Source organism: Aerococcaceae bacterium zg-252 (assembly GCA_016237705.1).
GTDB lineage: Bacteria > Bacillota > Bacilli > Lactobacillales > Aerococcaceae > Globicatella > Globicatella yangjingiae.
On record CP066204.1, the window covers coordinates 57,672 to 115,342 of the forward strand.

Genomic DNA, 57,671 nt, shown 5'->3' on the forward strand with positions numbered 1-57,671 from the left:
ATATGCGTACAGCTTCGTATTTAGTTGAATGGTTACAATCTTATAAACCAGAAGAGTTATTTGATGATAATGGATATGTTAAAGAAGAAATTCGTGAGATTTCACCAAAAGGTAATCGTAGAATGTCTATGAATCCTGTAACAAATGCTGGTATCGTAGCTGAATTGAATACGGCTGATTGGAGAAAGCATGCTTTAGACATTAAGGTTCCGGGTGAAATTATTGCTCAAGATATGATTGAGTTAGGTAAATATGCAGCTGATTTAATTCGTGAAAACCCAACGAATTTCCGTATTTTTGGTCCAGATGAAACTAAATCGAATCGTCTACAACATGTGTTTGATGCAACAAATCGTCAATGGTTAGGTAGAATGAATGATGCTTATGATGAATGGCTTTCTCCAGTAGGACGTGTCATTGATTCGCAATTGTCAGAGCATCAAGCAGAAGGATTTTTGGAAGGTTATGTATTAACAGGCCGTCATGGTTTCTTTGCGTCATATGAATCATTCTTGCGAGTGGTTGATTCGATGATTACACAACATTTTAAATGGTTACGGAAATCCAAAACACACGCACCATGGCGTAAAAATTATCCGTCGCTTAATTTGATTGCGACATCGACTGTATTCCAACAAGATCATAATGGTTATACGCATCAAGATCCAGGTTTGTTAACGCATTTGGCAGAAAAAACACCAGAATTTATTCGTGAGTATTTACCAGCTGATACCAATAGTTTATTAGCAGTTATGGATAAAGCATTAAAAGATGAAGATAAGATTAATTTGATTGTGTCTTCCAAACATCCACGTCCACAATTTTATACGGCAGAGGAAGCAGAAGAATTAGTAGAAAAAGGGTATAAAGTGATTGATTGGGCATCTACTGACCATAATGGTACGCCGGATATTGTGTTTGCAGCAGCCGGAACGGAACCAAACTTGGAGGCATTAGCAGCTATTTCAATTTTAAATAAAGCCTTTCCTGAAATGAAAATTCGCTTTATTAATGTGGTAGATATTTTGAAATTGCGTCACCCAGACATTGATTCGAGAGGCTTATCAGATGAAGTATTTAATGAATTATTTACTGTTGATAAGCCGATTATCTTTGCATTCCATGGTTATGAAGGTATGATTCGTGATATCTTCTTCAAACGTCAAAATCATCATTTGTTCATTCATGGTTATCGTGAAAATGGAGATATTACAACACCGTTTGATATGCGTGTATTATCAGAGTTGGATCGTTTCCATTTGGCGAAAGATGCTGCTAATGCAGTATTTGGTGATAAAGCACAAGAGTTTAAAGAAAAAATGGATGAAACGGTGGCGTATCATAAGCAATATATTCGTGAAAATGGAATTGATATTCCAGAAGTTTTAGACTGGAAATGGGAAGATTTAATCAAATAGAGCTTTTAAAATGACCTCTAGAGGATATTGGAAATTGAATATTCTCTAGGGGCTCTTTTGTATGATTATTAAAATTTTGTAAAATTCAATATCAAATACAAGGTAAGAGTATAAAATAGGTCGGTTAATGGGTATAATAGAGAGGTAATAGAAAAAGGATGTGAGAAATATGGCAACTAAAATTTTATTAGTAGATGATAATCGTGAAATCGTTGAATTATTAAATATTTATTTGCAAAACGAAAGCTATGAGGTGATTAAAGCGTATAATGGACAGCAAGCGCTGAATATATTAGAAAATGAGACTGTTGATTTAGCTTTGTTAGATATTATGATGCCACAAATAAATGGATTAGATGTGCTTGCACGTTTGAGAGCTTCGAATAAAAATGTTCCTGTTATTTTGGTAAGTGCGAAATCAGAGGATAATGATAAAATCCAAGGATTAGTGACAGGTGCCGATGATTATATTACAAAGCCATTTAATCCATTGGAGGTGATTGCTCGAATTAAGTCATTATTAAGACGTCAAAAGCAATATATGGCACCAGAAAAAGAGAATCAAATTGAAATTGGACCTCTTGAAATTCGCAAAGAATCTCATGAAGTTTTTACTTTATCAGGGAAAAAAATTCAGTTAACAGCATTGGAATTTGGAATATTGTATTTATTGGCGAGTCATCCAAATCGTGTATTCAGTGCCGATGAAATTTTTGAAGCAGTGTGGAATCAAGAGAGTGTTGTTAGTGTTAAAACGGTAATGGTACATGTAAGTCATTTGCGTGATAAAATAGAAGCTGCCACTGATGGTGAAAAAGTCATTAAAACGGTATGGGGCGTAGGATATAAGATAGAAGGATAGAGTGTTATGAATTTACCAACAATGAAATTAACACAAAATGAACGTATTATATTATTCTTAGAGGGCATTATTACGCTAGGAACTGTTTTTTTAATATATTTGAGTTTGGTTTTATTATATCTTGAATTTTTGAAGCTACCGATGACGTGGTTTGGAGAGCCAAACTTAACGACGTTTGCTTATTTTGGCTGGTCTGTTAAAGATGTCATCATGACACGTCAAATACTTTCATATATTATGATTATGATTGCACCATTGGCTACGTATTCGAGAGTGAATAAAATACGTAATTCGCTGCATTTAAAGCGTGTGCTAGATTATTTAAAATATATTTCAAATGGGCACTATGACTTAAAAATTCCAGAAGTTAATATTGGAGAGCTGACAGATGCGATTCATAGTATAAATTCATTAGTTGAAAGTGTTGTTCAATCACGTGAAGAAGAACGGAAAGTTGAACAATCGAAAGATGAGCTAATTGCTAATGTGGGACATGATTTAAGAACGCCATTAACTTCAATTATTGGATATTTAGGATTGATTAATAATCAGCAATACCAATCAGAAGAGCAAATGCTGAATTATGCTAGTATAGCTTATAATAAAGCCTTGGATATGAATGTTTTAGTGAATGATTTATTTGATTATGCCGCTTCACGTATGACATCCTATAAAATTAGACCAATTGAGATGAATATCGGTATGTTTTTTGAGCAACTAGCAGCAGATTTTGAATTATTAGCACAAGAAAAGAATATCAAAATTGAAATCGATGTGACACCTGAAGAATTAATAGTATCATTAGATCCGGAAAAGATGGCACGTGTGTTTCATAATTTAATTTCGAATGCTTTAAAATATGGACATGGTGCTTCGCTGATTCAATTACGAGCGTATCGTGATTTGGGAGATAGACAAACGATATTAGAAGTTCGTAATAATGGTGAATTAATACCGGAATCAGAATTAGAAAACATTTTTGAGCGAAGCTATCGATTGGATTCATCACGTAATGCAGATGTTCCTGGTTCAGGCTTAGGATTGCCAATTGTGCGTAATATTGTCAATGTACATAATGGTAAAGTACATGCAGAGATAGATCAACAATTTATGGTGTTTAAAATAGAAATGAAGTGGGGAAATAAATGAAATTTAAAAAGCAGTTAATGGTGTTAATTAGCTTGATTTTTTTAGTCAGCTCAGGACCGATTGTTACTGCTCAAACAAGTGAGAATGTTTCACTCGAAGCAATATCTGCAATGCTTGTAGATGCAGAGAATGGACAAATTTTATTTGAGAAAGAATCACAATTAGCCATTGAATCTGGAGCAGCAACTAAATTATTATTGGTATACTTAGTATATGAGGCAATTGCTAATGGAGAGTTAACATTGAATACACAAGTTCCAATTTCTGATTATGTGTATCAGCTAAGCCAAAATTATGAAATAGCCAATATTCCTTTGCGGCAAGATTTTCATTATACAGTAGAAGAATTATTACAGGCGATTGCAGTAAAATCAGCTAATGGCGCAGCTTTAGCTTTAGTAGAAATGCTATCGGAAACGCAGCAAGAATTTTTAGAGAAAATGGAACAAAAGTTACATGATTGGCATTTAGAGGGAAATCAGTTAACGAATATTATGGGGATACCAACGGATAGTAGTAGTTCCACTGCTAAAAATGGTAATCGGTTGACTGTTGAAACGATTGCGACGATTGCGTATCGTCTAATTCAGGATTTCCCAGAATATTTAAATTATACGAAGATTGATAAATTACATTTTAAAGCAGAAACTAAAGATGCGATTGTGGTGAATAATAGTAATGATTTATTAGATAGTTCAATGAAACCAGATGGCTTGATGTTGACCAGTACGGAAAATGGGCACTTGCATCAAATTTTAACGGTTAAACGTGATAATCGACGCTTATTAGCGATTGTTTTAGGGGTGTCAGATGAAGTCAGCAGTACGACTAAGGACATTAGACAACTGTTAGATTATGGTTTTTCAGCTTTTAGTAAGCAAAATGTACTCGTTAAAGGGACAATGACTAATCAAATTCCAGCCATTGAAGTCGTTGGTGGTAAGCAAAAATCGGTTGCGATGATGTATTCAGATGATGTATCGTTAACATTACCGAGTGAGTGGTCCAATGCAAAATATCAGTATCATTTTGTACCGAATGCAACGTATTTTAATGAACAAAATCAAATACAAGCTCCGATAGCAAAAGATGTGGAAGTTGGAACGGTTAGTGTATCATTAGAGCATGAAATGCTTAGTTTTTTGCCGACAGCAAAAGGTAGTGAGGTAGCGGTTGTCACGAATGAATCAGTTGAGAAAGCCGGTTGGATTCTACGAATACTGCGAGGCACACAAAACTTAGCAAATCAAGTGATAGACGGGACAAGAGAATTTTTTATCGATTTATTTAATTAATTAGATAATGGTATAAGAGAGGAGTAAGAATGAATGGAGAATAAAGAACGTGCGATTTTTGCAGGTGGTTGCTTTTGGTGTATGGTTCATCCGTTTGACCAGTGGGACGGAGTAGAGTCAGTTATTTCAGGGTATATCGGTGGAACAGTCGAAAATCCGACATATGAACAAGTTAAAACAGGCACAACTGGTCATGCAGAGGCTGTATGTATTACATTTAATCCAGAAGTGGTAAGCTATGAACAATTATTAAGTGTATTTTGGCAAATTATTGACCCGACTGATAGTGGGGGACAATTTGTTGACCGTGGGACTTCGTATCGTCCTGAGATTTTTTATACGACGGAGGAACAAAAACAAGTAGCAGAACAGTCTAAATTAGCGTTAGAACAAAGTAATCTGTTTGATAATCCGATTGTCGTACCGATTACGTCAGCACCTACATTTTATGAGGCAGAAACCTATCATCAAGATTTTTACTTAAAAAATCCAGTACACTATGAATGTTATCGTAGTTTGTCTGGACGTGATGAATTTATTAATAAACATCATTCAATGGCATAGTCGAATGGCGAAGATTAAGACAGCTCAATCAGTGTGAACCAGTGATTGAGCTGTCTTCTATATTGTGACTTTAGTCGGTCACGCACCGTAAGGTGAGTGACAAATAAACCACCCGCTATGCGGGTGCGCAACGACGGTTATACCAAAAAACTCCAAACGCGATACAATAGTGGTGTTCAAGCCAACTGTAAAGTGAAAGGAGAAAACGCATGGCACATAGTTTATCGCACACAAAGTGGATGTGTAAATACCACATTGTGTTTACCCCAAAGTATAGACGAAAAATCATCTATAATCAATGTCGCAGTAGTTTAGGAGAAATATTTCGACGATTATGTAGTTATAAAGGAGTCGAAATTATAGAAGGACATCTGATGCCGGACCATGTACATATGTTGGTCAGTATTCCACCAAGAATAAGCGTATCGAGTTTTATGGGATATTTAAAAGGTAAGAGTGCGTTAATGATGTTTGATAAACACGCAAATTTGAAATATAAATTTGGGAATCGACATTTTTGGGCAGAAGGATATTATGTGAGTACGGTGGGATTAAACGAAGCCACGATAAAGAAATATATTCAAGAGCAAGAGAAACATGATATAGCCTTGGATAAATTGAGTGTGAAGGAATATGAAAATCCCTTTAGGGATAGTGGTAAGTAATACAAACGCCTCTTTGAGAGGCGAGTGACGGGTCAAGAGCAATAAGGCTTGAACAAAGTGAAAGCCAGCGTCTTTAGGCGCTGGCTGGCTTTTTGGGCTTATAGCCCCTGTTCAAACCACCCGTTAGACGGGTGGTTATGATTTACGTATATTGTTTAAGTAACCGTGTGATAATTGGTGCGAGTATGAGATAAAAAATGATATTTCCAGCTGCATGTGCCGTATCAAAAGGTAATCCTCTTAAATAATAGCTCCAAAAATTGGCAATACCGTATAGTTTGACCCACATAATTGAAATTAACAATCCATACAAATAGCCCAATATACCGCACCATAATGCCCCAACTATTTGTTGTGGCATTGCTTTTAATCTTCTAAATAACCCAATAATCGGTAATGATATGATGACTAGTACCATATACGTTGCAATTTGCATTAATGTCCAAGGCCCCATTCCAAGATAGATATTTGATATTAGCATGGTCAACCCAGCGATAATAATGCTTTTTTTCCAGCCTATTGTAGCAGTGAAAATGAATAATAGAGCTGTAACAGGTTGTACATTGGGAATACCTGAAAAAATAATACGCCCAATATAACAGAGTGTGCTGAGTAATGCAACTTGGGTCAGTGAGCGAACTGAAAAAATATTATTCAAATGGAGCTAACTTCCAATCAATTTGGTCACCGTCTTTTAATTTGACATCGGCTGCGCCTACTTCGCTCATTTGACCATTATAATCGAATAACCACCATTTATTTTCTTGAGCATTTTGTTCATGGCCATTGATACTGCTGATAAAACCGTCTTTTTCAACAATATCAAGCTGAGCTTTCATGACGTCTAATAAAGTATCACCGTCATTTACGTTTAATGTGAACGGGCTATTTTCAATCGGTTCTCCGTCAACAGTAATATTGATTGTAATTGATGCTTGTGCTTTATCATCAGATGTAGTTTGAGTAGCTAACGTAGTAGCTTGTGTGGTTGTTACTTCCGATGTTGTTTCAGTCGTTGCAGTTGTAGTCGTAGTATTTTGACTATTTGTTTGACAGCCTGCTAGTATCATCATAGTTGCTAGTAAAAACAATTTCTTTTTCATAAATCTCCGCCCTTATCTTTAAAATTATTGCTGCTAAATAAAAAGCTCCGACAACAATTGTCAGAGCCATAATGCCGAGGACCGGAATCGAACCGGTACGGGTATCACTACCCGCAGGATTTTAAGTCCTGTGCGTCTGCCAGTTCCGCCACCCCGGCGTTTTACCATGCTGGCAATACGGAAATCGGGAATCGAACCCGAACCATTTCAATTATGTTTGCCTAATTCCGTTAGAAATTGTTTAACAATTTCTTTTTATATGCCGGCTAAAGGACTTGAACCCTCGACCCTCTGATTACAAATCAGATGCTCTACCAACTGAGCTAAGCCGGCACGAAATGTTGTTCTTACAACAAGACATATAATACAATATTCGATAAGTAGTGTCAATGCTATTTCACAATTTTTTTTTATAAAAAGCCAACTGAAATTCGGGCTGAAAGTCAAACTGAAAGTTTTAGAAAGTTTAAAGGCGAAAGTTTAAAGGTAAGAGAAGAGGCTAGAATTACACCATTCGTCTTGTTTGTACGGCTCATGACACATAGTGATGTTTCTAAAGGATGTAAGCCTCTCTCTACACACTCTACACTAGCATAAAAGGACTTCATATCGATAAACGCAATATCCGAAGTTGGCTCACGTGTATAATCAATGTATCCCATGATTAACGCTCCACTGGTATGAAATTACCAACGATTTTACCAATAACACGAGGTTCTTCTTCGTAAGGGGCAAATTTATCTGCATATTTCTTATTCAACGATACAAGTCGTAATCCCTCTTTTTCTCGATATACTTTTTTTAAATAGGTTTGTCCGTCCCAAACAACTGCATAGATTGCACCGTCATAATCAAAACCACCGTCTTTAATTAAAGCAACTGAGCCATTTAAATATTTCGGTTCCATTGAATCTCCAAAAATCCAAGAGGCAATGTCATAATCAATTTGTTCATCAAAATAGACTACATCGTAATTGCGGTCATCCAAGGTAGTATATCCAGAGCCAGCTGATAATTTTTCATAAACATGGTATTCAAAGAGAGGAGCAGTTAGTGTTTTTTCTTCTTGTAATTGTTCATCTAATGTATGGCGTGTATAGTTGAGTACATGATGCTGATTTGATTCATTGAGTTGTAAATACAAATCAACAATTTCATGTTCCGATTGAAAATATGATGGCATAACGTGTAGTAGCTGCGCAAGTTTTTTTAAGTTTTTTTGATTGGGTTGCGTGTTATTGTTTTCCCAATTAAAGTAAGATGCACGACTAATATTGAGTAATTGTGCTAACTCAGATTGCTTAAATCCAGCTTCAATTCTTTTCTTGCGTAATTGTTCACCAGAAAACATAGAATCACCTCTCGTGTCATTTTATAAACTAACAAAAGTATAATATAAAAAGAATCCTTTGACAAGGACTCTTTAAACAAAAATCATGAAGTTGATATTCTACATTAACTGCTGGTGCATTAAGTAAATAACACCCACAATAAGCAGAATGCTGCCAAAATTATCCAGGTTAAACCACCGATGAGTAGGGGCTTAGTAGCTGATTGGAATAGTTGACGTAGATGTGTTGTTAAACCAATACCAGCTAAGGCAGCTGTCATCATGACTTTTGCACCAAATTTCATCCATTGAATGAATACGTCTGGTAATAGATTGGTTGCACGAATGAGAATGGCAAATATAAACCAAATGATAAAGGTCGGGATAATTTTACGAATAGTTTGCCATTTAAAAGGCTGATTTTTTAAACGGAAAACAATAAAACTTAAACAGGTCGGAATAATCATCAACGTTCTAACGAGCTTGACGACGGTTGCTACTTCTCCAGCTTGTTCGCTATAAGTGAATCCAGCAGCTACTACGGATGAGGTGTCATTAATGGCAGTTCCTGCCCATAATCCAAAGTTAGCGTCCGATAAGTGTAACCAGTGACCGATGACAGGAAAAATAAATAAACCTAATAAATTAAAGAAAAAAATTGTTGAGAGCGATAATGCAATATCTTCGTCTTCAGCATCTAAAATAGGGGCAGCTGATGCGATTGCTGAGCCACCACAAATAGCTGTACCAATTCCGACTAATAAGCGTATATTTTGTGTGGCATTGATTTTTTTGCCGATAAACCACGCAACGACCAGTGCTAAGGGTACTGTTAAAAGAATCATGCTCAAAGTTTCGCCACCGAGTAAAATAAATGAGCGTAAGGATAATGTAAACCCAAGTAAAACAATGCTGATTTTAAGTAGTAGGCTGCTTAATTTTTTGATATAGGACAAATCTAGCTGTTGTGCTAAAGGCGAATGGGTAACGACCATTCCGGAGATTAATGCTAGCATAGACGGCCCAATAATTTGGAACTGTAAGCCTAATCCGTAAGCAAGCAAGGTGACAAGAGATAAAATAAGAGCAGAAAAGTGTTTTGACGACATAGTAAACTCCTTTAAAATGTATTGTTACTGCAAAAACACTAGTGATGCATAGTGTATCTCTATTGTTATACAACTGAGTCGAATTTGCAAGCCTAGAAAAATAAGAGATGCCTGTTTTAAACGAAAATGAGAAAGGTGGGCATTTTGAATAAAAAAGCGTATAATCGTATTAAATTATGATTTTATTTTTTAAAGCATTCAAATGAACGAAAACGGAGGATAGAACTAGATGTCCACTTATCATGTACGACCTGCTGAGGCAGCAGATATTAGCAGCATTCAACATATTTATCAACATTATGTCTTACATTCAACGGCAACGGCAGAATTTGCGGTGTCGAGTGAAGCGGTGATGTTAGAGCGATACCAAACGATTAAAGCTGCTGGTTTTCCATATTTTGTCGCTGAAGATGAAAATCAACAAATAATAGGTTATGCTTATGCATCCCCCTTTTCAGAGCGAGAAGCCTTTCGTTTTTCAGCCAGTTATAGTGTTTATTTGGCCGAACACGTACAGGCGAAAGGGATAGGAAGTGCTTTGTTACAGGAGATTGAAGCGGAATTGCGTCAAAAGGGCGTACGTCATTTAGTTGCGTTGGTTTCTGGAGATAATGAAGCGAGTTTCCAATTTCATCAGCGTCATCATTTTAAACAAATTGGCTGTTTTCCTGAGGCGATGCATAAATTTAATCGCTGGATTGATTTATTATGGTTACATAAAGAAGTGGGGAGTAAGCATCAATGTTAGTATTAAAAACAGTTGAAACGCAGACGGATATTGAACAATTATATGCTGTCATCAGTGAAATTTGGCCAGAAGTATTTACACCGATTATAGGAGAAAAACAAGTAGCCTACATGCTGCAACATTATCAGTCGATTGAAGCGATTAAAATAGAGATAGCACAGGGTGCACACTATTATTTGATTACACTTGAAGATGAAGTAGTAGGTTATACAGCTTATGAAAATCAAGGTGAACGTTTGTATTTAAGCAAGCTATATATTAAACAAGCATATCGAGGAAAAGGATTAATGTCACAACTATTTGATTGGTATGAACAATTAGGCAAAGGAAAGACATTGTATTTGAATGTCAATCAAGGTAATGAATTAGCGATTCAAGTATATGAGCATCGTGGTTTTCAACGAGTAGGTGAACGCTATGTGGAGATTGGTGAAGGATATGTCATGAATGATTATATTTATGAATTATCTTTATAAAATAAGTCTTTAAATCAATAGAAGGTCAATTTTAAATATGATATGATTAAGTAGTAGACGAAAACCGATTAAAGAGGGTGAGAGTATTGAAATGGGAAGATGTTAGGCAGAGTAAAAATGTGCAAGATAGACGTAATCAAACTAATAATTCACGTTACGCTAATCCAACAAGGCGTGTCATAAGAGGATCAAATGGAGGAATGGGTGGCAATTTATTATGGCTCTTACTAGCTAGAACATCAGGTAAGACGAAGTTATTGTTACTAGCTTTATTCCTATTAATGAGTTTCTTTGGGTCAGGTAATTTATTTTCAAACTTAAATAATAGTACGATTTATAATCAACAAATTACACCGTCACAAGAAGTGAGTGTCAATCGCTCTACGAGTAGTCAAAGTGCACGTCCGACAGATGAAGATGTGGCTTTCTTCTCGGCAGTTTTAGCAACAACTGAAGATTTTTGGCATCAGAAATTTGCTGAAAAAGGCTTAAAATATCGTGAACCACAATTGGTTATTTATTCAGATTATATTTCAACAGCGTGTGGGCAAGGTTCTGCTCAAGCTGGGCCATTTTATTGTCCTGGAGATGAAACGGTATATGTTGATTTACAATTTTATCGTGAATTAACGAGAAAATATAATGCACCAGGTGATTTTGCGATGGCATATGTTATTGCGCATGAAGTAGGTCATCATGTACAAGTATTAACTGGGACAATGGACGCTTTTACACGTGCAAAACAGCGTGCAACGACTAAAGAAGAGAATGCTTTAACGGTGCGTCTAGAGCTGCAAGCAGATTACTATGCGGGTGCATGGGCGAAATATGTGGAGCAGCAGAATTTATTAGAAGTAGGCGATATTGAAGAGGCATTGCAAGCTGCACATGCAGTTGGAGATGACACTTTGCAAAAAAAGAATTATGGTTATGTAGTCCCAGATAGTTTCACGCATGGTTCGTCAAAACAACGTCAGACATGGTTCTATCGTGGCTATCAATATAGCGATTTTGAACATGGTGATACATTCAATTCGGATATATAATATTAAATTAAAAAGGGAAGGACGATGAGAGGAAGACGTAAAGAATGGATAAAAATCTGCAACAGAAATTATGGAAAACCTCATTTGCGTTACTAATACTATTGATTATCGCTTTAGGTGGTATGCTGATGTGGCAATATGTGTTACTAGATAATAAAGTAGTGGCACAACAAACTTGGGAGACATTAAATCGGACTTATTTTGATAGCGAGCAAACTATTATTAATGGTGATATTTCAGTAGAGATGATTAATGAATTGGTAGAACATGCGAATCAGTTGAAATCAATCAAATACAGAGGATTAAAACAAAAGGTATCGCAAGCAGTGGATCAGTATAAAGAATTAGCATTAGTGAATCAGCTGGTTGATGAAATACCAAATGAAGTTATGGCATCTGCTCAATGGGAGGCACTAAATCTAAAATCAACGGTGAATATTGAGCAATTAATGCAATTAAAGCAGCAACGGTCTTATGGTGTTCAAGATGCTTTTTTTTATCAAATGAATCAAGTATGGGATTATTATGAAACCAGGTTGAATCGACAGTCGATGATTGAAACACAATTGGCAAATTTACCAATGGATGTGACAGCGTCGTTAATTGATACCTTGTCAGTTCAATTAATGGAATTAGAAACTGAAATTGAGCAATTAGGGCATAGTGAAGTTCAAAAACAGTGGCGAGAACAACTACAAGAAAAGGTGAGCCAGTTGGCAGAAATGGTGCAGCGATTGAATGAGGAAGAACCGTTGAGTCGATCGCAATGTCAAGCTTTGTTCCAATCGAAGCAATTTGCAACGCAATTATCGGGTACAGAGCTGGATCCACGTTTATTGGTGGCGTTGACTTTTGATGATGGTCCTCATCCAGATATTACTCCGCAAGTATTGGATATATTGAATGAATATCAAATTAAAGGGACATTCTTTGTAACAGGAGCAAATGTTGATAGATATCCAGAGCTAGCGAAACGTATTGTGGATGAGGGGCATTATATTGGAAATCATACATATAATCATCCAGATTTATCTAAATCGAGCGATGAGGAAGTGATTCAACAATTAGAATGGACACAAGAATCAATTATTGATGCGACCGGTGCAACACCGTTTATGTTTCGTATGCCATTTGGAGCTGGAGGAAAAAGGGTGGTTCACTTAGCACAAGCGCTAGAACTTACTTCGGTTATTTGGAATGTAGATACAGAGGATTGGCGTTCACATGACAAAGATGCGATTTGTGAGCAAGTAAAGACATATTTACAAGAAAAAACATTGATGCTGATGCATGATACGCATCAAGCAGCACCCGATGCTTTACGTATTTTAATTCCAGATTTAATTACACAAGGATATGAATTTGTTGATCCATTGTCGCTGGGTTATGATAATCGATTTTTTGAATAAAAATGAGATAATGCGTGCATGAAAGTGAGTGGCTTTAACATTAAAAAGCAAGAGAAAGAAGTGAAAAAAGCAAATGAATGAAAAAAATGTGAGTAAATGGCAAGCAGTCAATTTAAGCCAAGTAGCAGAAAATAAAGAGTCGTTAACGCATTCTCTATCTGATGAACAATTAGTAGAAATACTCGATTTAAATACAGAGCAATTAACTTATTATTTAGAAGAGAGTATATTGGAAAATCCATTTATTGAAATGGAATATCCGATTGAAAAGAAAGTAGCAAATATTGATTCTGCTAAAATCAATCATGTAGACGAGAGTGTCAATCACGCAATCGGTGAATCTCAAAGTTTGATTATGTTTTTATTTGAACAAATTATGTTGTTCCGTCAAACTCCAATTCGTGATGCAATGGTGCGTTTAGTGGATTATTTAGATGAACGTGGGTATTTGCCATATACATATCAAGAATTAGCTAAAAAATTGAACTTAGATGCGATGATAACACTCGATGCGATGACCTTACTTAAGCAATTAGAGCCAGCTGGGGTAGGGGCATATGATTTGCAAGAATGTTTGATGTTGCAAACAGAGCAAGATTCTAAAGCACCAAATATTGCATACTATTTATTAGAAGAATATTTTGATTTATTGACTGCACATAATATTGAAGCGATTGAAGAAAAAAGCCAATTCAATCGAGATGAAATAGAAGAGTGCCTATCATATTTCCATACTTTACGACCTGTACCGGCCGCATTGTTTGAGCGTCAACAAAATTTGAATTTAATTCCAGATGTCTCTGTTCGTTATCGTGATGAATGGCTAGAAATGCGATATAATCGTCATTTTTATCCGCAGTTAATCTTTAATCAAGGCTATTTTGATGAAATGGCACAACAAAATGATGCTGAATTACAAGCATATATTGAGCAACATCGTTTGAACTATCAACTATTAGATTCTTGTTTAAACTATCGTGAGAAATCAATTACGGCGATGATACAAGCGATTGTGAAAGCCCAAGTGAATTTCTTTAAAGGGGAAACAGATGAAAAAGTTCCATATTTATTGAAAGATTTGGCGAAAGATTTAAATATTTCAGAGTCGATTGCTAAATTATTAGTGACGAATAAAAATATTGAAGTGGGAACGCATGTTTATCCATTGACTGACTTTATTACGGTGACGTACCATAAGGGACGTGGAGGCTTGAACATGGTTAATATTAAAGAAATCATTGCACAATTAATTGATAATGCTTCTACAACAATTAGTAATTCAGATTTAGTGGAACAATTGGCAGAGCAAAAAATCATTATGAGTGAACAATTAGTAGAAGATTATCGTCGTGCATTAGGTAAATAGAATGAGATGACAAGAACCGCAGATAACGTGAGTATTTAAGACGTTATCTGCGGTTTTTAATGGCTTTATTGGTCGCTGTAAGTAAAAAGTGGAGTGGTCCAGTTTGTTAAATGGTAGACCGTAAGTGTATTAGCGTTTGTATCATAGTAGGCAATCATAATTAATCGATTTCCTAACTGAGTCATGGATTCGGTCAAGATAGTGACGTCATTGTCTGGTAATGTTTGTTGAGCATCGGTATAAGTCATCGGTACGATGATTCGAGGAATATAGACAGTTTGATTATCTAATTCCATTGTTACTTGGTCGACAGTTAGATGCAAACTTGATAACTGCTCGTTTGCATTTAAAATATCTTGAAGTTCTTGAATGTCATTAGCAGATACTTCCTGTTGATTAGCAGCTTTTTCATCTTGCGAATAATTTTCTTGATAATATTGATTAATCGCTGGATAAATATCCATTCCGTCTAAACGTGGAGGAATAGCAGCAGTTGGGTAATCGCTTTGTCCAATCACTTTCTCACCAAATAATGTCGCAACGGTAGGTGCTACAGTTGTGGTTTCGGTTATTACTTCGGTTGTGATTGCAGTGGTTGTTGTATCAAGAGTTGTTTCATTTGACAGAGTAGTCGTATTGTTGCTAGATAATTTGTTTAGAGGTTTAACCGATTGTAAGGTTAAATAGCTAGTGAATGCTAGCGCTAAAATTAAAACGAATAAAATAAATTTTTTCATAAAAGAATCCTTTTCTTGAGAGTTATTGAGTTGAATTTTATACTATCACTGAAGTGAAAAGTTAGTCTTATTGTATCAAACAATTAGAAGTAGGTACAGTAAAAGTATGGTAAGTGAGTTAGCGAGGTGAATTTGTATTTTTAAAAGCTTTCAGTTATAATTTGTGGAAAAGAAGGTGGCTTGCTAGAAATACGTTATGGCTAAGGTAAATGGTCAATTCAGATAGTTGAAAGCGAGCTGTTTTAACGTTGTTCTAAGTGAATGGAGGCAATTATGAAAGATGAGTTAATGAAATCATTATTTCAAGTAAATACTAAATTGAATCAAATAAAACAAAAAAGTTTTGATAAAATCGATATTATGTCACGCAGTGAATACTCTTTTTTACAGCATGTGATTGAATTAGCGGATAAAAAACAAGAACAGACAATTTCACAAGTTGCCCAAGAATTGGAATTATCGAATGCAGCCGTATCAAGAACAATTAAAAATTTACTAGCAAAAGAGTGGCTAGTACGTGAAGTGGTAGAAACGGATAGACGCCATAGTATTGTTAAAATATCTCCATTAGGACGTGAGAAGTTTACACAAATGGATCAAGCGTTAATGGAATTGCTCTCTGCAGCATTTGAGCAAATTGGTGAAGATGACTTAATGACATTTATTACCTTAGGAAAACACATACACCAACAATTATCAGATTGTTAAGTCTTTGATAATGGGTGAAAGGATGAAAAAGAATGGAAAAAATTACATCGCAATCAATTGATTGGTCAAATTTGGGATTTGAGTATATTGATACTGGCATGAAGTTTCGTGCATATTACAAAGACGGAAAATGGGACGAGGGGCACCTTGAAACAGATGCAAATTTGACTATGCATGAAGGGTCGACAGTTTTACATTATGGGCAAGCAGTGTTTGAAGGTTTAAAAGCATATCGCACCAAGGACGGACGGATTCAATTGTTCCGAGCCGACCAAAATGCAAAACGTATGAATGAATCGGCTAAACGTTTATTGATGCCAGAAGTCCCAGAATCATTATTTATAAAAGGTGTTAAGGAAGTAGTAAAAGCGAATGCTGACTGGGTGCCACCATATGGGCAAGGAGCTTCACTCTATATTCGTCCTTTCTTAATTGGTACTGGCCCTAATATTGGAGTTAAAACAGCACCGGAGTTTATTTTTTCTATTTTTGTTACACCAGTTGGCCCGTATTTTAAAGGTGGATTAGTACCGGCTAAGTTTCTGATTACGGATTTTGACAGAGCAGCACCTAAGGGGACTGGAGCAGCTAAAGTTGGGGGCAATTATGCAGCTGGTTTAATGGCAGGTAAATTAGCGAAAGAACAAGGATTTGCTGATGCGATTTATTTAGATCCAGCAACCAAAACAAAAATTGAAGAAGTCGGGGCTGCGAATTTTTATGGCATAACAGCAGACGGTCGCTTTGTTACGCCTTTATCAGATTCGATTTTACCAAGCATTACGAAATATTCTTTAATGCATATTGCCGCTAATGATTTAGGGTTAGAAGTTGTCGAACAAGAGGTGCCGATTACTATGTTAGAAGATTTTATTGAAGCCGGTGCAATGGGGACAGCAGCTGTGATTACACCGATTAGTTATATTCAGCATGGGGATAATAAACGTTATCATTTCTATTCTGAAACAGAAGTTGGGCCGATAACGAAGCGATTATATGACCGATTAGTTGGCATTCAGTATGGAGATATTGAGGCGCCAAATGGCTGGATTCAAGTAGTTGAGTAAGGAATTGATAGCAGATGAAAAGGGAGCATATAGGTGAAGAATATTATTAAAATTATCATTATAAGTAGTATGCTCATCTTTTTACTGAGTATTAGTTTTATTGGTGTGATTAACCTGTTCGTTATTTTTTCAACATCATCTAAGCAATATTCCTTGGAGCAATTTAAAGAAAATCAGACGCATCAAGCAAAGGACGTGTCGATTTTAGTTCTAGGTGCTGGTATTATTGATGCTCAAACACCGAGTAAAATTTTGGCTGCTCGATTAGATGCTGCGATTGCTTTGGCAAAGCAGTATCCGGAGAAAAAGTTGATTATGAGTGGTGATCATAAGGATATTTATTATGATGAAGTGAGTGTGATGAAAAATTATGCGATTAGTCATGGAATTGCTAGTGAACGTATTTATTTAGATCATGCAGGGTACTCTACTTATGACAGTCTTTATCGTCTAAAAAGTGTTCTTGGGCAACAACGAGTCATCATTGTGACGCAAGGGTATCATCTATCTCGTGCATTGATGTTGGCGAGCGGTTTGAAGTTAAATGCAGTGGGCATACAAGCTCAAGAAGTTAATAGTACACGTGTTGAGCGAGAAAGTCGTGAAGTTTTAGCAAGAATAAAAGATTTTATGGTAACGTATGGATTTTATTCACCCCCTGAAGTAGAAGAAAACTTTGGTTTTAATTTGCAACAATCTGGGGACTTAACGAATGATAAGGAACAATTATTAAATAAAAATGAAAAAAATTAAAATATATCTTGACTTTCATTAAGCCAAGATATAAAATAAATTCAAGATTAAAAGGAAAGGCGATGTACATGATGAAACAGCACTTATTACAACAAACATCATATTTTTACAGCTACTTTAGATAACGTTTGTATCGAGTGAGAACTTTAGATACAAACGGACAAACCAACGTTTGTATCTATGGGAGCTGAAATTTTTGATGCCCGCATAGATGCGATAAATCTAAGCGGGAATAAATAAGTCTTTTGAACATCATGACACGATTTTCAAAGTGATAAAAACAACCTGTTTAGATTAACACTAAACAGGTTGTTTTTTTACATTGAAATGGAGGGAATAGAGATGAAAAATGATTATCGATATTGGTTAGGGATGTTAGTTGCGTTATTAGTTATGGTGATAAAAGTACCTTATGTAGCAGCAGAAGAAATGATTAAAATTGGTGTGCTGCAATATGTTGAGCACGAATCGCTAAATGCGAATTATCAAGGCTTTTTAGACGGATTAAAAGAATTGGGGTACGAAGAAGGAAAAAATATTGAAATTGAATTTGTAAATGCTGCAGCAGATAATGCTAATTTGCAATCGATGAGTGAGAAATTAGTAAAACATAATGCTTACTTATTTGCGATAGCAACGCCCGCTGCACAAGCATTAGCCAATGTTGCTGGAGAAACTCCGTTGTACTTTTCTTCAGTGACTGACCCAGTAGCTGCTGGATTAGTTGACAGTTTGACGAACCCAAGTGGCAATGTAACAGGTACGATTGATGCATCACCGATTGATGAACAAGTCAAATTATTGCAAAAATTACAGCCAGAGGCGAAGACGATAGGGTTATTGTTTAACTCAGGTGAAACTAATTCGCAGTCAGAAGCGACTCGTGCAAAAGAAGAGTTGGAAAAAAGTGGCTTGCAAGTGGAAATGTACACTGCCACATCAACGAATGACATTAGTCAAGTGATGCAAAGTATGGTGGGAAAAGTCGATGCTATTTTTACGGTAACTGACAATACGGTTGCGAGTGCGATGACATTAGTGGGTGATTTAGCCTTAGAGGCGAAATTAGCAATTGTTGGTGGCTCAGTCGATATGGTATTGGAAAATGGTTTAGCAACCTATGGATTAGATTACTATTCATTAGGAAAGCAAACAGCTGCCATGTTGGTTAAGCAAATTGAATCGAATGGTGATTGGAAGACATTGCCAGTCGAATCGGCAGCAGAACAAAAATTAGTAATAAATGAAAAAGTAGCAGCAGCATTGAATATTGATGTTTCTGCTATCGAAAAAGAATAAGAAAGAGGGAATAGAATATGTTTAATTTTAAAAATGTAAAATGGATTATGGTTGTTGTAATGTTAGTGTCGGCGTTGTTGCCACTCTCAGTATCGGTTGGTGCACAAGAAGAAAAAATTAAAATCGGTGTTTTGCAAACAGTAGAGCACGAGGCATTAGACGCAGTGTTAGCAGGTTTTAAAGAAACAATTGAGCAATCTAATTTAAAAGACCGAGTTGAGTGGGATATTCACAATGCGAGTGGTGATATGGCGAATATGCAATCAATGAGTGAAAAATTAGCTCGAGATAACGACATTTTATTTGCCATTGCGACACCGGCTGCGCAAGCATTAGCGACAGTGGAATCGAAAAAGCCAATTTTTATTGCAGCCGTAACAGATCCAGTAGAAGCAGGCTTGGCAGAGAGTTTAGATAAACCAGGACGTAATGTCACAGGAACAAGTGATATGGCTCCGATTGAAGACCAAGTAGCATTATTAACACGTAATTTCCCAAATGTTAAAAAAGTAGGAATTATCTACAATTCAAGTGAAATTAATTCAGTTGTATTAGCAGAATTATCAACAAAGGCATTAGAGGCAGCGAATTTAACAGTTGAAGTCGGAACAGTTACAAGTACAAATGATATTGCACAAGTATTAACACCACTTGTTGAAAAAGTAGATGCGATGTTCATGGTGACTGATAACACGATTGATAGTTCAATTGCTTTAGTAGGCGATATTGCTAAAGCTGCAAAAATTCCAACGATTGGATCTTCTGAACCAGTGGTTAAAGCAAATGGTTTAGCGACTTTATCAAATTCATACAAAGACTACGGTGTTCAAACAGCAGAAATGTTGATTAATATGGTTGAAAAAGAATTAACACCGGCAGAAATGCCAATTGAATTAGCAAATAAATTAGAGTTAGTTGTCAATGAAGAATTTGCTAAGGCAATTGATGTCGATCCAGCATCAATAAAATAATAGAAAGTAGGCATTTTTCAAATGATAGATATAATCGTTTCAAGTTTTACCCAAGGGGTTGTATGGTCGGTTATGGCAATCGGCGTGTATATCACATTTAGGTTACTCGACATAGCAGATTTATCGGCTGAGGGGACTTTCCCCTTAGGCGCTGCTATTTGTGCGAGCCTTATTACCAGTGGTATTCATCCGATTGTAGCGACGCTAATTGCCTTTGTGGGCGGTGCATTGGCAGGATTATTAGCCGGTTGGATTCATACAAAATTACATATTCCAGCATTAATTACCGGTATTTTAGTTTTAACAGGATTATACTCAATTAACTTGCATGTAATGGCTGGTCGTCCGAATATTGCGTTGCTTGGGCAAACTACTATTTTTTCAATTGTTCAAGATGCAACAGGGTGGAGTAAAAATGTCAGTGTATTAGTGGTGACATTAGTTGTACTAGCAGTGATTTTAGCGTTATTGATTTCATTTTTAAATACGGAAGTCGGATTGGCTTTGCGTGCAACAGGTGATAATTTAGCGATGAGTGCAGCCAATGGTATCAACACGAATTGGATGAAAACAATTGGGTATATGATTGGTAATGGCTTGATTGCATTAGCTGGAGCAATGGTAGCACAAAAAGACGGATTCAGTGATATTGGTATGGGAATTGGAACGATTGTTATTGGATTAGCATCTGTCATTGTGGCTGAAGTGGTTATTCCGAACAAAACTATTGGTATTCGATTAACAACGATTATTTTAGGTAGCTTTATTTATCGTTTAATTATTGATACCATTTTAAATCAGCCATTTATTAGTATTCGTTCAACGGATTTACGATTCTTCTCGGCTGTATTATTAACTTTTGTATTATATTTACCAGAGTTGCAAAGACAACGATTAACTAAAAATCGCTTAACAAAAGGAGGACGAGTAGCGTGAGTCAATTACAATTAACGAATATTCATAAATCCTTTTCGGTAGGGACAGTGAATGAAAATCATGTTCTAAAAGGGATTGATTTAGTTATCAATAAAGGAGATTTTATTACCGTTATCGGAGGAAATGGTGCAGGAAAATCAACGCTATTGAATACGATATCGGGTAATCATGTGCCTGACGCTGGTAGTATTACAATTGGTGGAGAAGATGTGACAAGGTGGTCTACTGCAAAACGTTCAGCGAAGATAGGTTATGTTTTTCAAGACCCACGCATGGGGACGGCTAAGCGTTTGACTATCCAAGAAAATATGGCATTAGCTTATCGTAGAGGCTTAAAACGTGGTTTACGTTGGGGCGTTAAAAAAATGGAAAAATCATTGATGAAAGAACGTCTTGCGACATTAGGATTAGGATTGGAAAACCGTTTGGATACTGAAGTAGATTTCTTGTCTGGAGGGCAACGTCAAGCCTTAACCTTATTAATGGCAACTTTACGACAACCGGATATATTGCTATTAGATGAGCATACAGCAGCTCTAGACCCGAAAACAAGTCAAATGGTATTGTCGTTAACCGAAACAATCATTGCCGAACAAGAGTTGACAGCATTGATGATTACGCATAATATGGAAGATGCATTGAAATACGGCAATCGCTTGATAATGTTACATCATGGACGTATTGTCGTTGATATTAATAAAGAACAAAAAGCATCAATGAGTGTTGTCGATTTATTGAACTTATTTAAAGAGCAAAGTGGCGAATTAAGTCTGTCAGATAGTATGTTACTTGGATAGTAAAGTAAATAAAACGGCTATTCATAAGATGCATGAAGGAGTTAATTATGAGTGGTCAACGGACAGTGGTACAGAAAATCATTATGATAGTTACATTAAGTATTTATCTTGGGGTTATTTCCAACCATTATTTTGGGTGGCATTTATTGGGAGTAGCTCCACAAATGCTTTCGATGATAGGAATATTTAGCAGTAGTTTATTATTATGGTTATTTGTGGCAATAGATTGGCCGAGCCTATTATGTTTGTTGGCAATGGCGATGTTACCGGAAGTTGGTTTTGCAACGATATTACCTTTATCGTTTGGAAATGTCACTTTTGCCTTTTTATTTTTTACCTTTATCTTGACATATGCGTTGGAGCAGACATATTTCATTAAGCGATTGACTGGCAAAGTGTTGCATAGTAAATGGGCACAACGCTCACCATGGGCATTGATGATAGCTTTTTATAGTGTAATGTTATTGATTAGTTGCATTATCTCGCCAACTATTTTGTTTATGATTGCCTATCCGATTTATGAAGAAATATGTACACAATTTAATTTTGAAAAAGGAAATCGTAATGCCAGTATGATGTTGGTAGCATTATTTTCTACCATTGCGATTGGGACAGCGATGACGCCGATTAATCATGTTTTTGCTATTACAGCAATCGGTTTATATAATAATGCTTTTGATTCTGAAATTACGTCATTGTCTTATATGTTAGTGGTTGTACCAGTCGGCTTGAGTATTTTCTTATCCTTATTAGCCAGCTTAAAATGGGTATGGCGTTTGGACTTATCGACGGTTTCTTTGTCGACATTTGAAACATTATCCGATGTACCAGAAACTACTAAGAGAGAAAAATGGATTGTGGCGATATTTATGATAGTCGTCGCTTTTTGGATTGCACCGGAAATGTTAGCGACTCTATGGCCAGCTTTAGCTGCTTTCTCTAAAAGTGTAGGGATTGCTTTTCCACCATTATTTGGGATTGTGTTATTAGGGATTCTGACTTGTGACGGTGAACCATTGTTAGATATTACGAAAGCAATTCGTACTGGTGTTCATTGGCCTAGTCTTTTATTGGTGTCGGCTACCTTAGCTTTAGGTAGCATGATTGCACGAGAAGATAGTGGTATTGTTACTTTATTAAATGATGTTATGACGCCAATATTAGTTAATTTACCAGCAATGATAGTGGTATTGATTTTTGTGGTATGGGCAGGGATTCAGACGAATTTCAGTTCAAATTTAGTGACCGTATCGGTTGTGACTTCCATTGCCATTGCATTAGCGCAATCGAATGTTTCCTTTGTTGCTAATCCAGCGATTATTACGTGTTTCATTGGATTTATGGCATCAATTGCTTTAATGACACCACCAGCTATGCCGTATGTTGCTATTTCGGTTGGGTCAAATTGGGTTGGTGCAAGACAAGCTTTTTTATACGGCTTGTGGCTTGTGCTTATCAGTATGGTGATGTGCATGTTAATTGGATATCCAATTGGAATAATGATTTTTTAGAAATGGGGCAATAACGTAATGTTAGAAGAACAAAGAGCACGCATTGATGCAATAGATGCACAATTAGTGGCATTATTTGAAGAACGTATGAATGTAGTTGAAGAAGTTATTAAAATTAAATTAGCAAATCAAAAAGATATTTTGGACACTTCAAGAGAAAAGCAAGTGATTGATAAAGCAAAAGGACGTTTGAAGTCGCCAAAATTGGAGAATGAGATTACAACCTTTTTTGAGTCGCTAATGGCGATTTCAAGACATTATCAAGCAAAAATGAGCGAAAAATTAAAAAATAAATAGACAGTTGACATACTTTATGGTACACTATGGAAGATTTAAGGACTTTTAATGTGTACCGAGAGTGCGCAAAGGAACGAATAGCCAGTTGTGACATTGTATGTCATTTTAAGCCCTTAGACCAAATACGGTTAAAGGGCTATTTTTATTGTAAAAATAGCCAACGAGCCGGAATAAGCATAGTGCGACAGCGAGTGTTTTGAAATGAATCACTGGAGAAAACTTACGGCGTGCATATAGTGCACAGAGGAAGTTTTTGAAGTGGATGTCATTTCAGCTCGCTGGAGCCGGAATAAGTATAGTGTGAGGGAGGGTGCTCTGGCTTGAATCACTGGAGGAAACATTCGGCGTGCACATAGTGCACAGAGAAAGTTTCCGAAGTGGACGTCAAGCCAACCCGAACGAGCCGGAATAAGAAGGAGAGATGACAATGGAAACAAAACAAAAGAACCAACTATTGCTTGAGGTGCATGAAAAGCCTGAATTTATCCCAGGCTTACTATTGAGTTTTCAGCATGTGTTTGCGATGTTTGGTGCAACGATTTTAGTGCCGTTAATCTTAGGAATGTCGGTATCAACAGCATTATTAGCAAGTGGTATTGGGACATTGATATATATTTTAGCAACCAAAGCGCAAGTGCCTGTTTATTTAGGTTCTTCATTTGCTTACATTTCAGCAATGGCAATTGCCAAAGAAGCGATGGGTGGAGAGATTGATGCTTCGCAAACAGGGATTATGTTAGTCGGATTAGTTTATGTAGCAGTTGCTATTATTATTAAACGTACAGGAAGTGATTGGTTAAACCGCTTATTACCACCTATCGTGATTGGACCAATGATTATGGTAATTGGATTGGGTCTAGCAGGGACAGCAGTGACTAATGCAGGGTTTATTAAAGGTGGAGACTGGCGTCACGTGGCGGCTGCCATGGTAACATTTATTATTGCGATTACAATTACTGTAAAAGGGAAAGGCTTTTTACGTGTCATTCCATTCTTAATTGCGATTATTGGTGGATATTTAGCAGCTATATTACTCGGTATTGTCGATTTTACACCGGTGGCACAAGCCAGTTGGTTAGCATTTCCAGATATTAGTTTGCCATTTTCACATTCGCTATCATTTGCTAATGAATATAAAATCTATTTTGGACCAGAAGCATTCGCTATTTTACCGATTGCTATTGTTACGATTGCAGAGCATATTGGGGACCATGTGGTACTAGGTGAAATTACTAATCGTGATTATGTTAAAAAACCAGGGTTACATCGTACATTGATTGGTGACGGAGTGGCAACTTTTGTTTCAGCATTGATTGGTGGGCCTGCGAATACGACTTATGGTGAAAATACAGGTGTTATCGGAATGACGCGTATCGCCAGTGTTTCAGTGATTCGTAATGCAGCATTAATTGCAATTGCATTGAGTTTCTTCGGTAAATTTACAGCATTGATTTCAACGATACCAAATGCAGTACTTGGTGGTATGGCAATTTTATTATATGGTGTTATCGCAAGTAACGGTCTGAAAGTGTTAATTCAGGCTAGAACTAATTTTGCACATTCACGTAACTTAATTATAGCGAGCGCAATGCTTGTAATTGGTTTAGGTGGTGCAGTATTAGAATTAGGTAGTGTATTAACTTTATCAGGTACAGCCTTGAGTGCGATTGTAGGCGTTTCGTTAAATGCGATTTTACCTCATGAAGATAAGGACAATATTGAAGTAGGTTTTTAATAAAATAGAATAAGCAGTGTTGGGAAATATCTCAGCACTGTTTTTTTCATTGCGATTAATAATGAAATGTAAGCGGATATCGAAAAATAGGTGAATAAAATAATCTTGAAAATCATTAGATAGATAACAATAAAATTAAAATATAATAAAAATCATCGTTGAAAAAGCAGACAGAATAAGGTATACTTCCTACATCAACATTAAATTTAGATAAGAAAAAAATAGATAGAGAATAATCAATTGGATTATTTTCGATAGGATGAAAGGACGCAGGCGTATGCAAATATTTTTTCAACAATTAGTTAATGGGATAGCGCTAGGTAGTATTTATGCGTTAGTTGCATTAGGGTACACAATGGTATATGGGACGATTCGTTTAATAAACTTTGCTCATGGCGATATTTTTATGGTAGGAGCTTTTTTTGGTTTTTATTCAGTTAGCCAATTGGGCATGAATGTCTATTTAGCGATGCTGCTTGCGATGATTTTCAGTTCTATTTTAGGTGTTATCATCGAGCGTATTGCCTATAAACCTTTACGTCGCTCGACACGTGTCGCAGCATTGATTACAGCAATTGGGGTATCTTTTTTGCTTCAAAATGCGATGATTGCCTTTGTTGGGCCTGAAGTTAAGGCATTTCCAAGTACAATAACTAATTCGATTTTCCGAGTGTTCGGTATCGTATTTAATACAAAACATATTTTAGTATTGGTTATTACGGTATTATTAATGATTTTACTTCAAGTGATTGTCAAATATACAAAAATGGGTAAAGCGATGCGAGCTGTTGCCGTCGATGCAGAAGCAGCACAATTAATGGGAATTAATGTTGACCGAGTTATCTCATTCACTTTTGCGATAGGGTCTGGTTTAGCCGGAATTGCTGGTGTCTTAGTTGGGGTTTATTATAACTCAGTGTCGCCAACAATGGGGGTAACTTATGGATTAAAAGCCTTTGTTGCTGCAGTAGTCGGTGGAGTTGGAAGTATTCCTGGTGCCATGGTTGGTGGTTATTTAATTGGGGTATTGGAAACATTAGTAACTGTATTGGGATTGTCGACTTATCGTGAAGCGGCCGTTTATGGATTATTGATTGTCATTTTATTAGTGCTGCCAGCTGGTTTATTTGGCAAAAATGTTAAAGAGAAAGTATAGGTGAATCAAATGCAACGACTACATGTTAAAAATATTGTATGGATTCTAGCTGCAATTGCAGGTTTTATCTTATTGAACACTCTAGTAGACATGGGAGTTATCAATAAGTTTTATCAAATCACATTGGTCCGTATTATGATTAATATTATCTTCGCTGTCGGATTAAACTTAGTGCTCGGTGTAGCAGGGCAATTTTCTCTTGGGCATGCGGGTTTTATTGCGATAGGTGGTTATGCAGGAGCTATTTTTAGTAAAGCATATGAAAATAGCTTGCAAGGAATGTTTATTGGAATGGCAGTAGGTGTCGTTATTTCGATATTGCTCGCTTTAATTGTCGGCATTCCAACATTGCGTTTGAAAGGTGATTACTTAGCGATTGCGACACTTGGGGTAGCAGAAATTGTGCGTGTATTCATCAATAATATGAAAGAAATAACAAATGGAGCGGCTGGTATCAGTGGGATTCCGATTGTGAGTACATGGCAAATGATTTATGTATTTTTAGTGATTACCACGATTTTTGTTCTCAATTATGTTTACAGTAGTGCTGGGCGAGCAACTATGGCTATTCAACAAGATGAAATTGCAGCTGAAGCTATGGGGGTTAATGTTACTAAATATAAAGTTATTGCTTTTGTTATCGGTGCGATTACAGCAAGTATTGCCGGAACTTTGAATGCTAATTATATCGGTATCGTAACACCGGGTGACTATACATTTAATAAATCAATTGACGTGTTAATTATTGTAGTATTTGGTGGGATTGGAAGTTTTACAGGTTCATTTGTAGCAGCGATTTTATTAGGTTTACTTAATGTGGTGTTACAAGATTATGGACAATTGCGAATGATTATTTACGGAGTAGCCGTTATTTTAATTATGATTTTTAGACCAGGTGGCTTGCTTGGTACGTCAGAATTACGCCTTGGCTCACTTGTTAGCAAATGGGTTAAAGGTAATAAGGAGGTAGTAAGATGAGTTTACTAGAAGTGAATCAATTAACTAAAAATTTTGGTGGATTATCTGCTGTTTCCAATGTTTCCATGTATTTAGATAAACATGAATTGGTTGGATTAATTGGACCTAATGGGGCAGGAAAAACAACTTTCTTTAATTTATTAACAGGTGTTTATGTGCCGACAGAAGGTGAAATTAAAATTCAAACGGATAAAGGTGAAAAAATACTGAATGGTGTTAAACCAGATAAAATTAGTAGCTATGGTTTAGCACGTACTTTTCAAAATATTCGTTTATTTAAAGACCAAACGGTAGTCGAAAATGTTATGATTGCAATGCATCGTGAACAATCAGATTCTTTATTTTCTACTTTTCTTAGAACGAAAGCCTATTACGAGACAGAGAAAAAATTACGTCAAGAGGCATTGGAATTATTGGCTATTTTCGATTTAGATAGTCTAGCTGATGAGAAAGCGAAAAATCTAGCTTATGGACAACAAAGACGTTTGGAGATTGTGCGTGCCTTAGCGACAAAGCCGAAGATTTTATTTTTAGATGAACCGGCTGCTGGAATGAATCCAAATGAGACGGCTGAATTAACAGAATTAATTGCTCAAATTCGTGAGCAATTTGATTTGACTATTGTATTAATTGAGCATGATATGTCACTCGTTATGCAAATTTGTCAGCGTATCTATGTTTTGGAGTATGGGCGTTTGATTGCACATGGCACACCGGAAGAAATCAAACAAAATCCCGATGTCATTCGTGCCTATTTAGGAGGCGATTAATAAGATGTTATCAGTTAACAATTTAGTAGTAAATTATGGTATGATTAATGCTGTACAAGATGTGTCATTTGAAGTCAATCAAGGTGAAATTGTTTCATTGATTGGAGCTAATGGTGCTGGGAAATCGACAATTTTACGCACAATTTCTGGACTAGTCAAACCTGCGTCTGGTTCGATTGTATTTGATAAAAAAGATTTACAAAAAGTAAGTCCACAAAATATTGTAAAAGAAGGTCTTATTCATGTTCCAGAAGGGCGTCATGTATTTAAAGGAATGTCTGTTAAAGAAAATCTTGAAATGGGCGCTTTTTTAAGAAATGATAAAGACTCAATACAGCGTGATATTGAAGCTGTATATGAACGATTTCCGGTACTGAATGAACGTAAAAATCAAGATTCTGCTACCTTATCGGGTGGTGAGCAACAAATGCTAGCAATGGGACGTGCTTTAATGTCTAAACCACGTTTGTTATTGTTAGATGAGCCGTCTATGGGGTTGGCACCGATTTTCATTCGTGAGATTTTTAATATCATTGAAGAAATTAACCAGCAAGGAACAACAGTATTGCTGATTGAGCAAAATGCGAATATGGCTTTAGCGATTGCACATCGAGGTTACGTTTTGGAAACTGGACGAATTGTATTGAGCGGAACAGGACAAGAATTATTATCCAGTGACGAAGTTCAAAAAGCCTATCTAGGAGGATAAAACGCATGTATGTAAAAAATTATATGACAACGGATTTAATTACCATTGATTCTAACGCATCGATGATTGATGCCAGCGACTTAATGAAAAAGCATAAAATTCATCGTTTACCTGTCGTTGATGGCGGTAAATTAATTGGGTTAGTGACCAAATCAACATTGAGTAAAAATTCACCGTCAGAAGCAACTAGTTTAAGTCGTTATGAATTAAATTATTTATTGGATAAAACGAAAGTACGTGACATTATGGAGAAAAAAGTATTGCAAATTTCTCCAGATCACTTATTAGAACAAGCTGCAGTTGTAATGCGAAATGAAAATGTTGGTGTGTTGGTTGTAACGGATGAACAAGGTTTACAGGGTATCATTACAGATAAAGATATTTTTAAAGCTTTTGCCGATATTTCAGGATACAATGTGCCAGGTTCTAGTGTGGTGGTAGAAGTGGCACAAGATCGTCGTGGTGTGATTGAAGAAATCGGTGATGCACTATTAGAGTCAGATTCTAATTTAACTAATTTAGTTGTTCATCACACATCAGACGGTATTCGTGTCGTGATTCATATTGATAGCGAAAATCCACAAAATTTTGTTGATAAATTAAATCAACGTAACTTAACTGTACGTTCAATTGAAGTAAAAGAAATAGGATAATCTGTTTTTAAAAATTTTATAATAAGCGTTTGGAAATGTGGTGTTTTCAAACGCTTATTATATTGGACATGAAGTGAAGTGAACGATAAGGTAGCCAAAGTAAACCGAAATTTGTAACAAACAGCAGAAAATTATTGTATAATATTTTTGAAAATAGGGTTGAAGTAGATAAGAGTGAATCAAAGGGGTGAGAGTAATGAATGTCTATTATATTGGATTGTCAGTGGTTGCTGTCATGGAATTGCTGTATCATTTGGAAGATATACAACAACAATGGTATTTATTGGCATTGATGTTATGTTGGATTATTATCACTCAAGTGCGTCAACATTATACGTTAAATAAACAATTATTAGGCTTATCGCTCTTATTAGAGGGGATAGTGGTGGTTAGCACTTGTTATTTAAGTCAAGAGTGGCTCGTTTTATTAGTTTTTGCTAGTGGTTTACATGTATTGATGAATCGACGAATTGGTCGTTGGGCTTATATTTATCTAATCTTTTTATTGGTGAGTTCTCTGTATTTGATTGCACATTTTTCAATTGAAAAATCTTTATCGCTCATACTGATAGGCTTTGTGTGGTTAATGGTATCGTACATCAATCGACAAATGGCTGACACTGAAGAATTAATCGTGGGATACAAACAACATAATGATTCATTGACGCAACAACTAAATCAAATTGAAGTACAGTTAATGGCAGCTAAGCGAGTGGCTGCTTTAATGGAGCGTGACCGAATTTCACGAGAATTACATGACTCGATTGGGCATCGTTTATCGACAATTGTGATTCAACTTGGTGCGATAGAACGGGTCACCATGGAGGCTTTGCCAGAAGTATCGGAAATGACACGAGAATTACGTGCGTTTGCGAGTGAGGGATTGCAAGATGTACGAAAAGTAGTTCATGATATGCGACCACAACATTTAGAAGAATTATCGATTATTGTTGGATTAGAGCGTCTTTTTAATGAAGCACAACAACATGGTACATTACGGATTGTTTTTCGTCATAATACACCATTGTGGGAAATGAATCAGCAGCAAATATTAATGATTTATCGTATTGCTCAAGAATTTATTAGTAATACGCAAAAGCATGCACGAGCGAGCCAAATGAATGTATCATTGATTTTTCAAGAGAAAGAATGTATTTTTACTCTGTCTGATAATGGTGTTGGTATTCAAGAGTTGACTGAAAAAATGGGGATGAAGACGATGCGTCAACGAGCTGAAGAATTAGGTGGTAAATTTACGCTGAATAGCAAAGTTGGCGAGGGTGTGAAAGTACAAGTCGTTATACCAAAATAATGGAATGAGGGATAAGGCATGAGTGAAACAATAAAAATAGTGATAGCAGATGATGAGCAACTCATTCGCAGTGGCTTAAAACTGATGCTGAATACTTTTAGTGATATTGAAGTTGTTGGTGTAGCAAGCAATGGGCAAGAGGCATTGGAGCAATGTCAACAACATGAAGTCGATGTAGTACTAATGGATATTCGTATGCCAAAGGTTAATGGTATTGAAGGAACTAAATTAATTAAAACGCATTTTTCTAATGTGGCTGTATTAATTGTAACGACTTTTCAAGATAGTGATTATATTTTAAAGGCAATGAATGAAGGGGCATCGGGTTATTTGCTAAAAGATAGTGACTATGATGACATCTATCAAGCGATTAAAACAGTAGCAGCGAAACAAATTGTTCTCGATGCGGCTGTCACTAAGCAGTTACTACAACAGTCTAGCCCTGTAAAAAGTGAGGCAGCTGCGTCATTGTCGCAAAAAGAAATTCAATTACTGAGTGCCATTGCACATGGTTTGAATAATAAGGAAATCGCACAACAATTATTTTTGGCAGAGGGAACGGTTAAAAATAATATTAGTCAATTATTAGTAAAACTCGATTTGCGTGACCGGACGCAATTAGCGATTTTTGCGATTGAAAATGGGTTAAAAGAATAAAGAAATAGGACGGCAAGAAACGCAAATGTTAGTGTTTTTGCCGTCTTTTGTTGTGCAGATGTGCAAAAGACATAAAGTATTTGAAAATCATGACGAAAGTCACGATTGAAGATGACCAATGGCAGTCGAAATAGATAAGGATAGCCGATTATAATAAGATTAACAAATGCAAGACGGAGGAATTTAAGATGAGTTATGTAACAGTGAAAGATATTAATAAACAATTTCAACAAAAATCAGTTTTAAACAATGTTAATTTTACAATCGAAAAAGGCGAACGCTTTGGCTTGATTGGGCCGAATGGTGCGGGGAAATCAACTTTGATTGATATTATGACTGGCTTGATTGTGGCAGATAGTGGTGAGGTTATCATTGATGACATCAATATTAAAAAGGATATTCTTGCCGTTCGTAAAAAATTAGGAGTTGTACCACAAGATTTAGCGTTAATGGAAGAATTAAATGGTTACGATAATTTAATCTATTTTGGTGGTATGTATGGTTTATCCGGAAAAGAATTACAGAGCCGTGTCGATGAGCTATTAAAAACGATTGGCTTAACAGCACATGCTAAAAAGAAAGTAAAAACTTATTCAGGTGGAATGAAACGGCGTTTAAATATTGCGGCTGCTTTATTACATCGTCCAGAATTTTTAATTTTAGATGAACCGACAGTAGGGGTTGATCCACAAAGTCGCCAATATATTTTCGATTTTTTAAAGGACTTAAATGAATCTGGCACGACAATTTTATATATTTCGCATTACATGGAAGAGATTGAAGCATTATGCGACCGATTATTAATATTAGATTCGGGTTCTGAAGTAGCGTATGGAACTAAAGCTGAAGTAAAAAGTTTGGTGCGTCAGTCTAATAAGGTGAAAATTGAATTAGACTATGTATCAGAAGAAGTGTTAGCAGCGATTCAAGCATTAGATAATGGTATTTCCGAAGTGACACGAGATTTTAATCATATACATTTACTTGTTGATTCAAGTGCCTTTTCAATGATGCGATTAATTCAAGCACTGGAAGTGACGGACAGTGTCATTAAGTCACTATCGTTAGAAGATATATCATTAGAAGAAACCTTTTTACAATTGACTGGGAAATCATTAAGGGAGTAGGAGACATGATGAAGTTTTTAAATTATCTAAAAGTAGAAATATTATCGGCAGTGAAACAAGCACCGTCTCTATTGTTGGTTATCGTGGTGATGCCGTTTGCTTTAAGTTATTTCTTATCATTTACTGCAGGAATGGCTTTTAATGTCAAAGCTGAGCCACCGAAGCATTCAATTTATGTAGAAAATCCGAAGCGAACAGAACGCTCAGAGCAATTGATGACATTGATTCATCAACTGGCAGATGCTGACGTGTTTCTACTCAGTGATGATGTGACTGAAGCTGATTATCGTGTTGTGATTTCTGAAAGATTTGACCAACAAATTGAAAATGGAGAGAAACAAGCCGTTAAGATTGCGTTTAATAAAGGAAATTCGATTGCTGAAGCGGCAGCGATAAAAATCTACTTAGAGCAAATCGTTGCCATTATTGCAGAAACGAACCAATTGCAGTCAATTATCAACGAAAATAGTGACAATAAGGCAGTTGTGGAGCAAATTATTCATGAGGCACAATTAACGGCTCAAAATATTCAATACAGTGTAGAAGAAATTGATAGTCGCAATGCCTTAACAGGTGCACAATATTTTTCTGTGATATCAATCGGATATGTTTTTATGATGGTTTTAACGTCAACGGCAGTAGGTGCAGTTAAACCAGAATTAGGTGGTCTGCGAAAACGAATTGCTTTATTACCGCTAAGTAGTACCCAAAGAACGTTGTTTCAATTTTGTTCATCAACGATAATCTATGCAGTGCTCAGTTTTGTGTATATTGCATTGTGGAAAATTGTCAATTCTGAAACATTTAATGGTAATCTTTGGATTTTAATGGGGTGGGTGACATTGTTGACGATGTTTGTCAATGCAATAGGCGGTTTAGTGAGTGCATGGATAACAGAACGGTGGGCACCAGTCTTTATAAATGGGATTTCGCTCGGTTGGCTTGCTTTTTCCGGTGTGATTCCATTGAATCGAATTGGTCATAATCCGATTTTTGATTTCTTAAATAAAAATTGGGTTTATCAAATTTTTTCTGAGCCATTTATGACGATTATTAAAGGAGAATCATTTGCTCGATATACAGGATTGTTGTTATCAATTATCATCGTAATCTTGCTTTGTCTTGTAAGTCAAATAATGGTGCAAAAGAGAAGAGAGGTGTAATGTATGAGTATAGTTGAAATAATGAAATTTCATATTCGACGCATTATTACAACGCCGTCCATTATTGGTATGTTGCTTGTAATGCCATTAGGAGTGGTATTGATAATGTCGTTTGTTATATCGAGTGGTTCAACAAATGTTGTAACGAATGAAAAAGTGACAGAACCAAGTGAAAATGTTGCAACGGTTGTTTTATTGGAAGAAAATAATCAAGTATTGAAACAAGCCTTAATTGATGCTGATTTCGGAGCAAATATTTGGGAAGATAAAGAGAAAGCAGAGCAATACTTGGCACAAGGAAAAGTAGGTGTTATCTATACAGTGCCAGAAGATTTCTTAATGAATCCACAACCAGTTAAGGTACAAGTTCGTAATCAACAAGGTCGCTCGAATGCGTTTGAACAAACCTTACATCAAATTGTTTATCGCCAACAATTGAATCACGCTTTAGAGAGCAATCAACTTAAAACAAATGAAGTGAATAAAAGCATTGATAAAGAAGAGTTAGTAGTAATTGAAGCGAAAAAAGGTCAGTCACTTTCAGATTTTGTTAATGCTGGAGTGTTGATTATGCTAATCGTAGTCTATATTATGTTAGCAGGGAACACCATTGGAGCAGATTTAGTTGGTATGGGAGCAAGCAATGTGTTGCGACGTTTGATAACAACACCAAATTCAAGCTGGAAAATTATCGGAACAATTTTATTTAGCTATGCACTAGTTCTATTGGTCATCAATTCTTTGATTATCGGTTGTATTAGTTGGAAGTTCCATATCTCCACAACATTGTTATTGAGAAGTACTTGGATTGTGATATTAGCGATTATCTTCAACCTTAGTTATGCCATTGCGATGTTTAGAATCTTTAAAAATCCTAATGCAGCGTCAAATATTGGTATGCTTGGATTTATCGTATTAAATGGACTTGGCTTTATCGATAAAATTGTATCGATTCAATGGGTAAAAAATTTATCGTATCTATCTCCTTTGAAATGGATGATGATGATTTTAGATTCAGGTAATTGGTTTGTGGGTACTGTCATTATTCTCTTGTTATCGCTGGTCTTATTTACAGCTGGAACTTATAAATTAGAACATTACGTTAAACGGGCTTAAAAATTCGCACGACAAATTAGTTCAGTAGGCTAAATTTGTCGTGTGTTTTTTGAAATAAAAATACTCGATAAAAATACTAGTGAAAAATTGTAAAAAAAGTTTAGATAAGGAGTTGACGCTTATGGGTATTTATGGTACTTTAATTAAGGTGTTTTTATTTGACAGATTCCTGAATTCCAGTCGTGCTGACTGTGATAAAAACCCGAGCGTTGAAAGCAACTTTTGTTGCGAATAATTTTTTACATAAAAATGACACACTTGGATGTGTGGACTAAGATTTTAAGAGAGGAGGACCTTTTAAATGCCTACAATTAACCAATTAGTCAATAAACCGCGTAAGTCAAAAACGACTAAATCAAATTCACCGGCTTTAAATAAAGGTTACAATAGTTTCAAAAAAGCTCAAACAAATACATTCTCACCTCAAAAACGTGGTGTATGTACGCGTGTGGGTACGATGACACCTAAAAAACCTAACTCGGCTTTACGTAAGTATGCCCGTGTACGTTTATCAAACTTAATGGAAGTTACTGCATACATCCCAGGTATTGGCCACAACTTACAAGAACACAGTGTGGTATTAATCCGTGGTGGACGTGTGAAAGACTTACCAGGGGTACGTTATCATATCGTTCGTGGGGCGTTAGATACTGCAGGTGTAAACAACCGTATGCAAGGTCGTTCTAAATACGGAACAAAACGTCCAAAAGAGAAAAAATAATTTTAAAATAAATCTACAGAATTCAGAAAGGAGGATTTTGAATGCCTCGTAAAGGAGCTATTGCAAAACGTGAAGTTTTAGCAGATCCATTATACAACTCAAAATTAGTTACTCGTACAATTAACCGTTTAATGGTTGATGGAAAACGTGGAAAGGCTGCAACTATTTTATATTCAGCTTTTGATATTATCCGTGAACAAACAGGCCAAGATCCATTAGAAGTTTTTGATCAAGCAATCGAAAATATTATGCCATTATTAGAAGTTAAAGCTCGTCGTGTTGGGGGTTCTAACTACCAAGTACCAGTTGAAGTTCGTCCAGAGCGTCGTTATACTTTAGCAATTCGTTGGTTAGTAAGCTACTCTCGCTTACGTGGAGAAAAAACAATGGAAACTCGTTTAGCACGTGAAATTATGGACGCTGCAAACAATACAGGTGCTTCAGTTAAAAAACGTGAAGACACACATAAAATGGCAGAAGCGAACAAAGCGTTTGCTCACTACCGTTGGTAAAATTATTAATGACCGCATTCACCAACTTGTTTGGCGGGTGCAGTCATTTGTTGACATCTACTCAATGAACGAAAGAGGGGTAAATTTAGATGGCAAAACGAGAGTTTTCTCTTGAAAAAACACGTAATATCGGTATCATGGCCCACATCGATGCTGGTAAAACAACAACGACTGAACGTGTATTATACTATACTGGTCGTATTCATAAAATCGGTGAGACTCACGAAGGTGCTTCTCAAATGGACTGGATGGAGCAAGAGCAAGAACGTGGTATCACAATCACTTCTGCTGCGACAACAGCTCAATGGAATAACCACCGTATCAATATCATCGATACACCAGGACACGTGGACTTTACTGTTGAGGTAGAACGTTCTCTACGTGTATTAGACGGTGCCGTTGCGTTATTAGATGGTCAGTCTGGGGTTGAGCCTCAAACTGAAACTGTATGGCGTCAAGCAACTACTTATGGTGTTCCACGTATCGTATTCGTTAACAAAATGGATAAAACTGGTGCAGACTTCTTATATTCTGTACGTACAATCCATGACCGTTTACAAGCAAATGCACACCCTGTACAATTACCAATCGGTGCAGAAGATGATTTCACTGGTATCATCGACTTAGTTGAAATGAAAGCATTCAACTATACTAATGATTTAGGTACAGACATCGAAGAAATCGAAATTCCAGCTGACTACAAAGAATTAGCTGAAGAATGGCGTGCTAAGTTAGTTGAAGCAGCAGCTGATACTGACGAAGAATTAATGATGGCTTACCTAGAAGGTGAAGAAATTGACGTACCTACATTGAAAGCAGCAATCCGTAAAGCAACTGTTGCAGCGGAATTTTACCCAGTATTCTGCGGTTCAGCTTTCAAAAACAAAGGTGTTCAATTAATGTTAGACGGTGTTATTGATTACTTACCAGCACCAACTGACGTACCAGCAATTAAAGGTGTTTTACCTGGAACTGAAGAAGAAGTTGAACGTCACGCTGATGATAGTGAACCATTCTCAGCTTTAGCGTTTAAAGTTATGACTGACCCATTCGTAGGTCGTTTAACATTCTTCCGTGTGTATTCAGGAACATTACAATCTGGTTCATATGTTCAAAACTCAACTAAAGGTAAACGTGAACGTGTAGGACGTATTTTACAAATGCACGCAAACTCACGTCAAGAAATTCCAGAAGTATTCTCTGGAGATATCGCAGCAGCTGTAGGTCTTAAAGATACTACAACTGGGGATACTTTATGTGATGAGAAAAATGAAGTTATCTTAGAATCAATGGAATTCCCTGATCCAGTTATCGAAGTTGCGATTGAGCCAAACTCAAAAGCTGACCAAGATAAAATGAGTATCGCTTTACAAAAATTAGCTGAAGAAGATCCAACATTCCGAGCTTCTACAAACCACGAAACTGGTCAAACAATTATCGCTGGTATGGGTGAGTTACACTTAGATATCATCGTTGACCGTATGAAACGTGAGTTCAAAGTTGAAGCAACTGTTGGTGCACCACAAGTTTCTTACCGTGAAACATTCCGTGGTTCAACTCAAGCTGAAGGTAAATTCGTTCGTCAATCAGGTGGTAAAGGTCAATATGGTCACGTATGGATCGAATTCTCACCAAACGAAGAAGGTGCCGGATTTGAATTTGAAAACGCAATTGTCGGTGGTGTGGTTCCACGTGAATACATCCCTGCAGTTGAAGCTGGATTGAAAGATGCTATGGAAAACGGTGTATTAGCTGGATTCCCATTAGTTGATATCAAAGCTAAATTATTTGATGGATCTTACCATGATGTCGATTCATCAGAAACTGCCTTTAAAGTAGCTGCGTCTATGGCATTGAAAGCTGCAGCTAAAAAAGCTAACCCATCAATCTTAGAACCAATGATGTCTGTTGAAATTACAGTTCCAGAAGAATACTTCGGAGATGTAATGGGACACGTAAACGCTCGTCGTGGACGTGTAGAAGGTTCTGAAATTCGTGGTAATGCTCAAATCATCAAATCAATGATTCCATTATCTGAAATGTTCGGATATGCAACAACATTGCGTTCAGCAACTCAAGGTCGTGGTACATTCTCTATGACATTTGATCATTATGAAGATGTTCCAAAATCAATCGCTGAAGAAATCATTGCAAAATATGGTACAAAATCAGCTGAATAATCTTTTAAAACAGAAAGTTTAGCACAAATACATACACAGAATGGATAGTAATGATTGAAATTACTTTCCGTTCTGGTATAATAACTTATGATAGATTAACTAATCTATAAATATAGATTTCATTCTTAGGAGGAATTTAACAAAATGGCAAAAGAAAAATTTGACCGCTCAAAACCACACGTAAACGTTGGTACTTTAGGACACGTTGACCACGGTAAAACTACTTTATCTGCAGCAATCGCTACAGTATTAGCTAAAAAAGGTTTAGGACAAGCTCGTGCTTATGACCAAATCGATAACGCTCCAGAAGAAAAAGAACGTGGAATCACAATCAACACTTCTCATATCGAGTATGAAACAGAAGCTCGTCACTATGCACACGTTGACTGCCCAGGACATGCTGACTACGTTAAAAACATGATCACTGGTGCTGCTCAAATGGACGGTGCGATCTTAGTAGTATCTGCTGCTGATGGTCCAATGCCTCAAACTCGTGAGCACATCTTATTATCACGCCAAGTAGGTGTACCTTACATGGTAGTATTCTTAAACAAAGTTGATATGGTTGACGACGAAGAATTATTAGAATTAGTTGAAATGGAAGTTCGTGATTTATTATCTGAATATGACTTCCCTGGAGATGAACTTCCAGTAATCGCTGGTTCAGCTTTACGTGCTTTAGAAGGTGACGCTGATTACGAAGCTAAAGTATTAGAATTAATGGACGCTGTTGATTCTTACATTCCAGAACCAGAACGTGACACTGAAAAACCATTCATGATGCCAGTTGAGGACGTATTCTCAATCACTGGTCGTGGTACAGTTGCTACTGGACGTGTTGAACGTGGACAAGTTAAAGTTGGTGACGAAGTTGAAATCGTTGGTATTGCTGAAGAAACAAGCAAAACAACTGTAACTGGTGTTGAAATGTTCCGTAAATTATTAGATTACGCTGAAGCTGGAGATAACATTGGTGCATTATTACGTGGTGTTACACGTGACGATATCCAACGTGGTCAAGTATTAGCTAAACCAGGAACAATCACTCCTCACACTAAATTCGAAGCTGAGGTTTACGTATTATCTAAAGAAGAAGGTGGACGTCACACTCCATTCTTCGCTAACTACCGTCCTCAATTCTACTTCCGTACAACAGACGTTACAGGTGTTGTAGAATTACCAGCTGGTACAGAAATGGTAATGCCTGGTGATAACGTATCTATGACAGTAGAATTAATTCACCCAATCGCTATCGAAGACGGAACTCGTTTCTCAATTCGTGAAGGTGGACGTACTGTAGGTGCAGGTACTGTATCTAAAGTTATCGCTTAATTCATAGATTAAGACAAAAGTCAGTAAACAATGTTTACTGGCTTTTTTGTGTATTTTTTGCTATAATTATGAAAAATTTTAGTTATTAGATTGGATGATGAAAGCAATTGTTGTCTGTCTGAATTAAAGAATATAGGATGAGCGAAAGTGATTTGTAGCATCCTAAGCGAGCCAGAATAGGAGATTGAGTGATGAATATTCAAGAATTTTTTGATAAAGTAATGTCTGCATTACCTGGATTACTTGGTGCAGTGCTCTTGTTGGTATTGGCATTATTAATCGCCCTGATATTAAAGAAATTAGCAATTAAAGGGTTAGAACGGATTGATTTTGACGGAAAACTTCAGCGTTGGGGCATGTCTAAGAACATCGAAGAATCGAACACCTTTATTGAAACGATTGGTTCGATTATTTACTTTGCGACTATCTTATTATTTACTCCTTTTATTTTAAAAGGAATGAATATGTCCGGTGTGGTTGACCCGATTTTAGAAATGTTAATTCGCTTTTTTAATTTCATTCCGAATTTGGTAGCGTCAGGATTGATTTTATTTACCGGTTCGTACTTATGTAAGTTTATAAAATCTTTGATGCAAAATTTATTTGAAGGAATCAATGTAGACCGGTGGTATCGTAAGTTGATTGGACGTGTGCAAGAAGACGGCGAAGTGCCAGAAACACGATTAGCAGAAGTTTTATCTTCTATTATATATGTACTTATTTTCATTCCGATTTTAACAGCTGCTTTAAAATTGTTAGGTATTCGTAGTATTTCTGAGCCGATTGTATTGGTCTTGAATAATATACTCAATGCTATTCCGAATATTTTAGCAGCAGTCGCTCTAGTAGTCATCGGGAATTTTATTGCGCAATTAGTAGGAGATTTAGTTGAGAGTATGCTACGAACATCGGGGATTGATAAGTACTCTCAATATTTGAATTTCAAAGGTGAAACGACAATTTTAATTTCAAATGTTTCAGCTCAAATATTAAAGGCAGTCTTATTCATGTTTTTCTTAATTGAAGGATTATCGGTATTAGAATTAGATGTAATTAATTCGATTGGTAATTCGATTATTGATTACTTACCGTCTATTATTAGTTCCTTAATTATTTTAGCGACAGGGATTATCGGTGGAAATATATTGGCAACATTTTTAGCGAAAGTATCAGGAAGTAAATTGTTTGGTGAAATGATTCGATATGGTATTATCATTTTTGCTGTATTTATGACACTTGAACAATTGCAATTCGCAAAATCAATTGTTAATAATAGTTTTACAATTATCTTAGGAGCATTTGCAGTGGCATTTGCATTAGCTTTTGGTTTAGGCGGCAGAGAGTTTGCAGCGAAGCAATTAGAAAGAGCCAATGAAGCGTTTAAGCAAGAGTCAGAAGAGCAGCAACAATTAGTAGAACAAAAAAATAATAGTGAAAAATAAGTTTAAAGCAGAGAAATATTGTTGAAAATGACGGTGTTTCTCTGCTTAAGAATTTATTTGAAAATGAAAACGAAAACACGAAAAAACTTTTAAAAATGGCTTGATATTACGGTTTTGTTCCCTTATAATAATGATTGTGTCTGCTTGAGGGTATTTGTGTGCCCAAAAATTGACAGACCCCCTTGTAAATGCAAGGCGACAGCTAAGAAGCGAGAGGTTGTGACACACTAGGGTGAGTTGCCACAGCGTAGTGTATTAGAAATTCTTGTGGAGCAAGTCATATTTTAAATTTGACGAAGGAGGAAATAAAATGGCAAAACAAAAAATCCGTATTCGTTTGAAAGCATATGAGCATAGAGCTTTAGATGTTTCTGCGAACAAGATTGTAGAATCAGCACAGAGAACAGGAGCGAAGACAGCTGGACCAATTCCGTTACCAACAGAACGTTCATTATATACTGTCATTCGTGCGACACATAAATATAAAGATTCTCGTGAGCAATTCGAAATGCGTACACACAAACGTTTAATCGACATCATTGAACCAACTGCTAAAACAGTAGATGCTTTAATGAAATTAGATTTACCGAGTGGTGTGGATGTAGAAATTAAATTATAATAAATAAAAAATGGAGGTGTACTCATGACCAAAGGAATCTTAGGAACAAAAGTAGGGATGACACAATTTTTCACTGAAAATGGTGAGTTAATTCCAGTTACTGTAATCGAAGCTGCTCCAAACGTTGTTTTACAAGTTAAAACAGTTGAAACAGACGGTTACGAAGCTGTGCAATTAGGTTTCCAAGACATGCGTGAAGTATTGTCAAACAAACCTGCTAAAGGTCATGTAGCAAAAGCAAATGCTACTCCTAAGCGCTTCATTCGCGAGTTTCGTGATGTAGAGCTTGGAGAATATCAAGTAGGACAAGAAATCACAGTTGAAACATTCGCGGTGGGTGACATCGTCGATGTAACAGGAACATCAAAAGGTAAAGGATTCCAAGGTGCAATTAAGCGTCACGGACAAAGCCGTGGACCTATGGCACACGGTTCTCGTTACCACCGTCGTCCTGGTTCAATGGGTATGGCATCAGATGCTTCTAAAGTATTTAAAGGTAAAAACTTACCTGGACAAACTGGTGGCGACCGTGTAACAATCCAAAACTTAGAGGTTGTTGCAGTTGATGTAGAAAACAATGTAATTTTAATTAAAGGTAATGTTCCAGGAGCTAAAAAATCTTTAGTTGAAGTTAAACAAGCAATTAAAACAGTTAAATAATTAGATTAAGGAAGGAGGAACGAGAAAATGCCAAAAGTTACGTTATTTAAACAAGACGGTTCTACAGTTGGAGAAATCGAATTAAACGAAGCAGTATTTGGAATTGAGCCTAATGAAGCAGTAATGTTCGATGCAGTAATTATGCAACGTGCGTCATTACGTCAAGGTACTCACGCTGTGAAAAACAGAAGTGCAGTACGTGGTGGTGGACGCAAACCATGGAGACAAAAAGGAACTGGACGTGCACGTCAAGGTTCAACACGCTCACCACAATGGGTTGGTGGTGGAACTGTATTTGGTCCAACACCTCGTTCATATAGCTACAAATTACCGAAAAAAGTTCGTCGTTTAGCATTACAATCAGTGCTTTCACAAAAAGTTTTAGAAGGTAAATTAGTAGTTGTCGATTCATTATCATTCGACGCACCAAAAACTAAAGAGTTTAAACAATTCTTAAACAACATCAAAGTTGACGCTAAAACATTATTAGTATTAGAAGGCGACAACGCAAATACTTATTACTCAGCTCGTAACATCGACAACGTAAAAGTTATCGACGATAACAACGTTAACGTGTTAGATGTAATGAATTATGATACATTAATCATTACAAAAGCTGCACTTACTACAGTAGAGGAGGCTTTAGCATAATGCAATTATCAGAAGTAGTATTACGTCCGATTATTACTGAACAAACAGTTCGTTTAATGGATGAAAATAAATATACTTTCGAAGTTGACCGTCGTGCGAATAAAACTCACGTGAAACAAGCGGTAGAAGCAATGTTCGAAGGTGTTAAAGTTGCTAAAGTAAACACAATTAATGTTGACGGTAAAGCTAAACGTATGGGTCGTTACCAAGGTTTCACTCGTAAATACAAAAAAGCAATCGTAACATTAAAACCAGAATCAAAAACAATCGAATTGTTTGGCCAAGAAGCTGAATAATTTAATTCAAGAAATATGAAGAAATAGGAGGGAATTTAAGTGGCTATTAAACATTACAAACCGACCTCTAACGGCCGTCGTAATATGACAGGCTATGATTTCTCAGAAATTACAGCTTCTAAGCCAGAGAAATCTCTATTATCAAGCCAAAAACAAAAAGCAGGTCGTAATAACCAAGGTAAAATCACAGTTCGTCACCAAGGTGGTGGAAATAAACGTGCTTACCGTGTGATCGACTTCAAACGTAATAAAGATGGTGTTATCGGAACAATCGCTACAATCGAGTACGATCCAAACCGTTCAGCAAACATCGCTTTAGTACATTATGAAGACGGTATTAAAACATACATTATCGCACCTAAAGGCTTGAAAGTAGGTCAAAAAATTGAGTCAGGTGCTGATGCAGATATTCAAATCGGAAATGCATTGCCATTAGCAAACATTCCAGTAGGTTCTGTTATCCACAATATCGAATTAAAACCTGGTAAAGGTGCTCAGTTAATTCGTTCAGCAGGAACAAGTGCTCAAGTATTAGGTCACGAAGGTAAATACACTTTAGTTCGTTTGAACTCAGGTGAAGTGCGTATGATTTTATCAACTTGTCGTGCAACAATCGGTACTGTTGGTAATGAACAACACGAATTAATTAACATTGGTAAAGCAGGTCGTTCTCGTTGGATGTCTAAACGTCCTGAAGTACGTGGATCTGTAATGAACCCGAATGATCACCCACACGGTGGTGGTGAAGGTCGTGCACCTATCGGTCGTAAATCTCCAATGTCACCATGGGGTAAACCAACACTTGGTAGAAAAACTCGTAATACTAAGAAAAAATCTAGCAAGTTAATCATCCGTGGACGTAAAAAATAGAAACTAGATAATATCGAAAAAACCGAAGGGAGGCTACACTGTGAGTCGTAGTTTGAAAAAAGGGCCTTTCGTTGATGCTCATTTAATGAAAAAAGTTGAAGAGCAAAATGAAAGCAGCAAAAAACAAGTAATCAAGACATGGTCACGTCGTTCAACAATCTTCCCTAATTTTATTGGGTTAACAATTGCTGTATATGATGGACGCAAACATGTACCAGTGTATGTTCAAGAAGATATGGTTGGACATAAATTAGGTGAATTTGTCCCAACTCGTACATATAAAGGACATGCTGCTGACGATAAAAAGACTAAGAAACGCTAATTGAAGGAGGAATAAAAGATGTCAGAACAAATTACATCTGCAAAAGCAATCGCTAAAACAGTTCGTATTGCCCCTCGTAAGGTTCGTTTAGTAGTCGATCTTATTAGAGGTAAGCAAATTGGTGAAGCAATGGCGATTTTAAAATTCACGCCAAGAGCTGCATCTCCAATTGTAGAAAAAGTATTAAAATCAGCTATTGCAAATGCTGAACATAACTATGATTTAGATTTAGAAAACTTATACGTAAGTGAAGCGTACGTTAATGAAGGACCAACACTTAAACGTTTCCGTCCACGTGCGAAAGGATCAGCTTCGCCAATCAACAAACGTACAAGCCACATTACAGTTGTGGTATCAGAAAAAGAGGAGGCTTAATCAATGGGTCAAAAAGTACATCCAATTGGTATGCGTGTAGGCATCATCCGTGATTGGGATGCTAAATGGTATGCTGATAAACAGTATGCTGAATTTTTACACGAAGATTTACGCATCCGTAAATTCTTATACAAAAAATTAGCAGATGCCTCTGTATCAACAATTCAAATCGAACGTGCATCTAACCGTGTTGTTGTGACTATCCACACTGCTAAACCAGGTATGGTTATCGGTAAAGGTGGCGCTGAAGTTGATGCAATTCGCGCTGAATTAAATAAATTAACAGACAAAAAAGTACACATTAACATTGTGGAAATTAAAAAACCTGAATTAGACGCAAAATTAGTTGCTGAAGACATTGCGCGTCAATTAGAAAACCGTGTAGCATTCCGTCGTGCTCAAAAACAAGCGATTCAACGTACAATGAAAGCTGGCGCTCAAGGAATTAAAACAATGGTTTCTGGTCGTTTAAATGGTGCAGATATGGCTCGTACTGAAAGCTATTCTGAAGGAACTGTTCCTTTACATACATTACGTTCAGACATTGACTACGCTTGGGAAGAAGCAGATACTACATACGGTAAATTAGGAATTAAAGTATGGATTTGTCGTGGTGAAATCTTACCACAACGCAACAACTCTGAGAAAGGAGGGAACTAATCAATGTTAGTACCAAAACGTGTAAAACACCGTCGTGAATTCCGTGGTAAAATGCGTGGAGAAGCAAAAGGTGGTAAACAAATCGATTTCGGGACTTATGGTTTACGTGCAACTGAATCTCACTGGATTACAAACCGTCAAATCGAAGCAGCCCGTATTGCAATGACTCGTTACATGAAACGTGGTGGGAAAGTATGGATTAAAATCTTCCCTCACAAATCTTATACTGCAAAAGCTATCGGGGTTCGTATGGGTTCTGGTAAAGGGGCACCTGAAGGTTGGGTTGCACCAGTTAAACGCGGTAAAATTATGTTTGAAGTAGCTGGTGTTTCTGAAGAGATTGCACGTGAAGCATTACGTTTAGCGTCTCACAAATTGCCAGTGAAAACTAAATTCGTAAAACGTGAAGAATATGGTGGTGAATCGAATGCAAATTAAAGATATTAGAGAATTATCCACTGCTGAAATGGTAGCGAAAGAGCAAGAATTTAAGAAAGAATTATTTAATCTTCGATTCCAATTAGCAACTGGACAATTAGAAAACACTGCCCGTTTACGTCAAGTACGTAAAACAATTGCTCGTATCAAAACAGTCTTGCGTGAGCAAGAGTTGTCTAAGTAACCACAGGCAAAAGGAGGCACATAAAGTATGACTGAAACACGCAATCAACGTAAAGTATACCAAGGTCGTGTTGTATCTGACAAAATGGATAAAACTATCACAGTTCAAGTAGATACTCGTAAAACACATCCTAAATACGGTAAACGCGTTAAATACTCTAAAAAATACAAAGCACATGATGAATTGAACAGTGCAAAAGAAGGCGACATCGTACGTATCATGGAAACTCGTCCATTATCTGCTACGAAACGCTTCCGCTTATTAGAGATTGTTGAAGAAGCAGTAATCATCTAATAAACAGTTAATCTGGAAGGAGGAAATCGAAAATGATTCAAACAGAAAGTCGATTAAAAGTTGCCGACAACTCAGGTGCACGTGAAGTCTTAACTATTAGAGTTTTAGGTGGATCTGGACGTAAAACTGCTAATATTGGGGATGTAATTGTTGCAACGGTTAAACATGCAACACCCGGTGGAGTTGTTAAGAAAGGTGACGTAGTCAAAGCTGTAATCGTTCGTACTAAATCAGGAGCTCGTCGTAAAGATGGTTCTTATATCAAGTTTGACGAAAATGCTTGCGTTATTATTCGTGATGATAAGAGCCCACGTGGTACGCGTATCTTTGGACCAGTTGCACGTGAATTACGTGACAACAACTACATGAAGATTGTTTCACTAGCTCCAGAAGTTCTGTAAAACTAAACGAAGGAGGAAACCAAACATGCGTATCAAAAAAGGCGACAAAGTACAATTAATTGCAGGTAAAGATAAAGGTAAACAAGGTACAGTAATCCAAACTTTACCAAAGCAAAATCGAGTTGTAGTTGAAGGCTTAAATATTGCTAAAAAACATGTAAAACCATCACAAACTGGTACAGGTGGAATTGAAGAATTCCCAGCACCAATTCACGTATCAAATGTTATGCTAGTAGATTCAAAAGGTGAAGCTACTCGTGTAGGATACCGCTTCGAAGATGGTAAAAAAGTTCGTTATTCTAAAAAATCAAACGAAACAATTAACTAATCTAAGAAGGGAGGATAACAAACAATGGTAAATCGTTTAAAAGCAAAATTTACTGAGGAAGTAACACCAAAGTTAGTTGAACAATTTGGATACACTTCAGTTATGCAAGTTCCAAAAGTAGAAAAAATCGTTGTTAACATGGGTGTTGGTGATGCTGTTTCTAATGCTAAAAACTTAGAAAAAGCAGTTGATGAATTAACTCTGTTAACAGGTCAAAAACCACTTATTACTAAAGCGAAAAAATCAATTGCTGGTTTCCGTTTACGTGAAGGTATGCCAATTGGTGCTAAAGTAACATTACGTGGTGAAAGAATGTATGACTTCTTAGATAAGTTAATTACTGTTTCATTACCGCGTGTACGTGACTTCCAAGGTGTATCAAACAAAGCGTTTGATGGTCGTGGAAACTACACATTAGGTGTTAAAGAGCAATTAATTTTCCCAGAAGTTAACTATGATCGTGTAGATAAAGTGCGTGGTATGGATATTGTTATCGTAACAACTGCACGTACCGATGAAGAAAGTCATGCTTTATTAAAAGAATTAGGCATGCCATTCAAGAAATAAGATAAGGAGGCGAATTTAATTGGCTAAAACATCAATGGTTCAAAAGAACAAACGTCAACCTAAGTTTAAAGTGCAAGAGTATACACGTTGCGAACGTTGTGGACGTCCACACTCAGTTTATCGTAAATTCAAACTTTGCCGTATTTGCTTCCGTGAACTTGCTTATAAAGGTCAAATTCCAGGCGTTAAAAAAGCTAGTTGGTAATTTAAAAGTAAAAGAGGAGGTAAACATCATATGGTTATGACAGATCCAATTGCAGATTTCTTAACACGTATTCGTAATGCGAACAGTGTTGGTCATAAGACAGTTTCTGCTCCATCTTCAAATATGAAAGTTGCGATTGCTGAAATCTTAAAAAATGAAGGTTTCATCAAAAACTATGAAGTAACTGAAGATGATAAACAAAACGAAATCAAAGTATTCTTAAAATACGGACGTAATAACGAAAAAGTTATCACAGGTATTAAACGTATTTCAAAACCAGGTTTACGTGTATATGCTAAAAACGAAGAGTTACCTAAAGTATTAAATGGGTTAGGTATCGCAATTATCTCTACATCAAACGGTATTGTTACTGATAAACAAGCTCGTCAAGCTGGTGTAGGTGGCGAAGTATTAGCTTATATTTGGTAATCTAAACAACTAAATAAAATAAAGGAGGTGCAGCCCTGTGAGTCGTATCGGTAAAAAACCAGTCGTAATCCCAGCAGGCGTAACCGTAGAATTAAATGGTCATACAGTGACTGTTAAAGGACCTAAAGGCGAGTTAACTCGTGAATTAGCTCCAAGTATTAATGTTGAAATTGAAGAGAATGTTGTAACATTCTCTCGTCCAGATGATTCAAAAGAAAACCGTTCATTACACGGAACAACTCGTTCAGTGTTCAATAACATGGTTGAAGGTGTTTCAACTGGATTCAAAAAAGAATTAAACTTAGTTGGGGTTGGGTACCGTGCTCAAAAAGCTGGTAACAAATTAACATTAAGTGTTGGTTTATCTCACCCAGTTGAATTTGAAGAAGTAGATGGCGTAAGCTTTGAAGTTCCAAACAACACTACAATTATTGTTGAAGGGTTCAACAAAGAAAGAGTTGGCGAATTAGCAGCGAATATTCGTGCCGTTCGTCCACCAGAGCCATACAAAGGTAAAGGTATTCGTTACTCTAACGAAATCGTACGTCGTAAAGAAGGTAAGACTGGTAAATAATCCAGTTAACTTCGTTTACATTTTAATAATACATAATATAAGAGGTGACAATTGTGATTACTAAACCAGATAAAAATAAAGTGCGTCGTAAACGTCACGCACGTGTAAGAAATCGTATCTCTGGTACTGCTGAGCGCCCACGCTTGAACGTATTCCGTTCGAATACACACATCTACGCTCAATTAATTGATGACGTAGCGGGTGTGACGCTTGCAAGTGCCTCTAGTAATGAAAAATCAATAGCAGGAACTAAAGTTGAACAAGCTGCTGCTGTTGGTAAATTAGTAGCTGAACGTGCAGTTGAAAAAGGTCATAAAGTTGTTGTATTTGACCGTGGTGGATACTTATACCATGGCCGTGTAAAAGCTTTAGCTGAAGCTGCTCGTGAAAACGGCTTAGAATTTTAAGAAAAGGAGGACATCGATTCATGGTATTTATTAATCCAGCTAATTTAGAAAATCTTGAAGAGCGTTTAGTTACGATTAACCGTGTTACTAAAGTAGTAAAAGGTGGACGTCGTTTACGTTTCTCTGCATTAGTAGTAGTCGGCGACCGTAATGGTCACGTTGGTTTCGGAACTGGTAAAGCTCAAGAAGTTCCAGAAGCTATTCGTAAAGCTGTTGAAGATGCTAAAAAGAACTTAATCGCTGTACCAATGACAGGAACAACAATTCCTCATGAAGTAATTGGTGAATTCTGTGGTGGTCGTGTACTTCTTAAACCAGCAACAGCCGGTTCTGGAGTTGCTGCCGGAGGTCCTGTACGTGCCGTTGTCGAATTGGCAGGGGTAGCGGATATTACTTCTAAATCATTAGGTTCAAACACACCAATCAACATGATTCGTGCAACTGTTGAAGGTTTAAAACAATTAAAAGTTGCTGAAGAAGTTGCTGCATTACGTGGTAAAACAGTAGAAGAAATCTTAGGTTAGGAGGACAATTAAATGGCGAACTTATCAATCACATTAAAACGTAGCTTAATTGGACGTCCTAAAAACCAAATCGCAACTGCTAAAGCTTTAGGTTTAACTAAACCACATAAAACTGTGGTAAAACCTGATAACGTAGCAATTCGTGGTATGGTGAATACGATTAGTCATTTAGTAGAAGTTAAAGAAGCATAATTTAAAAATTTTTAACAAGGAGGTGCCCAAGGATGAAACTTCATACATTAAAACCGGTAGAAGGCTCACGTAAAGAACGTAACCGTGTTGGTCGTGGTCAAGGTTCTGGTAATGGTAAAACTGCTGGACGTGGTCAAAAAGGTCAAAAAGCTCGTTCTGGTGGTGGCGTACGTTTAGGATTCGAGGGTGGACAAAACCCATTATTCCGTCGTTTACCAAAACGTGGATTTAACAATATCAACCGTAAAGAATATGCGATTGTTAATGTTGAAACATTAAACCGTTTTGAAGATGGCACAACAGTAACACCAGCTTTATTAATTGAAGCAGGCATTATTAAAAAAGAGCTTTCAGGTGTTAAAATTCTAGGTGAAGGACAACTGGAAAGAAAGTTAACTGTTCAAGCGGTTAAATTCTCCAAAGGTGCAGAAGAAGCAATTACTGCAGCTGGTGGATCAATCGAGGTGATCTAAGATGTTTACCTTTTTGAAAAATGCATTTGCGAGCAAGGATATTCGTAACAGAATATTCTTCACGCTTTTCATTTTCGCAGTATTCAGATTAGGTTCTCATATTCCAGTTCCTGGTGTCAATGCAGCCGCAATTAAAACGTTAGCATCGGCTGGTGTATTGGGATTACTTAATACATTTGGTGGAGGGGCATTAGCTCGTTACTCTATCTTTGCATTAGGTGTATCTCCTTATATTACAGCATCCATTATTATTCAATTATTACAAATGGATATTGTGCCGAAGTTTACGGAGTGGGCTAAGCAAGGTGAAGTAGGTCGTCGTAAATTAAATCAAGCGACAACTTATGCAGGAATTTTAATTGGTTTTGTTCAAGCATACGGATTATCATTAGGTTTTAATCAATTATCTAGATTAAACTTAATCAAAAACCCAAGTATGCCTACATACTTAACAATTGCACTAGTCTTGACGGCTGGAACAATGTTTTTAGTATGGTTAGGGGAGCAAATCACTCGTAACGGTATCGGAAATGGTGTATCCATGTTAATTTTTGCGGGTATCGTTGCCGAAGTACCAAAGCAGTTTTATAGTTACTTCCAAACTTATTTAACAAATGCTGGAGATAAATTAACACGTAACTTATTGATATTGATGTTAATAATCTCAGTAATTGTGATATTGATTATTATTGTCGTAGTGATGGAGAGAGCACAGTTACGTATTCCGATTCATCATTCGAAAAAAGCATCTGGAGCAAAACATACTGCTCATTTACCATTAAAAATCAATTCAGCCGGAGTAATTCCAGTAATTTTTGCAACATCTGTAATTTCAACTCCACAAACAATTATGGGCTTTTTCAAATTTGGTAGTGAAGGTGGATGGAAAGCTGTCGTAGCGAATATCTTTAATTTGCAACATTTATATGGTGCGATTTTCTATACGATACTATTGATTCTATTCTCATACTTCTACTCATTAGTTCAAGTCAATCCGGAGAAAGTTGCTGAAAATTTACAAAAACAAGGTGGTTACATTCCAAGTGTAAGACCTGGTAAAGATACAGAAAACTTCTTAACTCGAACAATTAATCGTTTAAGTGGATTAGGAGCTTTGTATTTAACAATAATCGCAGTATTGCCAATTGTCGGAAGTTTCGTATGGAAAATTCCATCAAAAATTGCGTTGAGTGGTACAAGTTTATTAATCGTTGTAGGGGTTGCGATTGAAACAGCTAAACAAATTGAAGGTCGTATGGCGAAACGTCGTTACACTGGATTTTTACAGCTTGATAAGCAATAAAAAGGAAGCGATAGTATGAATATCTTATTAATGGGATTACCAGGCGCTGGTAAAGGAACACAAAGTGAATTTATCAAGCGTGATTATGAAGTGGTACATATTGCAACAGGTGATATGTTCCGAGAAGCGATAAAAAATGAAACACCGCTTGGTTTAAAAGCGAAATCATATACTGATCAAGGTAACCTTGTGCCAGATGAAGTAACGAATGGTATCGTTCGTGAACGTTTATCTCAACAAGATGTTGCTGAAAAAGGATTTATGTTAGATGGGTATCCACGAACAAGTGCTCAAGCAGAGGCGTTAGACTTAAACCTTAAAGAGTTAAATACGCAAATTGATGCTGTTATTTATATTAAGGTTGATCCAGAAGTTTTAAAAGAACGTTTGAGTGGGCGAATTATTTGCCGTAACTGTGGTGCAACTTATCATAAACTATATAATCCACCAAAAGTTGAAGGTGTATGTGATGTCTGTGGTTCAACGGATTTCTACCAACGAGAAGATGATAAACCTGAAAAGGTAGCACATCGAATTAATCTCCAAATGGAATCTATTCGACCTATACTTGAATATTATGACCAACGTGGATTGCTTCATACGATCGAAGGCGATCAAACAATTGAAGAAGTTTACCGTGAAGTGCGTTCTATTTTAGAAAAATAGGATGACAGGAATCATGACTTTGAGTATTAAAAGGTAAGAGGAGGAAGTATGAATGGCTAAAGATGATGTAATTGAAGTTGAAGGTACAGTCATTGAAACTTTACCGAATGCAATGTTTAAGGTTGAATTAGAGAACGGGCATGAAATTTTAGCTCACGTTTCAGGTAAAATTCGTATGAACTACATTCGAATCTTGCCGGGAGATAAAGTAACAATTGAATTATCTCCATACGATTTGACACGTGGTCGAATTACATACCGCTTTAAATAACCATCAGGTTTAAATTTAAGGAGGGAAATCAATGAAAGTTAGAGCATCAGTAAAACCAATCTGTGAAAAATGCAAAATTATTAAACGTAACGGAAAAGTTATGGTAATTTGCGAAAATCCAAAACATAAACAACGTCAAGGTTAATATAAAGGAGGTGCACAAGTAATATGGCTCGTATTGCAGGAGTAGATATTCCACGTGAAAAACGTGTAGTTATTTCATTAACATATATTTATGGAATCGGTAAAGTAACTGCTCAACGTATTTTAGCTGAAGCAAATGTATCAGAAGATACACGTGTTAAAGATTTATCAAACGATGAGTTAGACCGTATCCGTGCTATTATCGATGGCATCAAAGTTGAAGGTGACTTACGTCGTGAAGTTTCATTAAACATTAAACGTCTTCAAGAAATTGGTTCTTATCGTGGATTCCGTCACCGTAAAGGATTACCTGTACGTGGACAAAATACAAAAAATAATGCACGTACTCGTAAAGGACCTAAGAAAATGGTCGCAGGGAAAAAATAATTAAGAATTTAGGATAAGGAGGTAAATAGTTAATGGCAAAGAAACAACAAGCTCGTCGTCGTCGTCGTGTGAGAAAAAATATTGAAAAAGGCGTTGCACATATTCGCTCTACATTCAATAACACAATCGTGATGATTACAGACGTTAATGGTAACGCAATTTCTTGGTCTTCAGCAGGATCATTAGGTTTCCGTGGATCTAAAAAATCAACTCCATTTGCTGCTCAAATGGCATCTGAAGTTGCAGCTAAAGGTGCAATGGATCATGGTATGAAATCTGTTGAAGTTACTGTTAAAGGACCTGGTGCTGGTCGTGAATCAGCTATCCGTTCTTTACAAGCAACAGGATTAGATGTTACAGCAATTCGTGACGTAACGCCAATTCCACATAACGGTTGCCGTCCTCCAAAACGTCGCCGTGTATAATGGGATTTACTCATTAAGCTACATGTAATGCTACAAAATTATCATTACAATAAAACGTTTTGAAAGGGGATATGATAATCAATGATCGAGATTGAAAAGCCAGAAATTAGAACGATTGAAGTCAGTGACGATTCCAAATTTGGTAAAATCGTGATTGAGCCACTAGAACGTGGATATGGAACAACCCTTGGAAACTCATTACGTCGTATTTTGTTATCTTCGTTACCTGGAGTCGCTGTTACTAGCATCCAAATTGATGGAGTATTACATGAATTTGCTACCGTGAAAGGCGTTGTTGAAGACGTCCCAACGATAATTCTTCATTTGAAACAGTTAGCATTGAAATTGCATTCTCAAGAATCTAAAGTGATTGAATTAAATGTAGTAGGACCTAAGAAAGTGACTGCTGCTGATATTATTCATGACAATGAAGTACAAATTTTAAATCCTGATTTATATATTTGTACATTAGCTGAAGGTGCTGAATTAAATATGCAAATCAATGTGGCAACTGGTCGTGGTTATGTTCGTGGAGAACACAACAAACGTGAAGATATGCCAATTGGAGTATTACCAATTGATTCGATTTATACACCTATTCAAAAGGTTAATTATCAAGTTGAGAACACACGTATTGGGCAAAAAAATGTCTATGACAAATTAACGATGGATATTTGGACCGACGGTTCAATTAGCCCTGAAAAATCTTTAAGTTTAGCAGCAAAAATTATGACTGAACATTTAAATATTTTTGTGAACTTAAATGATGAAGCCCGTCATACTGAAATCATGGTTGAAAAAGAAGAAGCAGAAAAAGAAAAAATGCTTGTTATGACCATTGAAGAACTTGACTTATCAGTTCGTTCTTACAACTGCTTGAAACGTGCAGGTATTAACACAATTCAAGAGTTAACGAATAAGAGCGAAGCTGAAATGATTAAAGTCCGTAACTTAGGTCGTAAATCGTTAGAAGAAGTTAAGCAAAAACTTGAAAACTTAGATTTAAGTTTACGTCAAGATGACTAATAAATAGACAATGTAAAGGAGGAAACCAAGCATGGCATACCGTAAATTAGGACGTAAAAGTGCTCAACGTAAAGCAATGCTACGTGATTTAACAACAGACGTATTAATTAACGAGCGTATTGAAACAACTGAAGCACGTGCTAAAGAAGTTCGTAAATTTGTTGAAAAAATGATCACTTTAGCTAAACGTGGTGATTTAGCAGCACGCCGTCAAGCAGCAGCTTTCTTACGCAATGAAATTGCAGATGCTCGTATTGAAGGTGAAGAAGTTGTTGTTGAACGTGTATTACAACGTTTATTCGATACTTATGCAACTCGTTACGCAGAACGTAATGGTGGTTACACACGTATCCTTAAAAAAGGACCTCGTCGTGGTGATGGCGCACCAATGGTAATTATCGAGTTAGTATAATAATTGCTTTATTAGCAGTAACTTTTATGATGGGAGTGTTATGATTATTACATTGATGTAATGGTCTAGCTCTAAGCACACCGATTTTTCGGAAAAGTCAAGGTATCCTTTAGTGTGGTACCTTGACATGTGCTAACATCGTAAAAGCTTTTTTTAATATTATTGTGCACTTGGACTTTGGTTCAAGTGTTTTTTGCGTTGCAATTGAAATTTTTGAATGGTTTATTGAAAATAAATATATTTGAATGTTGTGTTATAAAAATGATTGGTATAAAATAAAAGTATAAAGTAACCGTTTTAAGTACCTATACATAGTTCGAGGAGTGAATGTGTCATGAACAATTTAGAGTAGCTTTTGACGTAGGCATATTTATATGCTAGTAATATTTCATTTTGATATTTTATAATTAGTCGAGTTTGTTCGCTATTAATATCAGACTTAATTAGGAAATGGTATATATAAAAGATATGGAAGAGGTGAATAATAATATGCAGTTAAAAAAATATTTTGAATTGTATTCTAAAAGTTTAAGACTTATTTTTAGAGCAGATGTAAAAGTAACCTTATTAATATTGTTAATTGTTCCAATTCAATATTTAATTCCCACATTAAATGTTTGGGTGTCAAATGTTTTAATTAATTTGGTTGCGCAACAACAGTTTTCTTCTGTGAATCTCTACTTAATATTTTGGAGTGTATTATTTGTACTCAATAATTTGACAGTTCCACTCAATGTCTTTCTACAAGGACAGCTGACTGATAAACTAACACTATATTTGAATACTAGTTTGATAGATAAAACTGAAGAAATGATGACCATTGAATTATTTGAAGATTCTGAATTTTACGATGATATTAATGTGATTCAATCTGAAGCGAGTTGGCGACCAGTTAATTTAATTGTATTTGGGTCAAGCGTTATTGGAAATTTGATTACGTTAATTTCTATGCTGTGGCTATTGGTAGATTTTCATCTGTTGATTGCAGTGGCAATTTTAATTGTATTAATACCACAAGGGTTGATGTTTTACAGAATTCAGCAACAAGCATTTGAAACATTAGTATCGAATAGCCCTGAATCAAGAAAACTTAATTATTATGGTAGTTTAAGTTTATCAAATCAAGCCATTAAAGAAGTAAAAATGTATAATATGCATTCATTTATCAAAAATAAATACTTAGATACGTATAAAAAGATAATTGTTGGTGTAAAAAATAATCGTCTGAAACAGTTCAGTATTTCAATTAGCTTTCTTTTTGTCACAGCACTAATTAGTGTGGGTGGTTTTGTTTATGTATTAAATGGAGTAACAAAAGGAAGATTTGCTGCCGGTTCAATTTTGATTTTTTCAAGTGCGATTGTTTATACGATGCAAAGTATGTCTAGGGTAATAGAAGAGAGTAGTTTACTTTATGATACATTACTTTATATGGAACGATACTTTAATTTTATGGGTGCGTCAGTTAGTGCGTCAAATTCAAATACATCAGTTGACACATTTTCAAAAATCAGTGTAGATAATTTGTCGTTCCGGTATCCCAATACAACCGCAAATGTTTTAAATCAAGTTAGTTTTGATATTGAAAAAGGTCAAAAAATTGCTATCGTTGGTGAAAATGGTTCAGGTAAGACAACGCTTGTAAAATTATTATGCGGTTTGTATCAAGCACCTGATAATGCGATTAAAATTGATAATATGAGTATCAATTCATTAGATATAACACAATATCGGTCACTGATAGCCACTGTTTTTCAGGATTATTATCGATATAATTTTACATTAAAAGAAAATATTAACATATCTGATTTAACGAACACTAATGAAGCTGATATAGTATTAGCTTTAACAAAGAGTGGTTTTTATCCTGAAAAATCAAATATTGACTTAGACCAACAATTAGGGAAAATATTTGCTGATGCTACCGATTTATCTGGTGGAGAATGGCAGAAAATTGCTTTATCTCGTGCGTTTTTTGCAGATAAAGACATTTTGATACTTGATGAGCCTACTGCTGCTATTGATGCTAAACTTGAAAACAAAATTTACAAACAATTTTTAGAATTATCAACTGGAAAAACTGTTATTTTCGTGACACATCGATTATCGAGTGTTAAAAAAGCCGATAAAGTGTTACTAATTAAACGTGGTGAAGTTGTAGCATTTTCAAGTCATGAGGAATTGATGCAATCGAATGATTACTACAAGGAATTATATCAATTACAAGCAGAACCGTATTCTAGCTTGCTGGATTGATTTGTTGCCTATAACTTTTCTAGTGGCTGAGATATACACCATGGGTATCTAAGTCATGATGTATAAACCCGTATGAATGAGCAAATACTTAGATAATCTTAAGTTTCAATTTATTTCTTATTGACAGTACATA

The 57,671-nt window shown here is 36.3% G+C and carries 71 protein-coding genes, 2 tRNA genes and 1 pseudogene (1 of these 74 only partly in view); 66 read left to right on the top strand and 8 right to left on the bottom strand.

Annotated features, from left to right (window positions below):
* The 6 genes from JDW14_00290 to tnpA form a co-directional block, all read left to right on the top strand.
* Positions 1–1,418: the 3' portion of a phosphoketolase family protein gene (locus JDW14_00290; protein QQD65605.1), read on the top strand. The gene continues 949 nt to the left of window position 1, outside the view; the window shows 1,418 of its 2,367 coding nt (coding positions 950–2,367); the start codon falls outside the window, past its left edge; its stop codon occupies positions 1,416–1,418.
* A 169-nt stretch (positions 1,419–1,587) separates the two neighbouring features.
* On the top strand, positions 1,588–2,280 hold the full coding sequence (locus JDW14_00295) for a response regulator transcription factor (protein ID QQD65606.1): 693 nt from the start codon (positions 1,588–1,590) through the stop codon (positions 2,278–2,280).
* A 6-nt stretch (positions 2,281–2,286) separates the two neighbouring features.
* On the top strand, positions 2,287–3,429 hold the full coding sequence (locus tag JDW14_00300) for a HAMP domain-containing histidine kinase (GenBank protein ID QQD65607.1): 1,143 nt from the start codon (positions 2,287–2,289) through the stop codon (positions 3,427–3,429).
* A complete protein-coding gene (locus tag JDW14_00305; GenBank protein ID QQD65608.1) occupies positions 3,426–4,724 on the top strand; it encodes a D-alanyl-D-alanine carboxypeptidase in 1,299 nt (432 codons plus the stop codon). Before JDW14_00300 ends, JDW14_00305 begins: the two co-directional genes overlap by 4 nt.
* Positions 4,725–4,757: 33 nt before the next feature.
* Complete coding sequence (gene msrA / locus JDW14_00310) at positions 4,758–5,288, top strand: peptide-methionine (S)-S-oxide reductase MsrA (GenBank protein ID QQD65609.1); 531 nt, start codon at positions 4,758–4,760, stop codon at positions 5,286–5,288.
* Positions 5,289–5,497: 209 nt separating this feature from the next.
* On the top strand, positions 5,498–5,953 hold the full coding sequence (gene tnpA / locus JDW14_00315; protein QQD65610.1) for an IS200/IS605 family transposase: 456 nt from the start codon (positions 5,498–5,500) through the stop codon (positions 5,951–5,953).
* A 142-nt stretch (positions 5,954–6,095) separates the two neighbouring features.
* Here tnpA and JDW14_00320 read toward each other — a convergent pair whose 3' ends face one another.
* From JDW14_00320 to JDW14_00350, 7 genes and pseudogenes are all read right to left on the bottom strand, one after another.
* Complete coding sequence (locus JDW14_00320) at positions 6,096–6,611, bottom strand: ECF transporter S component (protein QQD65611.1); 516 nt, start codon at positions 6,609–6,611, stop codon at positions 6,096–6,098.
* Positions 6,604–7,056, bottom strand: coding sequence for a DUF4430 domain-containing protein (locus JDW14_00325; GenBank protein QQD65612.1), 453 nt, complete (start codon positions 7,054–7,056; stop codon positions 6,604–6,606). The genes JDW14_00320 and JDW14_00325 overlap by 8 nt, the downstream gene beginning before the upstream one ends.
* A 72-nt stretch (positions 7,057–7,128) precedes the next feature.
* Positions 7,129–7,214 (bottom strand) — tRNA-Leu (locus tag JDW14_00330).
* A gap of 102 nt (positions 7,215–7,316) precedes the next feature.
* Positions 7,317–7,389, bottom strand: a tRNA-Thr gene (locus JDW14_00335).
* 158 nt (positions 7,390–7,547) lie between these two features.
* Positions 7,548–7,718 (bottom strand): annotated as a pseudogene (locus tag JDW14_00340) (DNA polymerase).
* A gap of 2 nt (positions 7,719–7,720) precedes the next feature.
* The gene (locus JDW14_00345) at positions 7,721–8,407 is read right to left on the bottom strand and encodes a helix-turn-helix transcriptional regulator (protein QQD65613.1); all 687 of its coding nucleotides are present in this window, start codon (positions 8,405–8,407) and stop codon (positions 7,721–7,723) included.
* Between the two features lie 119 nt (positions 8,408–8,526).
* Complete coding sequence (locus JDW14_00350; GenBank protein QQD65614.1) at positions 8,527–9,495, bottom strand: putative sulfate exporter family transporter; 969 nt, start codon at positions 9,493–9,495, stop codon at positions 8,527–8,529.
* 229 nt (positions 9,496–9,724) lie between these two features.
* Here JDW14_00350 and JDW14_00355 point away from each other — a divergent pair, with 229 nt between their 5' ends.
* The 5 genes from JDW14_00355 to JDW14_00375 all read left to right on the top strand — a co-directional run bounded on the left by JDW14_00355 (position 9,725) and on the right by JDW14_00375 (position 14,540).
* On the top strand, positions 9,725–10,243 hold the full coding sequence (locus JDW14_00355) for an N-acetyltransferase (protein QQD65615.1): 519 nt from the start codon (positions 9,725–9,727) through the stop codon (positions 10,241–10,243).
* Entirely contained in the window at positions 10,237–10,719 is a 483-nt protein-coding gene (locus tag JDW14_00360; protein QQD65616.1) for a GNAT family N-acetyltransferase, read from the top strand. Before JDW14_00355 ends, JDW14_00360 begins: the two co-directional genes overlap by 7 nt.
* A gap of 86 nt (positions 10,720–10,805) precedes the next feature.
* Positions 10,806–11,765, top strand: a complete 960-nt coding sequence (locus JDW14_00365; GenBank protein QQD65617.1) for a neutral zinc metallopeptidase — start codon at positions 10,806–10,808, stop codon at positions 11,763–11,765.
* Between the two features lie 44 nt (positions 11,766–11,809).
* A complete protein-coding gene (locus JDW14_00370; GenBank protein QQD65618.1) occupies positions 11,810–13,174 on the top strand; it encodes a polysaccharide deacetylase family protein in 1,365 nt (454 codons plus the stop codon).
* Between the two features lie 73 nt (positions 13,175–13,247).
* On the top strand, positions 13,248–14,540 hold the full coding sequence (locus tag JDW14_00375) for an RNA polymerase subunit sigma-54 (protein ID QQD65619.1): 1,293 nt from the start codon (positions 13,248–13,250) through the stop codon (positions 14,538–14,540).
* Positions 14,541–14,605: 65 nt separating this feature from the next.
* Here JDW14_00375 and JDW14_00380 read toward each other — a convergent pair whose 3' ends face one another.
* Entirely contained in the window at positions 14,606–15,277 is a 672-nt protein-coding gene (locus tag JDW14_00380; GenBank protein QQD65620.1) for a hypothetical protein, read from the bottom strand.
* Positions 15,278–15,550: 273 nt separating this feature from the next.
* Here JDW14_00380 and JDW14_00385 point away from each other — a divergent pair, with 273 nt between their 5' ends.
* The 55 genes from JDW14_00385 to JDW14_00655 all read left to right on the top strand — a co-directional run bounded on the left by JDW14_00385 (position 15,551) and on the right by JDW14_00655 (position 57,538).
* Positions 15,551–15,985 (top strand): MarR family transcriptional regulator, encoded by a 435-nt coding sequence (locus JDW14_00385; GenBank protein QQD65621.1) that lies wholly within the window; start codon positions 15,551–15,553, stop codon positions 15,983–15,985.
* A gap of 32 nt (positions 15,986–16,017) precedes the next feature.
* Positions 16,018–17,052 (top strand): branched-chain amino acid aminotransferase, encoded by a 1,035-nt coding sequence (locus tag JDW14_00390; GenBank protein ID QQD65622.1) that lies wholly within the window; start codon positions 16,018–16,020, stop codon positions 17,050–17,052.
* Between the two features lie 33 nt (positions 17,053–17,085).
* Positions 17,086–17,805 carry a YdcF family protein gene (locus JDW14_00395; GenBank protein ID QQD65623.1) on the top strand — a complete coding sequence of 240 codons (720 nt, stop codon included), beginning with the start codon at positions 17,086–17,088 and terminating at the stop codon, positions 17,803–17,805.
* Between the two features lie 342 nt (positions 17,806–18,147).
* Entirely contained in the window at positions 18,148–19,104 is a 957-nt protein-coding gene (locus JDW14_00400; GenBank protein QQD65624.1) for an ABC transporter substrate-binding protein, read from the top strand.
* 17 nt (positions 19,105–19,121) lie between these two features.
* Positions 19,122–20,075, top strand: coding sequence for an ABC transporter substrate-binding protein (locus tag JDW14_00405; GenBank protein QQD65625.1), 954 nt, complete (start codon positions 19,122–19,124; stop codon positions 20,073–20,075).
* A 24-nt stretch (positions 20,076–20,099) separates the two neighbouring features.
* Positions 20,100–21,011, top strand: a complete 912-nt coding sequence (locus JDW14_00410; protein QQD66458.1) for an ABC transporter permease — start codon at positions 20,100–20,102, stop codon at positions 21,009–21,011.
* Positions 21,008–21,808, top strand: a complete 801-nt coding sequence (locus tag JDW14_00415) for an ATP-binding cassette domain-containing protein (protein ID QQD65626.1) — start codon at positions 21,008–21,010, stop codon at positions 21,806–21,808. Before JDW14_00410 ends, JDW14_00415 begins: the two co-directional genes overlap by 4 nt.
* 47 nt (positions 21,809–21,855) lie before the next feature.
* Complete coding sequence (locus tag JDW14_00420; GenBank protein ID QQD65627.1) at positions 21,856–23,319, top strand: SLC13 family permease; 1,464 nt, start codon at positions 21,856–21,858, stop codon at positions 23,317–23,319.
* 18 nt (positions 23,320–23,337) lie between these two features.
* Positions 23,338–23,616, top strand: coding sequence for a chorismate mutase (locus JDW14_00425; GenBank protein ID QQD65628.1), 279 nt, complete (start codon positions 23,338–23,340; stop codon positions 23,614–23,616).
* 421 nt (positions 23,617–24,037) lie between these two features.
* Positions 24,038–25,351, top strand: a complete 1,314-nt coding sequence (locus JDW14_00430; GenBank protein QQD65629.1) for a uracil permease — start codon at positions 24,038–24,040, stop codon at positions 25,349–25,351.
* Between the two features lie 277 nt (positions 25,352–25,628).
* Positions 25,629–26,507 (top strand): branched-chain amino acid ABC transporter permease, encoded by an 879-nt coding sequence (locus tag JDW14_00435; GenBank protein ID QQD65630.1) that lies wholly within the window; start codon positions 25,629–25,631, stop codon positions 26,505–26,507.
* Positions 26,508–26,516: 9 nt separating this feature from the next.
* Positions 26,517–27,485 (top strand): branched-chain amino acid ABC transporter permease, encoded by a 969-nt coding sequence (locus JDW14_00440; protein QQD65631.1) that lies wholly within the window; start codon positions 26,517–26,519, stop codon positions 27,483–27,485.
* The gene (locus tag JDW14_00445) at positions 27,482–28,255 is read left to right on the top strand and encodes an ABC transporter ATP-binding protein (protein ID QQD65632.1); all 774 of its coding nucleotides are present in this window, start codon (positions 27,482–27,484) and stop codon (positions 28,253–28,255) included. Before JDW14_00440 ends, JDW14_00445 begins: the two co-directional genes overlap by 4 nt.
* A gap of 4 nt (positions 28,256–28,259) precedes the next feature.
* The gene (locus JDW14_00450; GenBank protein ID QQD65633.1) at positions 28,260–28,964 is read left to right on the top strand and encodes an ABC transporter ATP-binding protein; all 705 of its coding nucleotides are present in this window, start codon (positions 28,260–28,262) and stop codon (positions 28,962–28,964) included.
* 5 nt (positions 28,965–28,969) lie between these two features.
* Complete coding sequence (locus JDW14_00455) at positions 28,970–29,617, top strand: CBS domain-containing protein (GenBank protein QQD65634.1); 648 nt, start codon at positions 28,970–28,972, stop codon at positions 29,615–29,617.
* Positions 29,618–29,813: 196 nt separating this feature from the next.
* On the top strand, positions 29,814–30,929 hold the full coding sequence (locus JDW14_00460; protein ID QQD65635.1) for a sensor histidine kinase: 1,116 nt from the start codon (positions 29,814–29,816) through the stop codon (positions 30,927–30,929).
* A gap of 18 nt (positions 30,930–30,947) precedes the next feature.
* Positions 30,948–31,586, top strand: coding sequence for a response regulator transcription factor (locus tag JDW14_00465; GenBank protein QQD65636.1), 639 nt, complete (start codon positions 30,948–30,950; stop codon positions 31,584–31,586).
* Between the two features lie 188 nt (positions 31,587–31,774).
* Positions 31,775–32,713, top strand: coding sequence for an ABC transporter ATP-binding protein (locus tag JDW14_00470; GenBank protein QQD65637.1), 939 nt, complete (start codon positions 31,775–31,777; stop codon positions 32,711–32,713).
* 5 nt (positions 32,714–32,718) lie between these two features.
* Positions 32,719–33,876 (top strand): ABC transporter permease, encoded by a 1,158-nt coding sequence (locus JDW14_00475; protein ID QQD65638.1) that lies wholly within the window; start codon positions 32,719–32,721, stop codon positions 33,874–33,876.
* Between the two features lie 3 nt (positions 33,877–33,879).
* Complete coding sequence (locus JDW14_00480) at positions 33,880–34,992, top strand: ABC transporter permease (GenBank protein QQD65639.1); 1,113 nt, start codon at positions 33,880–33,882, stop codon at positions 34,990–34,992.
* Between the two features lie 301 nt (positions 34,993–35,293).
* On the top strand, positions 35,294–35,713 hold the full coding sequence (gene rpsL / locus JDW14_00485) for a 30S ribosomal protein S12 (GenBank protein QQD65640.1): 420 nt from the start codon (positions 35,294–35,296) through the stop codon (positions 35,711–35,713).
* A 41-nt stretch (positions 35,714–35,754) separates the two neighbouring features.
* Positions 35,755–36,225, top strand: coding sequence for a 30S ribosomal protein S7 (gene rpsG / locus JDW14_00490; GenBank protein ID QQD65641.1), 471 nt, complete (start codon positions 35,755–35,757; stop codon positions 36,223–36,225).
* 89 nt (positions 36,226–36,314) lie between these two features.
* Complete coding sequence (fusA, locus tag JDW14_00495; protein QQD65642.1) at positions 36,315–38,405, top strand: elongation factor G; 2,091 nt, start codon at positions 36,315–36,317, stop codon at positions 38,403–38,405.
* A 144-nt stretch (positions 38,406–38,549) separates the two neighbouring features.
* Positions 38,550–39,737, top strand: a complete 1,188-nt coding sequence (gene tuf / locus JDW14_00500) for an elongation factor Tu (GenBank protein QQD65643.1) — start codon at positions 38,550–38,552, stop codon at positions 39,735–39,737.
* Between the two features lie 191 nt (positions 39,738–39,928).
* The gene (locus JDW14_00505) at positions 39,929–41,179 is read left to right on the top strand and encodes a mechanosensitive ion channel (GenBank protein QQD65644.1); all 1,251 of its coding nucleotides are present in this window, start codon (positions 39,929–39,931) and stop codon (positions 41,177–41,179) included.
* 310 nt (positions 41,180–41,489) lie between these two features.
* Entirely contained in the window at positions 41,490–41,798 is a 309-nt protein-coding gene (gene rpsJ / locus JDW14_00510) for a 30S ribosomal protein S10 (GenBank protein ID QQD65645.1), read from the top strand.
* Positions 41,799–41,822: 24 nt separating this feature from the next.
* Positions 41,823–42,458 carry a 50S ribosomal protein L3 gene (gene rplC / locus JDW14_00515; protein QQD65646.1) on the top strand — a complete coding sequence of 212 codons (636 nt, stop codon included), beginning with the start codon at positions 41,823–41,825 and terminating at the stop codon, positions 42,456–42,458.
* A 27-nt stretch (positions 42,459–42,485) separates the two neighbouring features.
* On the top strand, positions 42,486–43,109 hold the full coding sequence (rplD, locus tag JDW14_00520; protein QQD65647.1) for a 50S ribosomal protein L4: 624 nt from the start codon (positions 42,486–42,488) through the stop codon (positions 43,107–43,109).
* The gene (gene rplW / locus JDW14_00525) at positions 43,109–43,405 is read left to right on the top strand and encodes a 50S ribosomal protein L23 (protein ID QQD65648.1); all 297 of its coding nucleotides are present in this window, start codon (positions 43,109–43,111) and stop codon (positions 43,403–43,405) included. Before rplD ends, rplW begins: the two co-directional genes overlap by 1 nt.
* A gap of 39 nt (positions 43,406–43,444) precedes the next feature.
* The gene (gene rplB, locus JDW14_00530) at positions 43,445–44,275 is read left to right on the top strand and encodes a 50S ribosomal protein L2 (GenBank protein ID QQD65649.1); all 831 of its coding nucleotides are present in this window, start codon (positions 43,445–43,447) and stop codon (positions 44,273–44,275) included.
* 40 nt (positions 44,276–44,315) lie between these two features.
* Positions 44,316–44,597 (top strand): 30S ribosomal protein S19, encoded by a 282-nt coding sequence (rpsS, locus tag JDW14_00535; protein ID QQD65650.1) that lies wholly within the window; start codon positions 44,316–44,318, stop codon positions 44,595–44,597.
* An 18-nt stretch (positions 44,598–44,615) separates the two neighbouring features.
* Positions 44,616–44,972, top strand: coding sequence for a 50S ribosomal protein L22 (rplV, locus tag JDW14_00540; protein QQD65651.1), 357 nt, complete (start codon positions 44,616–44,618; stop codon positions 44,970–44,972).
* Between the two features lie 3 nt (positions 44,973–44,975).
* The gene (gene rpsC, locus JDW14_00545; GenBank protein QQD65652.1) at positions 44,976–45,632 is read left to right on the top strand and encodes a 30S ribosomal protein S3; all 657 of its coding nucleotides are present in this window, start codon (positions 44,976–44,978) and stop codon (positions 45,630–45,632) included.
* A gap of 3 nt (positions 45,633–45,635) precedes the next feature.
* A complete protein-coding gene (gene rplP / locus JDW14_00550) occupies positions 45,636–46,070 on the top strand; it encodes a 50S ribosomal protein L16 (GenBank protein ID QQD65653.1) in 435 nt (144 codons plus the stop codon).
* Positions 46,060–46,254 (top strand): 50S ribosomal protein L29, encoded by a 195-nt coding sequence (rpmC, locus tag JDW14_00555; protein ID QQD65654.1) that lies wholly within the window; start codon positions 46,060–46,062, stop codon positions 46,252–46,254. Before rplP ends, rpmC begins: the two co-directional genes overlap by 11 nt.
* Positions 46,255–46,281: 27 nt before the next feature.
* Entirely contained in the window at positions 46,282–46,548 is a 267-nt protein-coding gene (gene rpsQ, locus JDW14_00560) for a 30S ribosomal protein S17 (protein ID QQD65655.1), read from the top strand.
* Positions 46,549–46,580: 32 nt separating this feature from the next.
* Positions 46,581–46,949, top strand: a complete 369-nt coding sequence (gene rplN / locus JDW14_00565; GenBank protein ID QQD65656.1) for a 50S ribosomal protein L14 — start codon at positions 46,581–46,583, stop codon at positions 46,947–46,949.
* Between the two features lie 25 nt (positions 46,950–46,974).
* Positions 46,975–47,277, top strand: a complete 303-nt coding sequence (gene rplX / locus JDW14_00570; GenBank protein QQD65657.1) for a 50S ribosomal protein L24 — start codon at positions 46,975–46,977, stop codon at positions 47,275–47,277.
* 24 nt (positions 47,278–47,301) lie between these two features.
* Entirely contained in the window at positions 47,302–47,844 is a 543-nt protein-coding gene (rplE, locus tag JDW14_00575) for a 50S ribosomal protein L5 (protein ID QQD65658.1), read from the top strand.
* 19 nt (positions 47,845–47,863) lie between these two features.
* Positions 47,864–48,049: a type Z 30S ribosomal protein S14 gene (locus tag JDW14_00580; GenBank protein QQD65659.1), complete on the top strand. Its 186-nt coding sequence runs from the start codon at positions 47,864–47,866 to the stop codon at positions 48,047–48,049.
* Between the two features lie 30 nt (positions 48,050–48,079).
* Complete coding sequence (gene rpsH, locus JDW14_00585; protein ID QQD65660.1) at positions 48,080–48,478, top strand: 30S ribosomal protein S8; 399 nt, start codon at positions 48,080–48,082, stop codon at positions 48,476–48,478.
* 37 nt (positions 48,479–48,515) lie between these two features.
* Entirely contained in the window at positions 48,516–49,052 is a 537-nt protein-coding gene (gene rplF, locus JDW14_00590) for a 50S ribosomal protein L6 (protein ID QQD65661.1), read from the top strand.
* A gap of 53 nt (positions 49,053–49,105) precedes the next feature.
* Positions 49,106–49,459, top strand: a complete 354-nt coding sequence (gene rplR, locus JDW14_00595) for a 50S ribosomal protein L18 (GenBank protein ID QQD65662.1) — start codon at positions 49,106–49,108, stop codon at positions 49,457–49,459.
* A gap of 20 nt (positions 49,460–49,479) precedes the next feature.
* The gene (gene rpsE / locus JDW14_00600) at positions 49,480–49,983 is read left to right on the top strand and encodes a 30S ribosomal protein S5 (GenBank protein ID QQD65663.1); all 504 of its coding nucleotides are present in this window, start codon (positions 49,480–49,482) and stop codon (positions 49,981–49,983) included.
* A gap of 12 nt (positions 49,984–49,995) precedes the next feature.
* Positions 49,996–50,175, top strand: a complete 180-nt coding sequence (gene rpmD, locus JDW14_00605) for a 50S ribosomal protein L30 (GenBank protein QQD65664.1) — start codon at positions 49,996–49,998, stop codon at positions 50,173–50,175.
* Between the two features lie 32 nt (positions 50,176–50,207).
* On the top strand, positions 50,208–50,648 hold the full coding sequence (rplO, locus tag JDW14_00610) for a 50S ribosomal protein L15 (protein QQD65665.1): 441 nt from the start codon (positions 50,208–50,210) through the stop codon (positions 50,646–50,648).
* Between the two features lies 1 nt (position 50,649).
* Positions 50,650–51,951, top strand: coding sequence for a preprotein translocase subunit SecY (gene secY, locus JDW14_00615; protein ID QQD65666.1), 1,302 nt, complete (start codon positions 50,650–50,652; stop codon positions 51,949–51,951).
* Between the two features lie 15 nt (positions 51,952–51,966).
* Entirely contained in the window at positions 51,967–52,617 is a 651-nt protein-coding gene (locus tag JDW14_00620; GenBank protein ID QQD65667.1) for an adenylate kinase, read from the top strand.
* 52 nt (positions 52,618–52,669) lie between these two features.
* Entirely contained in the window at positions 52,670–52,888 is a 219-nt protein-coding gene (gene infA, locus JDW14_00625) for a translation initiation factor IF-1 (GenBank protein ID QQD65668.1), read from the top strand.
* 31 nt (positions 52,889–52,919) lie between these two features.
* Positions 52,920–53,033, top strand: a complete 114-nt coding sequence (rpmJ, locus tag JDW14_00630) for a 50S ribosomal protein L36 (protein QQD65669.1) — start codon at positions 52,920–52,922, stop codon at positions 53,031–53,033.
* A 23-nt stretch (positions 53,034–53,056) separates the two neighbouring features.
* Complete coding sequence (gene rpsM / locus JDW14_00635) at positions 53,057–53,419, top strand: 30S ribosomal protein S13 (GenBank protein QQD65670.1); 363 nt, start codon at positions 53,057–53,059, stop codon at positions 53,417–53,419.
* Positions 53,420–53,451: 32 nt separating this feature from the next.
* Entirely contained in the window at positions 53,452–53,844 is a 393-nt protein-coding gene (rpsK, locus tag JDW14_00640) for a 30S ribosomal protein S11 (protein ID QQD65671.1), read from the top strand.
* Positions 53,845–53,925: 81 nt separating this feature from the next.
* Positions 53,926–54,870: a DNA-directed RNA polymerase subunit alpha gene (locus JDW14_00645; protein QQD65672.1), complete on the top strand. Its 945-nt coding sequence runs from the start codon at positions 53,926–53,928 to the stop codon at positions 54,868–54,870.
* A gap of 31 nt (positions 54,871–54,901) precedes the next feature.
* Positions 54,902–55,282, top strand: a complete 381-nt coding sequence (rplQ, locus tag JDW14_00650) for a 50S ribosomal protein L17 (protein ID QQD65673.1) — start codon at positions 54,902–54,904, stop codon at positions 55,280–55,282.
* A gap of 489 nt (positions 55,283–55,771) precedes the next feature.
* A complete protein-coding gene (locus JDW14_00655; GenBank protein ID QQD65674.1) occupies positions 55,772–57,538 on the top strand; it encodes an ABC transporter ATP-binding protein in 1,767 nt (588 codons plus the stop codon).
* Positions 57,539–57,671 lie beyond the last annotated feature (133 nt).

Excerpts from the sequence above, each read along its gene's own strand:
- JDW14_00435 (QQD65630.1), top strand. The coding sequence starts at position 25,629 with ATGCAAATATTTTTTCAACAATTAGTTAATGGGATAGCGCTAGGTAGT.
- rplN (QQD65656.1), top strand. The coding sequence starts at position 46,581 with ATGATTCAAACAGAAAGTCGATTAAAAGTTGCCGACAACTCAGGTGCA.
- rpsK (QQD65671.1), top strand. The coding sequence starts at position 53,452 with ATGGCAAAGAAACAACAAGCTCGTCGTCGTCGTCGTGTGAGAAAAAAT.
- JDW14_00450 (QQD65633.1), top strand. The coding sequence starts at position 28,260 with ATGTTATCAGTTAACAATTTAGTAGTAAATTATGGTATGATTAATGCT.
- rplO (QQD65665.1), top strand. The coding sequence starts at position 50,208 with ATGAAACTTCATACATTAAAACCGGTAGAAGGCTCACGTAAAGAACGT.
- JDW14_00425 (QQD65628.1), top strand. The coding sequence starts at position 23,338 with ATGTTAGAAGAACAAAGAGCACGCATTGATGCAATAGATGCACAATTA.
- JDW14_00480 (QQD65639.1), top strand. The coding sequence starts at position 33,880 with ATGAGTATAGTTGAAATAATGAAATTTCATATTCGACGCATTATTACA.
- JDW14_00620 (QQD65667.1), top strand. The coding sequence starts at position 51,967 with ATGAATATCTTATTAATGGGATTACCAGGCGCTGGTAAAGGAACACAA.
- JDW14_00385 (QQD65621.1), top strand. The coding sequence starts at position 15,551 with ATGAAAGATGAGTTAATGAAATCATTATTTCAAGTAAATACTAAATTG.
- JDW14_00470 (QQD65637.1), top strand. The coding sequence starts at position 31,775 with ATGAGTTATGTAACAGTGAAAGATATTAATAAACAATTTCAACAAAAA.
- JDW14_00440 (QQD65631.1), top strand. The coding sequence starts at position 26,517 with ATGCAACGACTACATGTTAAAAATATTGTATGGATTCTAGCTGCAATT.
- rplV (QQD65651.1), top strand. The coding sequence starts at position 44,616 with ATGTCAGAACAAATTACATCTGCAAAAGCAATCGCTAAAACAGTTCGT.
- infA (QQD65668.1), top strand. The coding sequence starts at position 52,670 with ATGGCTAAAGATGATGTAATTGAAGTTGAAGGTACAGTCATTGAAACT.
- rplX (QQD65657.1), top strand. The coding sequence starts at position 46,975 with ATGCGTATCAAAAAAGGCGACAAAGTACAATTAATTGCAGGTAAAGAT.
- JDW14_00465 (QQD65636.1), top strand. The coding sequence starts at position 30,948 with ATGAGTGAAACAATAAAAATAGTGATAGCAGATGATGAGCAACTCATT.
- rpsC (QQD65652.1), top strand. The coding sequence starts at position 44,976 with ATGGGTCAAAAAGTACATCCAATTGGTATGCGTGTAGGCATCATCCGT.
- rplE (QQD65658.1), top strand. The coding sequence starts at position 47,302 with ATGGTAAATCGTTTAAAAGCAAAATTTACTGAGGAAGTAACACCAAAG.
- rpsQ (QQD65655.1), top strand. The coding sequence starts at position 46,282 with ATGACTGAAACACGCAATCAACGTAAAGTATACCAAGGTCGTGTTGTA.
- JDW14_00355 (QQD65615.1), top strand. The coding sequence starts at position 9,725 with ATGTCCACTTATCATGTACGACCTGCTGAGGCAGCAGATATTAGCAGC.
- rplQ (QQD65673.1), top strand. The coding sequence starts at position 54,902 with ATGGCATACCGTAAATTAGGACGTAAAAGTGCTCAACGTAAAGCAATG.
- JDW14_00455 (QQD65634.1), top strand. The coding sequence starts at position 28,970 with ATGTATGTAAAAAATTATATGACAACGGATTTAATTACCATTGATTCT.
- rpsG (QQD65641.1), top strand. The coding sequence starts at position 35,755 with ATGCCTCGTAAAGGAGCTATTGCAAAACGTGAAGTTTTAGCAGATCCA.
- JDW14_00370 (QQD65618.1), top strand. The coding sequence starts at position 11,810 with ATGGATAAAAATCTGCAACAGAAATTATGGAAAACCTCATTTGCGTTA.
- JDW14_00475 (QQD65638.1), top strand. The coding sequence starts at position 32,719 with ATGATGAAGTTTTTAAATTATCTAAAAGTAGAAATATTATCGGCAGTG.
- rpsE (QQD65663.1), top strand. The coding sequence starts at position 49,480 with ATGGTATTTATTAATCCAGCTAATTTAGAAAATCTTGAAGAGCGTTTA.
- msrA (QQD65609.1), top strand. The coding sequence starts at position 4,758 with ATGGAGAATAAAGAACGTGCGATTTTTGCAGGTGGTTGCTTTTGGTGT.
- JDW14_00645 (QQD65672.1), top strand. The coding sequence starts at position 53,926 with ATGATCGAGATTGAAAAGCCAGAAATTAGAACGATTGAAGTCAGTGAC.
- JDW14_00460 (QQD65635.1), top strand. The coding sequence starts at position 29,814 with ATGAATGTCTATTATATTGGATTGTCAGTGGTTGCTGTCATGGAATTG.
- rpmD (QQD65664.1), top strand. The coding sequence starts at position 49,996 with ATGGCGAACTTATCAATCACATTAAAACGTAGCTTAATTGGACGTCCT.
- rplD (QQD65647.1), top strand. The coding sequence starts at position 42,486 with ATGCCAAAAGTTACGTTATTTAAACAAGACGGTTCTACAGTTGGAGAA.
- JDW14_00300 (QQD65607.1), top strand. The coding sequence starts at position 2,287 with ATGAATTTACCAACAATGAAATTAACACAAAATGAACGTATTATATTA.
- JDW14_00380 (QQD65620.1), bottom strand. The coding sequence starts at position 15,277 with ATGAAAAAATTTATTTTATTCGTTTTAATTTTAGCGCTAGCATTCACT.
- JDW14_00345 (QQD65613.1), bottom strand. The coding sequence starts at position 8,407 with ATGTTTTCTGGTGAACAATTACGCAAGAAAAGAATTGAAGCTGGATTT.
- JDW14_00350 (QQD65614.1), bottom strand. The coding sequence starts at position 9,495 with ATGTCGTCAAAACACTTTTCTGCTCTTATTTTATCTCTTGTCACCTTG.
- tnpA (QQD65610.1), top strand. The coding sequence starts at position 5,498 with ATGGCACATAGTTTATCGCACACAAAGTGGATGTGTAAATACCACATT.
- tuf (QQD65643.1), top strand. The coding sequence starts at position 38,550 with ATGGCAAAAGAAAAATTTGACCGCTCAAAACCACACGTAAACGTTGGT.
- JDW14_00360 (QQD65616.1), top strand. The coding sequence starts at position 10,237 with ATGTTAGTATTAAAAACAGTTGAAACGCAGACGGATATTGAACAATTA.
- JDW14_00390 (QQD65622.1), top strand. The coding sequence starts at position 16,018 with ATGGAAAAAATTACATCGCAATCAATTGATTGGTCAAATTTGGGATTT.
- JDW14_00305 (QQD65608.1), top strand. The coding sequence starts at position 3,426 with ATGAAATTTAAAAAGCAGTTAATGGTGTTAATTAGCTTGATTTTTTTA.
- JDW14_00505 (QQD65644.1), top strand. The coding sequence starts at position 39,929 with ATGAATATTCAAGAATTTTTTGATAAAGTAATGTCTGCATTACCTGGA.
- rpsH (QQD65660.1), top strand. The coding sequence starts at position 48,080 with ATGGTTATGACAGATCCAATTGCAGATTTCTTAACACGTATTCGTAAT.
- JDW14_00295 (QQD65606.1), top strand. The coding sequence starts at position 1,588 with ATGGCAACTAAAATTTTATTAGTAGATGATAATCGTGAAATCGTTGAA.
- JDW14_00420 (QQD65627.1), top strand. The coding sequence starts at position 21,856 with ATGAGTGGTCAACGGACAGTGGTACAGAAAATCATTATGATAGTTACA.
- rplC (QQD65646.1), top strand. The coding sequence starts at position 41,823 with ATGACCAAAGGAATCTTAGGAACAAAAGTAGGGATGACACAATTTTTC.
- JDW14_00325 (QQD65612.1), bottom strand. The coding sequence starts at position 7,056 with ATGAAAAAGAAATTGTTTTTACTAGCAACTATGATGATACTAGCAGGC.
- rplP (QQD65653.1), top strand. The coding sequence starts at position 45,636 with ATGTTAGTACCAAAACGTGTAAAACACCGTCGTGAATTCCGTGGTAAA.
- JDW14_00405 (QQD65625.1), top strand. The coding sequence starts at position 19,122 with ATGTTTAATTTTAAAAATGTAAAATGGATTATGGTTGTTGTAATGTTA.
- rpmC (QQD65654.1), top strand. The coding sequence starts at position 46,060 with ATGCAAATTAAAGATATTAGAGAATTATCCACTGCTGAAATGGTAGCG.
- fusA (QQD65642.1), top strand. The coding sequence starts at position 36,315 with ATGGCAAAACGAGAGTTTTCTCTTGAAAAAACACGTAATATCGGTATC.
- JDW14_00445 (QQD65632.1), top strand. The coding sequence starts at position 27,482 with ATGAGTTTACTAGAAGTGAATCAATTAACTAAAAATTTTGGTGGATTA.
- JDW14_00400 (QQD65624.1), top strand. The coding sequence starts at position 18,148 with ATGAAAAATGATTATCGATATTGGTTAGGGATGTTAGTTGCGTTATTA.
- JDW14_00655 (QQD65674.1), top strand. The coding sequence starts at position 55,772 with ATGCAGTTAAAAAAATATTTTGAATTGTATTCTAAAAGTTTAAGACTT.
- rpsM (QQD65670.1), top strand. The coding sequence starts at position 53,057 with ATGGCTCGTATTGCAGGAGTAGATATTCCACGTGAAAAACGTGTAGTT.
- rpmJ (QQD65669.1), top strand. The coding sequence starts at position 52,920 with ATGAAAGTTAGAGCATCAGTAAAACCAATCTGTGAAAAATGCAAAATT.
- secY (QQD65666.1), top strand. The coding sequence starts at position 50,650 with ATGTTTACCTTTTTGAAAAATGCATTTGCGAGCAAGGATATTCGTAAC.
- rplW (QQD65648.1), top strand. The coding sequence starts at position 43,109 with ATGCAATTATCAGAAGTAGTATTACGTCCGATTATTACTGAACAAACA.
- JDW14_00375 (QQD65619.1), top strand. The coding sequence starts at position 13,248 with ATGAATGAAAAAAATGTGAGTAAATGGCAAGCAGTCAATTTAAGCCAA.
- rpsJ (QQD65645.1), top strand. The coding sequence starts at position 41,490 with ATGGCAAAACAAAAAATCCGTATTCGTTTGAAAGCATATGAGCATAGA.
- JDW14_00430 (QQD65629.1), top strand. The coding sequence starts at position 24,038 with ATGACAATGGAAACAAAACAAAAGAACCAACTATTGCTTGAGGTGCAT.
- rpsL (QQD65640.1), top strand. The coding sequence starts at position 35,294 with ATGCCTACAATTAACCAATTAGTCAATAAACCGCGTAAGTCAAAAACG.